Here is a 57,671-nt window from a genome sequence, read left to right as displayed (position 1 = left end):
CTTCATGCTGGCCGACGCGCTGGAGCGCGCCGCCTCCGCCGATCCCAAGAAGGTGCGCGAGGCGCTCTCGACGCTCGATGTTTCCTCGGGCTTTGCTGCGATGGCGCCGGGCGGCAAGGTGAAGTTCGGGCCGGACGGCAAGAACGTCTACGGCCGCCCGGTCGGCGTGCAGTGGCAAAACACCGATCTCGTCAGCGTCTTCCCGAAGGAAGACGCCCGCGCCCCGCTGATGAAGACCTGAACCGCGGTCGCATCGCATGTGGGAGACACTGGCCCAGGCCGTGATCAACGGCCTGCTCATCGGCGGCATCTACGCGCTTGTCAGCATCGGCGTCACGCTGATCTTCGGCGTGGTCAAGATCGTCAACTTCGCCCAGGGCGAGTTCGTGATGATCGGGATGTATATCTCGTTCTTCCTCGCCACCCAGTTCGGCATCGATCCACTGGTCTCGCTCGTGGTCTCGATGCCGGTGCTGTTCCTCGCCGGCGTCCTGATCCAGCATTTCCTGATCCGCAGGGTGCTGGGGCCGAACGACATGCCGCAGATCTTCCTGACCTTCGCGCTGTCGCTGTTGCTGCTCAATCTCTCGCTGATGTTGTTCAGCGCCAATTACCGCACAGTCCACACGTCCTATTCGGATGCGGCGTGGCATATCGGCGGGCTGTACATCCCGGTGGCGAAACTGATCGCCTTCGCGGTCGCGATGGCGCTAAGCGGGCTGCTGTGGGTATTCCTGCACACCACCGATCTCGGCCGCGCGATGCGCGCCGCATCGCAGAACCGCGACGTCGCGATGCTGATGGGGATCAATCCGAACCGCGTGTTCGCGGTCGCGTTCGGCACCGCGCTGGCGCTCGCGGGCGCCGCCGGCTCGCTGCTGATGCCGTTCTATTCAGCCTATCCATTCGTCGGCCAGGTGTTCGTGCTGATGGCGTTCGTCGCGGTCGTGATGGGCACGCTCGGCAATGTGATGGGCGCGCTGATCGCAAGCCTGATGATGGGCGTCGCGGAATCGCTCGGCATCCAGTTCGTCGGCGCCGATTCCGGCTTGATCGTGGTGTTCGCGCTGCTGCTGCTGACGCTCGCGTTCAGGCCGAGCGGGCTCGGCGCCAGGAGGGGCCGGTGATGCAGACGTCCAGCAACTTCAAATGGCTGTGGCTCGCGATCGGGGCGGTCGTCATGCTCGCCTTGCCCCAGCTCGTCACCTCATCGTTCGCGATCGACATCTTCATCCGCATCCTGCTGTTCTCCTTCATCGGCGTCGCCTGGAACCTGATGGGCGGCTACGCCAAGCAGCTGTCGCTCGGCCACGCCGCCTATTTCGGGCTCGGCGCCTACACCTCCACCATCATGCAGGTGAACTACGGCATCTCACCCTGGATCGGGATGATTGCGGGCGGCGTGGTCGCGATGCTCGCAAGCCTGCCGATCGGCTGGCTCTGCTTCCGCCTGCGCGGTCCCTATTTCACCATCGCCACCATCGCGACCGCCCAGGTGCTGATGCTGATCTTCCTCAAGTTCCGCGACTTCGCCTGGGGCGCCGAAGGCACCACGATCCCGAACCTCGGCAGTGCGCCGTTGATGATGCAGTTCGAGGAAAAGTCGTCGTACTATTACGTCGTGCTCGGCCTACTCGTGGTCGGGCTGTGGATCACCCACAGAATCGAGAAATCCTGGATCGGCTACTATCTCGTCGCGATCGGCGAGGATGAGGACGCCGCCGAGGCGGTCGGTGTCAACGCGCCGAAGGTCAAGCGCGACATCTACATCATCAGCGCGTTCCTGACCGCGCTCGCCGGCACCTTCTACACGCAATACATCTACTTCATCGATCCCGCGACCGCGTTCAGCTTCAACGTCTCGATCGAGGCGGCGCTGGTGTCGATCGTCGGCGGCATCGGCACGCTGTGGGGACCGGTGATCGGCACCGTGCTGCTGGAGACCACGTCGGCGCTGCTGCAAAGCTGGCTCGGCAGCTCGGTCGGCGGCATCCAGCTCACGGTCTACAGCCTGATCCTGATGGCTGTCATCCTGTGGCGGCCGACCGGACTGATCGGGTTCGCGACCGACATCTATCACCGCACCGCCCGGCGCAAGCCGGCGCGCGCCTGAGGTCGTCGCGATGTCAGAAGCACTCGTCATCAAGGGTCTCAGCAAGCGCTTTGGCGGCCTGCGCGCCGTGCAGGACGTCAGCTTCACGGTGCAGGAGAACGAGACGGTCGCGCTCATCGGGCCGAACGGCGCCGGCAAGACCACGAGCTTTCATTTGATCACGGGATTTCATCGGCCGGATTCCGGCTCGGTGCTCGCCTTCGGTCACGAGATCGTGGGGCTCAAGCCGCATGATGTCTGCGCGCTGGGCCTTGCCCGCACCTTCCAGGTGGCAAAGCCGTTCGGCGCGATGACCGTGCTCGCCAATGTGATGACCGGCGCGTTCCTGCGCGACCGGCATATCGCGGCCGCGCGCAACAAGGCGCTCGAGGCGATCGAGTTCGTCGGCCTCTCCGCCAAAGAGCAGACGCCGGCCAAGGACCTCACCACCATCGACCAGCGCCGGCTGGAAATGGCCCGCGCGCTGGCAACGCAGCCAAAGATCCTGCTGCTCGACGAGGTGATGGCCGGACTCAACCCGGCCGAGATCGACCAGGCGGTGGCGCTGGTGAAGAAGCTCTCCGCCAGCGGCCTCACCATCGTGATCGTCGAGCATGTGATGCGCGCGATCATGGCGGTGGCTCGCCACATCGTGGTGCTCGACCACGGCCAGAAGATCGCCGAGGGCGTGCCGAAGGAGATCGTGGAGAATCCGGAAGTGATCCGCGCCTATCTCGGCTCCTATGTGCATCCGCCGGCGCAGGGAGACGCCCATGCTTGAGCTCTCGCGCGTCAGCGCCAGCTACGGCTCGGTCCCTGCCATCACCGATGTCAGCATCTCCATTGGCGAGGGCGAAGCCGTCGGCCTGTTAGGTGCCAACGGTGCCGGCAAGAGCACGACGCTGCGCGCCGTCTCCGGCCTCGTCAAGCTGTTCGGCGGCAAGGTCACGTTCGACGGCGTCGACCTCGCCACGCTGCCGCCCTACCGGATTCCCGAGCTCGGCATCGCGCATGTGCCGGAAGGCCGCCAGGTGTTCCCGGAAATGACGGTGCAGGAGAATCTCGAGATCGGCGCCTACACGCCGAAGGCCAAGGCGGATCGCGCGCGCACGATGGAGCTCGTTTACAGTATCTTCCCGCGGCTCGCCGACCGCAGGAAACAGTTCGCCGGCACCATGAGCGGCGGCGAGCAGCAGATGCTCGCGGTCGGCCGCGGCCTGATGCTGAAGCCGCGCCTGTTGATGCTGGACGAGCCCTCGCTGGGCCTCGCGCCTGTGATGACCGACGTCACCTTCGAGAAGATCGGCGAGATCCACAAGATGGGCACCGCGATCCTGCTGGTCGAGCAGAATGTCAGCCGCGCGCTGTCGCTGGTGCAGCGGGCCTACGTGCTGGAAAGCGGCAATGTGATCATGCAAGGCAGCAGCGCCGAGCTCGCGGGCAACAAGCAGGTGCAGGCGGCGTATCTCGGGATTTGAGATACTTGCCAACTCAGTGCGTAAGTTAAGTGCCACGTCATTCCGGGATGGTCCGAAGGACCAGACCCGGAATCTCGAGATTCCGGGTTCGATGCTTCGCATCGCCCCGGAATGACTTCGTCACGTCACCGCCGTCCGCTTCGGCTCGACGATCTCGAACATCCGCGGGAATTCGTCCATCAGCGCCATCAATTCATCGAGCCGCTGCAGCTCGCCGGATGTCTTGATCCTGCCGGCATCGACGGCGTCCGGGAAAGTGGTCAGCTTGGCGATGACCTCGTCCAGCACGCTGCGCGCCAGCGTGAAGCTCGCCTGCGCATCGGCCGCCTGCGCACCCCTAACGTAGGTCAGGGCTGAATTCTCGAGATTGAGCACGAAGGTCTCGCCGGTATCGGTAAAGCTCCAGTTCAGCACGATGCGCTTGCCTTCGGCCTTGGGGCCGTTGAGGCGGATGCCGAGCACGTCCCAAAGCTGATCGGTGCGCAGCGCAGCCAGCGTCTCGTGCGGCATCGGCGAGCGCGGCGGCGTCTTCGGCATGCCCTGCCGCAGCTCCTGCGCACCGAACAGATAGGCGTTGCGCCAGGTCGAGCTTTCCGCGGCATAGCCGAGCTGCTCGAACGTGTCGGCGAGGAGCGAGCGCGCGGCCTGATTATCAGGCTCGGCGAACACGAGATGGCTGACGGCCTGCGCCACGAAACGGAATTCGCCCTTGGCAAAATCCGCCGCGGCGCGTTTCAGGATCGCGTCGGCGCCGCCCATATACTCCACATATTTCTTGCCGGCCTCGACCGGCGGCAGCGGATCGAGGTTGACCGGATTGGCATCGTACCAGCCGAGATATTTCTGGTAGATCGCCTTCACATTGTGCCTGATGTGGCCGTAATAGCCGCGGCCGTGCCAGGCGCCCTCCAGGCTCTGCGGCAGGCGGATCGTCTCGGCGATCTCGGCTGCATTGAGCCCATGGTTCATCAGACGGATGGTCTGGTCGTGCGCGTATTTGTAGAGGTCGCGCTGCTCGCGGATCATGCTGTCGATCCGCGCCTGCCCCCACACCGGCCAGTGGTGCTGGCCGCACATCGCTTCCGCCTTGCCGCCCCACATCTGCAACGCCTCGCCGAGATATTTCGACCAGGCCAGCGCATCGCGCACATCCGCGCCGCGGAACGGCAGCAGATTGTGGAAATTGTGCGTGCAGTTCTCCGCAAGATTCAGGAGCTTGTAGCGCGGGATGAAGAAATGCATCTCCGCCGGCGCCTCGCTGTTCGGCGCCATCTGGAATTCGAACTCGACGCCGTCGATCACGCGCTTGTCGCCGGTCGCGATGATCAAATCGGTCGGCCGCAGCAGCGCCACGCCGCCCGCCGCCATAGTCTTGCCGAGGCCGCAGTCGACATGGCCGCGCACGCCCTTGGCGAGGAACGGCCCGAACTGGTATTGCGCACGGCGCAGCATCGCCGGCCCCGCGATGATGTTCTCGGAGACCGCATGCTCCATGAAGAGGTTCGGCGCGATGATCGGCACGCCCGCCGCCAACATAGCGTCGTCGAGCACACCGCGGGCGCCGCCCCAATGGTCGGTGTGGGTGTGGGTGAAGATGACGGCGGCGACCGGCCGCTTGCCGCGGTGCCGGAAGTACAATTCCATCGCGGCGCGCGCGCCCTCGATCGAGGTCAGCGTGTCGACCACGATGACGCCCGTGTCACCCTCGATCAGGGTCATGTTGGCGATGTCGAGGCCGCGCACTTGGTAGACACCCGGCACCACCTCGAACAGGCCGTGATGCATGTTGAGCCGCGACTGCCGCCACAGGCTCGGATCGACGGTCGCGGGCGCTTTCTCCTCGGACAGGAATCCGTAGGGCTCGAGACTCCAGACCGCCCTGCCCTGGGCCGAGGTGACGCGTGCGTTCTCGATGGTGCCGAGAAAGCCGCGCGCGGCGTCGTCGAAGTCCCTGGTGTCGGCGAACGGCAGCGCCTTCAGCGTCGCCGCGTGCTGCGCGATGACCGGCGCGGATGCCGCCTTCGGACTTTCGTGCGACGTTTCGCTTGCGGTTGTCTGGGCCATACTCAAGCACTCCCTCGATTGGCGGAAATCGGTTCCGATCGCGCTTCCCTCAGCGGAATTGCACGCCCTCGAACTGGCCGCTACGGCGCCAGCCGTCGATATATTTGAAGTAGGCCAGCGCGCCCGAGGGATGGCCGACATTGAGCTTGGCCGCGGGACCGGGCTCACGGCCCTCATTGTTGTAGTAGCCGGGCGTGCAATCCGGCCCGCCGATCATCCGGCCCACGCCAGTCAGCAGCAGTTCGACCCAGCGATCCTCGGCTTCCTTGCTGACCTCGATTTCCATGAAGCCGTTGTCCTGCGCGTGGCCGACCATCAGCGTGATGGTGCGCGCCGCTTCGGTCAGATTGTGTGGCACGTTGGAGATCAGATTGGCGCCCTGGGTCGGCTGCACGAAGAACACGTTGGGGAAGCCGTGCACGTGGATGCCGTGCTTGGTACGCATGCCCTCGGCCCAGTGCTCCGATAGCTTGATGCCGTCGCGGCCGGTCAGATCGAAGCCCGCGCGCCGCTTGTACTCGGTACCGACCTCAAAGCCGGACGCATAGATGATGCAGTCGAGCTGATACTCCTTGCCCGCAACGACGATTCCGTTCTCGGTGATCTCATCGACGCCCTTGCCGTCGGTATCGACCAGATGGGTGCCCGGCGTATTGAACGCCTGCAGATAGGCGTCGTGGAAGCATGGCCGCTTGCAGAGCTGGCCGTACCAGGCCTTGAGATTCCTGGCAGTGTCGGCATCGCGGACGATGGTGTCGACCCGGTTGCGGATTTCCTCCATCTTCTCGAAGTCAGAATCCTCGAACGCGGCCCGCATGTTCTCCACGCTTCGCTGCTCGCGCGGCAGCAGCATGATCTTGGCGCGGATCCGCTTCGACAGGTCGGTCCAGCCGTCCTGCACCAGATCCTCCTCGGCCGATCCGCCGGCCTGGTTGGCGGTGAAATTCTCCAGCCAGCGCTGTTGCCAGCCCGGCGTCGCGATCTCGGCAAACCAGTCGGGATCGATCGGCTCGTTGCCGCGCACATCGACCGACGATGGCGTACGCTGGAATACGTAGAGCTCCTTGCAGGCGCGCGCGAGGTGCGGAATGCATTGCACCGAGGTCGCGCCGGTGCCGATGATGCCGACGCGCTTGTCGGCCAGCTTCTCCATCAGCGCGCCCTTGGGGTCACCGCCGGTGTAGTCGTAATCCCAGCGGCTGGTGTGGAACGAGTGGCCCTTGAAGCGCTCGATGCCGGGTATGCCGGGCAGTTTCGGCACGTGCAGCGGGCCTGTGCCGATGCCGACATATTGCGCGGTAAACGCGTCGCCCCGCGTGGTGCGGATGATCCAGCGCGATTGCGCGGCGTCCCAATCGAGGCTCGTGACCTCGGTGTGGAACAGCGCGTTGTCGTAGAGACTGAATTGCCGGCCGATCCGCTGGCAATGCGCGAGGATCTCGGGCGCATGCGCGTATTTCTCGGACGGCATGTGGCCGGTCTCTTCCAGCAGCGGCATGTAGACCATCGACGCCGTATCGCATTGCGCGCCGGGATATCGGTTCCAGTACCAGGTGCCGCCGAAATCGCCGCCCTTCTCGACAATGCGGACGTCCTTGATCCCGGCCTCGGTCAGCCGCGCCGCGGTGGCGAGCCCGGCGAAGCCGCCGCCGATAGAGGCGAAGGTGACGTGATCGGTCTTCGGCGCGCGCTCAACGACCGGCGTGTAGGGATCGTCGAGATAATGCGCGAGCTGGCCCTTGATCTGGAGATACTGGTCATTGCCGTCGGGACGCAGCCGCTTGTTGCGCTCCTCCTGATACTTCAGGCGCAGCCTCTCCTTGTCGATCGCGGCGGGCTTTGCGTCTCGGGCTTGCTCGGTCATCGTCATCGGGAGTCGCCTCGCTCCAGCGGTTCCTTGTCCTTATTCCGGCAGATAAACCGACATCGACACGATTTGCAAATTCATTCCGATATATTGACAAATCAGGCCATCTGCGACCAATATTCCGTATGATAGCATCTTCCCCTGCCGAGACTCAGGCGGACCCGTCCTTTGCGACCACCCTGGCGCATGGGCTCGATGTACTGGCGGCGTTTCGCCGTCATCCCGGCTCGCTGTCGAACGCCGAACTCGCGTTGCATACCGGCCTGTCGCGGCCGACGGTGTCGCGGCTGACCTACACGCTCGAGCAGCTCGGTTATCTCAGGCGCGACACCAAGGGCCGCTTCGTGCTCGGGCTGGGTGCGCTCGCCGCCGCCTATCCTGTGTTGTCCGCGCTGAAGGTGCGTCAACTGGCACGTCCGCTGATGCGCGACTTCGCGACCTATGCCGGCGGCACGGTGTCGATCGCGATGCCGTTCGGCATCGACTTCATCTATGTCGAGACGCTGCGCACGACGGATACGGCGCCGCACGTGCCCGACGTCGGCTTTGTCAGCACGCTGGCGCCGACCGCGGTGGGGCGCGCCCTGCTGTCGCTGTTCACCGAGGACGAGCTCGGCGCCTATGTCGCGCGCGTCAAGGCCGAGCGCCCCGACGAATTCGATTACGTGCAGAAGCGCACCTTGCCCGACATCGAATTGTGCCGCGAGCGCGGCTTTGCCGTCTCGCTGGGCGAATGGCGGCGCGAGATCTTCGGCGTCGCCGCCCCGCTCTATCGGACGCCGACCGGCGAATGCCTGTCGGTCAATTGCGGCGTCCCCTCCTTCCGCTTCAGCGCCGAGCAGATCGAGCGCGAATGCGGTCCGCGCATCCTCGGACTCGCCCGCAGCATCCGCGCGCTGGTGGAGGAAGGTTAGGCGGCGCGCTGGCGGCACAGGCTGCCTGCCATCGCGCCACGCGACGGCCGCCGCTTCACCTCGCCCCCGCGTGCGGAACGCATCGTTAGATGGGTTCCGGGTGAGGGGGAGCCTCCGCAAACGCAACTATCACTGTATTCGCGGAAGCAGCCCCTCACCCCCCCTCTCCCCGCGAAGAGCGGGGCGAGGGAGCCCAGCCCTTCGCCACTCGACGCGACAATACCACGCTCTAATCATGCGATGCCGGCCCGCTGTCGCTATAGGCCCACAGGCATTCGCGCGGCAACGCGACCTGTGCCTCGACGCCGACCTGATGGCGCGCGGCGGTGCCGAGCTCGATCGCTTCCAGCCGTTTGCCGAACAGCTCGATGCCGTAGGCGGTCTGGGTGCCCTGATATCTGCGGTCGAGCACCTTTGCCGAGAACGTGTTGGCGCCGTCGGGCCGGCCGATCGCGATGTTCTCGGGCCGCAGCGCGATCCGCACTTTCTCGTCGGGCTTGAGCGCCTGGCACAGCGCGACCTCCCCCTGCCGGCCGTCACCGAAATCGACCACGCCATAGCGGCCATTGCATGTGACGAGCGTGCCCGCGAGCTCGTTGGTGGCGCCGGTGAAATTGGCGACGAACAGATCGGCCGGACGGTTGTAGATCACGTCGGGCGTGTCCATCTGCAGCAGCTTGCCGTCGCGCATCACCCCGATCCGGTCGCCGAGCACGACCGCCTCGGCCTGGTCATGGGTGACGTAGAGCGCGGTCATCCCGGTCTGCTTGAGGATGACGCGAAGGTCGTCGCGCAGCCGCAGACGCAGTTTGGCATCGAGGTTCGACAGCGGCTCGTCGAGCAGGAGGAGTTGCGGCCGGTACACCATGCTGCGCGCCAGCGCGACGCGCTGCATCTGGCCGCCCGACAGCGCCACCACCGGCCGGTCGGCATAGTCGGACAGTCCGACCAGCGCCAGCGCCTCCTCGACCATGCGGGCAGCATCGGTGCGCCCGATCTTGCGGTGCTTCAGCGGATAGATCACGTTCTGCCGCACCGTCATATGCGGCCACACCGCATAGGACTGGAACACCATGCCGAGATCGCGCGAACGCGGCGGCACGAGGATGCCGCTTGCCGGCGAGGAGACCACCCGCCCGGAAATGCTGATCTCGCCGCCGGTCGGATGCTCGAGCCCGGCGACGCAGCGCAGCGTCGTGGTCTTGCCGCAGCCGGACGGCCCCAGCAGCACCACGATCTCGCCGGCCGGCACGCCAAAGCTGACGCCGTCGATGGCCGGGCGGCCGATCGAGAATTGCTTCCTGAGATCGGTGACTTCGAGCGTCGCCGTCATCGCTGCACCATCAGCCTATTGCCGGTAGCCAAACGTCTTGTCCCAGTCCGCGACCCACGCCGCGTGCAGCTTCACATACTCGTCGAACTTCGGATACCAGAGCTTGACCACCTTTGGATCGAACCCCTCCGGATATGCCGGCGGCGCCTTCAGGGATGTGAGATTGCCGAGCTCCTTGATCATGAAGGTCTGCCCTTCCTTGGACAGACACCAGTTCAAGAACAGCTTTGCTGCATTGGGATGGGCTGCCGTCTTCGGAATGCCGGTCGCGTAGGGATTGACCGGAGCGCCTTCAGGCGGAAAGAAGATCTCGATCGGCGCGCCATCCTTCTTCTTCTGGTAGATCACGTTGTAGAGCAGCGGCGCGATCGCGATCTCGCCGCGCACCAGCGCATCGGCCGTCGGCGCGCCGGAGGGATACAGCACCGGATGGGTCGCCGCCTGCTTGGCCCAATAGTCCTCGCCGAGCACCTGGCGCTCGAACATGATCCGCGTCCAGGTGGTGCCGCCGGACTGCGCGAACACCTGCCCGATCAATTTGTCATACTGCGGCTTGGTCAGGTCCATCCAGGATTTCGGCGGGTCCTTCACCAGCTCGGTGTTGTAGGCGATCGACCAGGCGATCGTCGCGCGCGGCCAGTATTTCGGCGAGATCAGCGCGTGCGGATCGTAATCGGCCGCGTTCGGCGGCGCGTAATCCTGGAACAGGTCTTCCAGCGGCTGCATCAGCGCGCGGTCGGAATGGTCGACGACGTCGGCGATCAGCTTGCCGGCCGCGGCCTCAGTCTTCACGCGGGTGATCAGCTGGCCGCCGGGCGCCCGGACCATCTCGACCTTGATCTCGGGAAAGCGCTTATTGAAGGCCTTGATGACCTGCTGCTCGATCTCGGCGAAGTTCGCGGTGTAGTAGACGAGCTTGCCTTCGGACTTGGCCGCCGCGATCAACTCCGCCGAGCCGAACTCCTGCGCCTGTGCCGCAGGCGCCAATGCAAGCGTCGCCACGCTTGCCAAGGCCAGTGTGGTGAAGGTTCGTCTATCCATCGCAATCCTCCCCTTTTTCGTTGTTATCCGGTCCGCGCCACGTTGCCCTGCGCCGATCCGCGCGACAGCCAGTTGGCGCCGCCGATCAGGACACCGAGCAGCACGGTCTGCACCAGGCTGAAGGCCGCGGTCTTGCCGATATTGCCGCCCTCATAATAGTCGAGCAGCAGCACCGACATCACCATGGTGTTGCTGGTGTAGAGGAACAGCGACGAGCCGAGCTCGCGGATCGCCAGCACGAACAGCAGCGTCATCGACGCCAGCACCCCCGGCCGCGCCAGCGGCAACACGATCGTCCTGATGGTGCCGAGCATGCCCTTGCCGCAGACCCAGGCGGCCTCCTCGAGTTCGCGGTGGATTTGCAGGAACGAGGTCGACAGCGCCTTCACGGTGTCCGGCATGAAGCGCGCAATGAAGGCCAGCGCGAGAATCCAGATCGTGCCGTAGAGCCCGCCCGGCACGCCGATCCAGGCCCAGAGATAGGCGACGCCGACCACCAGCCCGGGGATCGCGACCGGCAGCGTCGAGATCAGGTCGATGGCGCCGCGTCCGCTGACGCGGGTGCGATGGATAGTGTAGCCGATCGCAAAGGCGAGCGCGCCGCCGACAACGGCCGTGATGACGCCGACCTCGACCGCATTGTAGATCGAGCGCATCGTCAACGGATTGTCGAAGATGCTCTCGAAATGCGTCAGCGAATATTGCCGCATGTCGAACAGGCTCGCGACGTCGCGGATGAACATGAACTTGCGGAACGCCGCGACGATCAGCGCCAGCGACGGCAGCACCACGACGATGAGGAGGTAGACGATCCCGATCGCGAAGGTGAGCCAGCGCCATGGGCCGAGATCGAGGCTGCGCGGCCGGAACGCCTTGCCCGCGACGGTGGTATAGCTGCGTCCGCTCAGCAATTTCTGCTGCAGATAGACCAGGAGCCCCGTGACCACCATCAGGATGATCGCGACCGCAGCCGCGGTGTTGTAGAGCGGCGGCGACCAGTTGGTGAGCTTGAAGATGTAAGTGGTGAGCACGTTCAGGTTGGTCGGCGCGCCGAGCACGGCGGGGATGCCGTAGATGCCGAGCATCACGATGAACGACAGCAGCATGCCCGAGACGATCGCCGGCATGATCAGCGGGAACGTCACCGTGAACAGGGTCGCGACCGGGCTCGCGCCGGAGATCTCCGCGGCCTCCTCCAGGCTCGGGTCCATGTTGCGCAGCGCCGACGAGGTGAACATGTAGACATATGGCGCGTAGTAGATGCCGAACACGAACACCAGGCCCCACATCGAATAGAGATCGACGCGCAGGTCGGAGCCCATCCACTTGAACATCGTATTGATCAAGCCGGTCTTCGGCGAACCGAGAATGGCCCAGGCCACCCCCGCGACCAGCGGCGGCGCGAACAGCGGCAGGATGCTGGCCGCGGCGATGAAGCCCTTGAACGGCGTGTTGGTGCGCACCACGATCCAGGAGAACAACAGCCCGATCGCGACCGCGATCACCGTGCCGCCGCCGCAGGCAATCAGCGTGTTGAGCAGCGCTTCGGCGACGTTCGGATTGGCCAGCACGGCGAGGAAATTGGCGATCGACAAATGGCTCAGGCTGAGACGGATGCCGTCGACCACCGGATTGGTGTCGGTGAGCGCGCCGAGCAGCAGCATGAAGACGGGATAGATGACCAGGAAGGTCAGGATCGCCAGCAATGCCGCGACCCAGAGGCCGGTGAACGCGCGGCGGCGAGTTCCCTCGCTGGCGCTTCGCATGGCTTCGCTGCGCCGGTCGGCCTGTCCGTGCAATGCGCGTTCCCTCTTGCGGCCCGATCTGACGCCGGGCCTGCTTGTATACCAAGGGTAGTCGATCGCGACTGTGACGCAAGCTATCCGAAAGTCGCTTCGGCGCGATTCTGTGACGCACCGCGGGAACACGAAATCGATTGATCGCGTTCGCACGCTGCTCCACCGCCGTCGTCCCGGCGACGGCCGGGACCCATACTCCGCGGCGGATGTCTTGAACGGGACTCGTCGTTCCAACGCGCCCGATAAGCAGCATCGGTGGTTATTGGTCCCAGCCTGCGCCGGGACGACGATGCGGGTGGGGCGGAATTCGAGATGCCAAAACAGCCACTCGGTGTCATCACCCGCGCAAGCGAAAGCGGGTGATCCATCACTGACACCTCACTCCAAGGCATGGACGGCCTCCCGAATCGGACCAATCCAGCCAATGTTGATGTGTCAGCTATGTCTCCGAACACCCGTCAGTGATCTGTCCGGGCTGAACATCGAGCCGGGCGATGACAGATGTGGATGGGACGCAGTTGCGTCGCCACAGGCTGCCGGGACGCCGGCCCGGAACGATCCGGGCCGGCGTCGGCATCCTATGCAAGGTAATTGCCTTCGAGCGCCGGCATGATGTCGAGCACTTCGAAATAGTGGTCCCAGAACCTCGTCTCGCGCAGGTGGTCGCAGAACCACGCCCAGGCCGAGAGGTCATCGGTCTCGCAGATCATGACGTCGGTCGCCCTGGTCGAGAAGGCCTCCGGCTCGAACCAGCGCACCTTCAGCTCCGGGCGACGCCGGAGCAAGGGAATGACCTCCTCGTGCAGGAGATCGAGCCAGTGCCGCGTGGTCTTGACCATGACGAAGATATGAAACCTGTGCGGATCGTCCTCGTGCTCGGGAAGCACGGGAGACGAGGTCGTTTGCAGTGTCACCATTGATCGGTTCTCCTCACGGCCATAATGTGAGTAATTGCTCATATTCCACAACTCGCGTTTTGGGAGACGCCCGCCATGCCGCCGAAGCGGCGCATAAAGGCCCGCAAACAGCCGCTTCAGCAGCGTTCGCGGGAAACCGTGGCGGTGATTCTGGAAGCGGCGGCTCGCGTTTTGGAAGCGGGCGGGCTCGAGGACTACAACACCAATGCGGTCGCCGAGCGCGGCGGGATCAGCGTCGGCTCGGTGTACCAGTACTTCCCGAACAAGGACGCGCTGACGCTGGCATTGATCGCCAGATTCGAGGACGCGCTGCTGGCGAAAGTACGGGATGCGGTCGCGGCATCCGAGGGCAAGAGCCTGACGGCATCGCTCAACCTGATCGTTCGGGCCCAGCTCGAGGCGCATGCCGAGCGGGCCGGGCTCAATCGCATTCTGGAGGCCGAGGAGGATCGCCTGCGCGCGGCGTCATCGGGCACGTCAGCGGCCGGCGAATTGAAGGAACTGGTCGCCGCCCTGCTGGCGCGGCATCGTCGTGAGATCGCAAGGTCAGTCGACGATGACGCCATCGAGGATCTGATCGTGATCAGCCGCGCCATGGTCGACCACGCGCTTCAAAACGACCTCTCGCAGGCTGCGGCCAGCCGCCGGGTGCTGCGCGCCATCGAAGGATATCTGTTCGGTCCGCGGCGGGACTTCTGACGCTTCCGGCAAGGCCGCTTCGCATACGCATCATGCAATGGCGCGGCTGGGGAACGGGATGCCGGCGTAGTACATGGCGGTCGCGGAGACATTTCAGGCATGCTCGAGAAGACCCCGACCACCGCGGCAACGGCGCCGATCACCGATGGGTTGCCTTGGGAACGCCGCCGCTGGGCGGTGGCCGCGATCTTCACGGCGCTGGCGATGGCCTCGCTCGATACCGCGATCGCCAATATCGCGCTGCCGGCGATTGCGAGCGATCTGCATGTCAGCCCTGCGGAAGTGGTCTGGGTCGTCAACGTCTATCAGATCGCGCTGGTCGCGACGCTGCTGCCGCTCGGCGCGCTCGGCGAGATCGTCGGCCACCAGCGAATCTATCTCGGCGGCCTGCTGCTGTTCACATTGGCGTCACTCGGCTGTGCCCTGGCGTGGTCGCTGCCGAGTCTGCTGGTTGCGCGCACCTTGCAGGGGCTCGGCGCCAGCGGCCTGATGAGCGTCAACACAGCGCTGGTGCGCTTCGTCTATCCGAGCCGGATGCACGGCCGCGGCTTCGGCCACAATGCGCTCGTGGTCGCGACCGCCTTCACGCTGGGGCCGACCATCGCCTCCGGAATCCTCGCGCTCGGCCCATGGCCCTGGCTGTTCGCCGTCAATATTCCGTTCGGCGTCGTCGCGTTGCTGATCGGCGTGAAGACGCTGCCGACGACGCCGCGCGCCACCCACGCCTTCGATTTCGCCGGCGCGGCGCTGGCCTGCGCCTGTCTCGGCCTCTTCATCATCGGCATCGGCAGCGCCGCGCACAAGGCCGCGCCGGCGCTTGTCATCACCGAGCTTGTCGGCGCCGTCCTGTTCGGATGGATCCTGACCCGGCGGCATGCCGACCATCCGGCGCCGATGCTGCCGATCGACCTGTTCCGGCGGCCGATCTTCGCGCTGTCGGCCGCGACCGCCGTCTGCTCATTCGCTGTGCAGGGCCTCGCCTTCGTGTCGCTGCCGTTCTACTTCGAGGACATATTGCACCGCTCGCAGGTCGAGACCGGCTTCTTCATGACGCCCTGGCCGCTGGTGGTCGCCTTCATGGCGCCGATCGGCGGCCGGCTGTCGGACCGCTATCCGGCCGGCATTCTCGGCGGCATCGGCATGCTGCTGCTCGGACTTGGCATGGTGCTGCTCGCGACCCTGCCGGCCGAGCCCAGCGTCGCCAACATCGTCTGGCGCACGATGATCTGCGGCATCGGCTTCGGCTTCTTCCAGACTCCCAACATGAAGGCGATCATGTCGAGCGCGCCGTCGCATCGCAGCGGCAGCGCCAGCGGCATCGTCGCGACCGCGCGGCTGACCGGGCAGACCACCGGCGCCGCCCTCGCCGCGCTCTGCTTCGCGCTGGCCGACCGCGAGGGCGCCACCGTGGCGCTGGCGCTGGGTGCCGGATTTGCCGCGCTCGGCAGCGTCATGAGCTTCCTGCGTTTGGCGGTCGCTTCACCGCAAAAGTCATGACAGGTATGCGGCGCGCACAGTCCGCGGCCAAACACCACAGCATCAACTTTCTTTCGCGCTGCGAGCGCATTTTCTTGATTTGAACCGTTCCAGTTTCAAGGCCAACATCGCGCTGCAGTCCGGTCGGAGGATCGGACCATTCAGGGGATCGCGATGGCAAACCTCAAAATTAACGGCAAGACAATCACTGTAGACGTCGAGGACGATACGCCACTGTTGTGGGCAATCAGAGAGAACGTCGGACTCACAGGGACCAAATACGGCTGCGGCATCGCCCAATGCGGCGCCTGCACCGTGCATATCGACGGCGTCGCGATGCGCTCCTGCGGCGTCACGGTGAGCGAAGCGGCCGGCAAGGAAATTACCACGATCGAGGGTCTCGCGGCGGGCGGCATGATGCACAAGGTGCAGCTCGCCTGGATCGCCAGCGACGTGCCGCAATGCGGCTATTGCCAGAGCGGCATGATCATGGCCGTCGCGGCGCTCTTGAAGGACAATCCGAAGCCGACCGACGACGACATCAACGACGCCATCACCAATATCTGCCGCTGCGGCACCTTCCAGCAGGTGCGCGAGGCGATCCATGCTGCCGCGAACGCATAAGGACGCAGCGATGAACCAGCACGTCATGCCAAAACTGAATCGCCGCGCCTTTGTGATCGGCACCGCAACCGCCGGCGCCGGCCTCGCGCTCGGCCTCGACCTGCCGTTCGGCGGCCCCGCCGTGGTGCGCGCGGCCGACGGCGCGCCTGAAGTCAACGCCTGGGTCGTGATCCGGCCCGACGACACCGTGGTGATCCGCATCGCCCGCTCCGAAATGGGCCAGGGCACGCTCACCGGCCTCGCCCAGCTCGTCGCCGAAGAACTGGAATGCGACTGGTCGAAGGTCACGACAGAATATCCGACGCCCGGCCAGAGCGTCGCCCGCAAGCGCGCCTGGGGCGACTTCTCGACCGGTACCAGCCGCGGCATCCGCACCTCGCAGGACTATGTCCGCAAGGGCGGCGCCACCGCGCGCGTGATGCTGATCCAGGCGGCAGCCAACGAGTGGAAGGTGCCGGCCTCGGAATGCAAGGCCGTCAACAGCGTCATCACCCACACGCCCACGGGCAAGACCACGACCTACGGCAAGGTCGCGGAAGCCGCCGCCAAGCTCGAGCCGCCGGCCGACGTCAAGCTGAAGGACCCGAAGGACTGGACTATCGCCGGCAAGGGCCTGAAGCGGCTCGACACCGTCGACAAGACCACCGGCAAGATGGTCTACGGCATCGACGTCAAGCTGCCGGGCATGTTGAACGCCGCGATCAAGGATTGCCCGGTGTTCGGCGGCAAGGTGAAGAGCTTTGACGAGGCCAAGGTCGCCGGCATGAAAGGCGTCAAGAAGGTGGTGCAGGTCGGCGACAGCGCCGTTGCCGTCGTCGCCGACACCTGGTGGCACGCCAAGACCGCGCTGGATGCGTTGCCGATTGTCTGGGACGAAGGCCCCAACGCCAAGGTCTCCAGCGAGACGATCGCGACGTGGCTCGCCGAAGGTCTCGACAATGCGCAGCCGGCCTACATTGGCAACCAGAATGGCGACGCCAAGGCGGCGATCGCCGGCGCTGCCAAGAAGGTCGAGGCGATCTACAGCTATCCCTACCAGAACCACGCCACGATGGAGCCGATGAACGCCACCGTGCTCTACACGCCTGACAAATGCGAGGTCTGGTGCGGCACGCAGAATGGCGAGGCGGCGTTCGCGGCGGCGCTGGAGGCCTCCGGCCTGCCGGCGGAGAAGGTCGACGTGCACAAGCTGATGCTCGGCGGCGGCTTCGGCCGGCGCGGCATGACCGACTATGTGCGGCAGGCGGTGGCGATCGCCAAGCAGATGCCGGGCACGCCGATCAAGCTGCTGTGGTCGCGCGAAGAGGACATGCAGCACGGCAAGTATCACCCGATCACGCAGTGCAAGCTGACCGGTGCGTTCGATGCCGACAACAACCTGGTCGCGCTGCACTACCGGCTGTCGGGTCAATCCATCCTGTTCTCGGTGCGCCCGGAAGCGCTGCAGAACGGCATGGACCCCGCCGCGTTCCAGGGCGTCGCGCAAGCCGGCGAGGCCGCGATCGGCTATTCGGTGCCTAACCTGCTGGTCGAGCATTCGATGCGCAACCCGCACGTTCCACCGGGCTTCTGGCGCGGCGTCAACGTCAATCACAACGCGATCTACATGGAATGCTTCATGGACGAGCTGGCGCTGGCGGTCGGGCAGGACCCGCTCGAATTCCGCCGCAAGCTGATGGGCAAGCACCCCAAGCATCTCGCCGTGCTCAACGCCGTGGCCGAGAAGATCGGCTGGGGCACGCCGGCGCCGCAGGGCGTCTATCGCGGCATCGCGCAGGTAATGGGCTATGGCAGCTATGTTGCCGGCGCCGCCGAGATCTCGGTGACCGACGGCAGCAAGATCAAGGTGCATCGCATCGTCGCCTCCACCGATCCCGGCTATGTCGTCAACCCGGCGCAAGTCGAGCGGCAGATCGCGGGCTCCTTCGTCTACGGCCTCAGCGCGCTGTTCTACGGCGGCTGCACCGTGAAGGACGGCCGCATCGAGCAGACCAATTTCGACACCTACAACTCGATGCGCATCAACGAGATGCCGAAGGTGGAATCGGTGATGGTGCCGAGCGGCGGATTCTGGGGCGGCGTCGGCGAGCCGACCATCGGCGTTGCGGCGCCGGCGGTGCTCAACGCCTATTTCGCCGCGACGGGAAAGCGCATCCGCAGCTTCCCGCTGCGCAACCAGAACATCAGCTTCGCCTGATCAAACCGGAAGCGGCGGCCCCGACCGGCCGCCGCCTCCTTTTTTCGGATTCTCGTGCATGGCCGTCACGCGTCATCAGACGCGCAGGGATGTGATCCGTGGCGCCGCTGCCGTCGCAGCGGCCACCTTGGCGCGTCCGGCGTTGGCGCAGGCGGCGCCGCGCATCGCGGTGATCGGCGGCGGCTTCGGCGGCGCGGCCTGCGCGCGGGCGCTGCGGCGGCTCGACACCAAGCTTCAGGTTACGCTGATCGAGCCGAACAGGACTTTCACCGCCTGCCCCTTCAGCAACGAGGTGATTGCAGGTCTGCGCGAGCTTGCCGCGCAGCAATTCACCTATGACAAGGTTGGGGCCGACGGCATCACGATTGCCGCACAGGCGGCGACGAAGGTCGACGCGCAGGCGCGCAGCATCGCGCTCGCTGATGGGACAACGCTGTCCTATGACCGGCTGGTGCTGGCCCCCGGCATCGACATGCGCTTCGACGCCCTCTCCGGCTATGACGAGGCAGCGGCCGAGAAGATGCCGCACGCCTGGAAGGCCGGCGAGCAAACCATGCTGTTGCGCAAGCAGCTTGAAGCCATGGACGATGGCGGCCTCGTCGTGATCGCAGTGCCGGCTGCGCCGCTGCGCTGTCCGCCCGCGCCTTACGAGCGCGCCAGCCTGATCGCGCATTATCTGAAGGCGAACAAGCCGAAGTCGAAGATCCTGGTGCTCGACGCCAAGGACAATTACTCGCAGCAGAAGCTGTTCGAGAAGGCCTGGACGGAGCTCTATCCCGGCATGATCGAACGGATCGCGCTGTCGCAGGGCGGACGGGTGACGTCGGTCGATCCGGCGACCAACGAGATCGTCACCGACTTCGGCAACTACACCGCCGCGGTCGCCAATGTGATCCCGCCGCAAAGGGCCGGCCGCATCGCTGACATCGCCGGCGCCGCCGACCACACCGGCTGGTGCCCGATCGATCCCGTCACATTTGCTTCAAAGCTCGTGCCCAACATCCACGTCATCGGTGATGCCGCGATCGCCGGCGGCATCCCGAAATCCGCCTCCGCGGCGGCAGCGCAAGGCCGCGCCTGCGCGGCCGCGATCGTGAGCGCGCTTGCCGGCAAGGCGCCGGAGACGCCGCGGCTGGATGGTGCCTGCTACAACACGGTCGCGCCGGGCTACGCCTTCTCGCTGAAGGGCATCTATCAACCGAAGGAAGATCAGTACGCCGAAGCGGAGGTCACCACGAGCCCGGTCGATGCGCCGCGCGAGCTGCGCCAGCGCGAGGCCGATCAGGCGCTCGACTGGTTCAAGAGGATCACGGGAGATGCCTTTGGCTAGGCTCGCCCTCACAATGCTTCTCGCCGCGGGACTGTTCGCGGCCTGCTGGCCCGTCGGCGCCGAGGAGCTGCGGAATTACACCGTCGTGGGCGATGCGATTCCGGCCTCGCTGACGGGAACCAGGGGCGATGTGGCGCGCGGCCACGCCCTGATCGTCGAGCGTTCCTCCACTTGCATCCTCTGTCACAGCGGCCCATTTCCCGAGCAGGCGTTCCAGGGCGACCTCGCGCCGAACCTTGCCGGAAGCGGCAGCCGCTGGTCGGAAGGACAGTTGCGGCTCCGCCTGGTCGATGCGTCGCATCTCAACGCGGCGACGATCATGCCGTCCTACTATCGCGTCGACGGGCTCGCGCGGGTCGGCACCTCGTGGCGCGGCAAGCCGATCCTGTCAGCGGAGCAGATCGAGGATATCGTGGCGTATCTTGTGACACTGCGGAACTAGGACCAATCAATCGATGGCGAATTCGGACCACACCACGCGACGGACGTTTCTGAGCCTGACTGGCGGCGCCGCGGCGCTGGTGATCGTGCGCCCCGTGGAAGCGACGCCGGCGATGCTATCGGCCGCGATCCGTAATGTCATCGGCGAGGCCAATGTGCACACCGGCAAGGTCAAGCTCGACATTCCGCCGCTGGTCGAGAACGGCAACACGGTGCCGATGACGGTCAGCGTCACCAGCCCGATGACGGCGGACGAGTATGTGAAGAGCATCCACGTCTTCAACGAGAAGAACCCGCAGCCGAACATCGGCAATTTCCATCTCGGGCCGCGCGCCGGGCGCGCCCAGGTGTCAACCCGCATCCGCCTCGCTGACAGCCAGAAGGTCACCGCCATCGCGCGGCTGTCCGACGACACGTTCTGGTCTGCAACCGCCGACGTCGTGGTGACGCTCGCTGCCTGCACCGAGGAGGCGATCTGATGCCGTCGGCCCTGATCAATGTCCCGGCCAAGGCCAAGCGCGGCAGCGTCATCGAGATCAAGACGCTGATGTCGCACATCATGGAGACCGGCTACCGCCACACGGCCTCGGGCAGCGTGGTGCCGCGCGACATCATCACGAGCTTCACTTGCCGCTTCAACGGCAAGGAAGTGTTCCGCGCCGATCTTTATCCTGCGATCGCGGCCAATCCGTTCATCACCTTCTTCACCACGGTGACCGAGAGCGGCAAGTTCGAATTCGAATGGATCGGCGACAAAGGGTTTTCGGAGACCGCGCAGGCTTCGATCACGGTCGAATGAGGATTGCGGTCTGCATCGCGCTGCTGACGGCGATGGCGGGCGCCGCGCTCGCGACCGAGATCCCGCGATCCGAACGCCGCTCCGGCTACAGCTTCATGAGCGCCGACAGCAAGGCGATGCAGGACGAGGACACCGCCAATCCCGGCATGCTGTCCGTGCTCGACGGCGAGGCCTTGTGGACGCGCAAGGCCGGTACCGCAAACAAGGCCTGCGCCGACTGCCACAGCGACGCCCGCGTCAGCATGAATGGCGTCGCGGCGCACTATCCGGCCTTCGACAAGGCGCTAGGCAAGCCGGTCGACCTCGAGGGACGGATCAACCTCTGCCAGAGCAATCACCAGCAGGCCTCGCCTTTCGCCTATGAAAGCCGCGAGCTGCTGGCGCTGACCGCCTATGTCGCACGGCAATCGCGCGGCATGCCGATTACGGCCGGCGACGATCCGGAACTCGCGCCGTTCGTCGAACGGGGCCACGCGCTGTTCATGCAACGGCAGGGCCAGCTCAATCTCGGCTGCACCAATTGCCACGATGATAACTGGGACAAGAAGCTCGCGGGCAGCGCGATCACGCAAGGCCAGCCGACCGGCTATCCGCTGTACCGGCTGGAATGGCAGGCGCTCGGATCGTTGCAGCGGCGGCTGCGCGCCTGCATCACCGGTATCCGCGCGCAGGCTTATGATTACGGCTCGCCGGAGCTGGTCGAGCTCGAGCTCTATCTGATGACGCGGGCACGCGGCATGCCGGTCGAGACGCCGGCGGTCAGGCCTTGACTACACAGCTCCATCCGCGTCATTGCGAGGAGCGGAGCGGCGAAGCAATCCATCCCTCCGCGCGCTGGGTAGCAATGGATTGCTTCGCTTCGCTCGCAATGACGGCGAGATGCGTGCCGAGCTTCAGCGCTCGGCGAACGCCTTCTCGACCACGAATTGCGCGGACTCGCCGTGATTGCCTTCGACGAAGCCGCGGCCGTTCAGCAGCGTGCGGGTGTCGGCGACCAGCGCCGGCGAGCCGCAGATCATGACGCGGTCATGCGCGGCATCGAGCGCCGGCAGGGCGATGTCGGTGAACAGCTTGCCCGAGGTGATGAGGTCGGTGATGCGGCCGCGGTTATGGAACGGATCGCGCGTCACGGTCGGGTAGTAGATCAGCTGGTCGCGTACCAATTCGCCGATCAGTTCGTCCTGCGGCAGCTTCTCGGTGATCATCTCGCCATAGGCGAGCTCCTTGACGCGGCGGCAGCCGTGCAGCAGCACGACCTTCTCGAACCGGTCGTAGGTCTCGGGATCCTTGATCACGCTGAGGAACGGCGCGAGGCCGGTGCCGGTGCCGACCAGATAGAGGTTGCGACCATCCTCGAGGTTGTCGATGACCAGCGTGCCGGTCGCCTTGCGGCTGACGATGATCTCGTCGCCTTCCTTGAGGTGCTGGAGGCGTGAGGTCAGCGGGCCGTCCGGAACCTTGATCGAGAAGAACTCCAGCGTGTCCTCGTAATTCGCGCTGGCGACGCTGTAGGCCCGCAGCAGCGGCTTCTCGCCGACCTTGAGCCCGATCATGGTGAACTCGCCGTTGCGGAAGCGGAACGACGGGTTGCGCGTGGTCTTGAAGGAGAACAGCGTGTCGGTCCAGTGGTGAACGCTGAGGACGCTTTCCTGGTTGAAATTGCTCATCGTCAGTTTCCTTGACGCGCGGGCCGGATTGGCGGCAAAATCATTTGTACACGATCGTTCGTATACAAATGAATAATCCAGCTTGATCCGGCCGTCAAGCCACGGGCACAATGGCCGGCGAAGGCGTTGAACCTAAAGGAAAAACCATGGCGCACGATGCACCCCAGGCGACCGGTCCGAGCAAGCTGGTGATCCGCAATATCGGGCTATTGCTGTCGGGGGCCCTGGAAAAGCCGATCCTGGATGCCGACACCATCGTCGCCGAGAACGGCAAGATCACTGCGATCGGCCGCCTCAAGGACGTCGACACCGAAGGCGCCACCACCATCGTCGATGCCAATGGCACGACGGTCGCGCCCGGCCTGATCGACAGCCACGTCCACCCCGTCGCCGGCGACTGGACGCCGCGGCAGAACCAGATCAACTGGATCGACAGCTATCTGCATGGCGGCGTCACCACCATGATCTCCGCCGGCGAGGTGCACATGCCCGGGCGTCCGCGCGACGTCGTCGGGTTGAAGGCGATGGCGATCTTCGCACAGCGCGCGTTCTGGACGCTGCGACCGGGCGGCGTGAAGGTGCATGCCGGCGCTCCCGTGATCGAATGCGAGATGGTGGAGGACGACTTCAAGGAGATGGCCGCCGCCGGCGTCAAGCTGCTCGGCGAGGTCGGGCTCGGCGGCGTCAAGGACGGACCGACCGCGCGCAAGATGGTCGGCTGGGCGCGCAAATACGGCATTCAAAGCACGATCCACACCGGCGGCCCGTCGATCCCGGGCTCCGGCCTGATCGACAAGGACGTGGTGCTGGAGGCCGACACCGACGTGGTCGGTCATATCAATGGCGGCCACACCGCCCTGCCCGACGACCAGATCCGCTGCATCTGCGAGGGCTGCAAGCGCGGACTCGAGCTGGTGCATAACGGCAATGAGCGCTCGGCGCTGTTCACGCTGCGCACCGCGCGCGAGATGGGCGATTTGCACCGCGTCATCCTCGGCACCGACGCGCCCGCCGGCTCCGGCGTGCAGCCGCTCGGCATCTTGCGGATGGTCTCGCTGCTGTCCTCGCTCGGCGAGCTCCCGGCCGAGCTGGCGTTCTGCCTGGCGACCGGCAACACCGCGCGGATGCGCGAGCTCGATTGCGGCCTGATCGAGGTCGGCCGCTCGGCCGATTTCGTGCTGATGGACAAGGCACAGCATTCGCCGGGCAAGAACATCCTGGAGAGCGTTCAGCTCGGCGATCTCCCGGGCATCGGCATGACCATCATCGACGGCATCGTCCGCACCCAGCGCAGCCGCAACACGCCGCCCGCGGGCAAGGTGCCGGAGGTGGTGGCGAAGTGACGTGCACCAAAGCCGTTGCGCGGAGGTAACGGGGTGAACAGCGGTGCAACATATCCGGTGTCGCCCCGGCGAAGGCCGGGACGGCGCTGAACGTTTGGTGCCACTCGTCAGTCATACATTCACTTGCTCTCAGGCTGAGCCTGCTGGATCGGTTGCTCAACCCCTTGAGCGGGCTGCCAGATCGCGCGCCCGGCGGCGCGCGGCTTTGCCGCGCCGCCTGCGTAACCGAACCTTGTTTTCACCTGTCACCATTGCGGTGTATCCTGACCGCAAGCGAACCTTAGCCGGCGGCACTCGCAAGAGGCATTTTCGATCCGGATAGTTCTTGCTGCTGCGTGCCGCCATGCCGTGTTGATCTACACCAGGCAATCAGGAGGCAGCCGATGACGATGAGGCCAGATCCTACGTTCCACGCGTCGCCGAAGCTCGCGATGGAAGCACCGGCCGAGAGCTTTGCCTACACCGTGCTGCTCAGTCCGGATTTTTCAAAGCCGGACGCACTCGCGGTGATCGACGTCAAGCCCGGCTCTCCGACCTACAGCAAGATCGTCCACACGGTGACGATGCCCAACAAGGGCGACGAGTTCCACCATTTCGGCTGGAACGCCTGCTCGTCGGCGCTGTCCCCGCTGGCCGGACACGCCTTCCTCGAGCGTCGCTATCTCATCATCCCCGGCATGCGATCCTCCCGGATCTATATCGTCGACACCAAGCCGGATCCGACGCAAGCGAAGATCCACAAGATCATCGAGCCCGAGGAGATCTTCAAGAAGACCGGCTACTCGCGACCGCACACCATCCACTGCGGGCCGGAAGGCATCTATGTCAGCACGCTCGGCGGGAGCGGCAAGGACGGCACCGACGGGCCGCCCGGCATCTTCATCATGGACTGCGAGACATTCGAGGTGCTCGGCCGGTGGGAGATCGATCGTGGGCCGCAGACCAAGCATTATGACTTCTGGTGGAATCTGCCGCGCGACTACATGGTGAGCAGCGAGTGGGCCTTGCCACCGCAGTTCGAGAACGGCATCGTGCCGGAAGACCTGCTGTCGAACAAATACGGCCATCGGCTGCATTTCTGGGACCTGCGCGCCCGACGCAATGTCCAGACCATCGACCTCGGCGCCAATCATCAGATGGCGCTGGAGGTGCGTCCGGCGCACGATCCGGTTCGCGAACACGGCTTCGTTGGCGTCGTCGTCGATACCACGAACCTCGAGGGTTCGATCTGGACCTGGTGGCGCGAGGGCGGCAAGTTTCACATCGAGAAGACGGTGACGATCCCGCCCGAGCCTGCATCGAAGGACCAACTGCCGCCGCTGTTGCAGGGTTTCGGCGCCGTACCTCCGCTGGTGACCGATATCGACTTGTCGATGGATGACAAGTTTCTCTATGTCGCCTGCTGGGGCACCGGCGAGATGCGCCAATACGACGTCAGCGATCCGCGCAAGCCGAAGCTCGCCGGATCGGTCCGCATCGGCGGCATCGTTCATCGCGCGCCTCACCCGAACGGACAGGCCTTTGCCGGCGGGCCGCAGATGGTCGAGATCAGCCGCGACGGCAAGCGGGTGTACTGGACCAATTCGCTCTACTCGACCTGGGACGACCAGTTCTATCCGCAAGGCATTCCCGGCGCCGAGGTGATGGCGAATGCAAGCCCGGGCGGAGGGCTCGAACTGGCGAAGGACTACTGCGTCAGCTTCCCCGACGGCTACCGGGCGCACCAGATCCGGCTCGATGGCGGTGACTGCTCCACCGACTCGTTCTGCTATCCGTCGGTCTAGAGCGTTTTCGAGCGAAGTGGGTACTGGTTCGCGTGAAGAAAACGCGTCAAAACAAGAATCCAGAGCCCGTTCCGATTCGATCGGAACGGAAAGGGCCCTGACGTGAGCCCGGCCGACTGGACTCCGGCCTGGCTGTGGCTGGCGGTCATCGCGAGCGGCCTCTACCACGGGATCAACCCGGGCATGGGCTGGCCGCTCGCGGTTTCCGCGGGATTGATGCAGAGGAGCTCGCGCGCGCTGCTGACCGCGCTTGGCCCGCTCGCGATCGGTCATTTGCTGGCGATGCTGCTGGTGATCCTTCCGTTCGCGCTGCTGATCACGCTCGTCGAATGGCAGCGCACGATCCGGATCGGCGCCAGCCTGCTCGTCATCCTGTTTGGTGTCTATCGGCTGATCGACCGGCGCCATCCGCGCGCCCTGGCGCGGATACCGCCGACGCAACTCGCTTTGTGGTCGTTCGCCGTGGCGATCGCGCATGGCGCGGCGCTGATGCTGGTGCCGATCTATCTGGGGCTGTGCCGCGAGGCTGAAGCCGACCAAGGCCATGCGGCCGCCAACAGCCTGATCGACACCAGCCTCACGATGGCCGTGCTGGTCTCCATCGTCCATGCCGGCGCTATGATCGCCGCCGGCGGATGCCTGGCGTGGCTGGTCTACCGCTACCTTGGCCTCAAATTCGTATCCCGGAGCTGGTTCAATCTGGACACGGTTTGGGCGCTCAGCCTGGTGCTGGTGGGTGTCGTTGCGCTGGTGCTTGGTCTTGCAACGTAGTCCGGACGCGGCACCCTGCCCGTAGGTAAGACGCTGGAGATCGCACGAAGCAGTAGCGGCGACCCGTCACCCTGAGGTGCACGCCCAAGCGTGCCTCGAAGGGTGAACGGCCCACGGCAGAAGTCGGGGCCGTCGACCCTTCGAGACGCCACGCTGCGCGCGGCTCCTCAGGGTGACGGGGATAGATAATGTCACCGCAGCCTGCCGAGCAGCGCGATCAGCGTCTCGCGCTCCTTGGCGTCCAGCGGCGCCAGCGTTTCCCTGGAGATCACCAGCGCATTGGGTGCGGCCTTGTCGGCCATCTGCTGGCCGGCGCGCGTCAGACTCACCAGCAGGCGGCGGCCGTCGTCGGGATCCGGCGAGGTCTCGGTCAGGCCGCGCGCGGTCAGGCGATCGATCACGCCCTTGATGGTCGCAACGTCCATCGAGGTCAGCCGCCCGAGCTGGTTCTGCGAGCAGGCGCCGACCTCGGACAGCTTCGACAGCGCCGCCCACTGTGTCGGCGTCAGATTGATGCCGATCTCGCGGGCGAAGATCACGGCGTGGCGCTGCGACACCTGGCGCAGGATGAAGCCGATCTGCTCGTCCAGCACATATCCCGGCTTCGTCGCCTTCCCGTTTCGCTTCGGTGCCGCACTCCTCGCCATTGTCCACTCCGCCCTTACAGCGACAGATGCGCGTCCCGGATATCCGGACGCGCATCGAGCTCCGCCATGGTGCCGCCGAAACAGATCCGGCCGCGCTCGATGATATAGGCGCGATCCGAGATCAGCCGGGCGAAATGCAAATTCTGCTCGGAGACGACGATGCTAACGCCCTCTTTCTTCATCGCCAGGATCGCATCGACCATCTGCTCGACGATTTTCGGCGACAGCCCCTCCGAGGGCTCATCGAGCAGCACCAGCGACGGATTGCCCATCAGCGTGCGCGCGATCGTCAGCATCTGCTGCTCGCCGCCGCTCATGCGTCCGCCGGGCCGGCCGCGCATCTCGCCGAGGTTCGGGAACAGCTTGAACAGTTTTTCGCGATCCCATTGCGGCGCGCCTGCCCGCTTCGGCTGACGGCCGACCTCAAGATTCTCCTCGACCGTCAAATCCGTGAAGATGCGCCGCTCCTCCGGCACATAGCCGAGCCCGCCCCGCACGATCGCATGCGTCGGCAAATCGGAGACGTCCCGGCCCTCGAACATCACGCGGCCGGAGCGGTTCTCGACCAGGCCGACGATGGAGCGGAACGTGGTCGATTTGCCGGCGCCGTTGCGCCCGAGCAAGGCGACCACCTCGCCCTCGCCGACCTCGAGTGCGATGTCGAACAGGATATGCGCCGGGCCGTAGAAGCTGTTGAGATCCTTTACCGTCAGCTTCATGCCGATGCTCCCTCGCGGTGCCGCGCATCGTAGACGAGGCCCTCGCCGAGATAGATCGCCCGCACCTGGGCATTGCCGCGCACCTCTTCGGGCGAACCTTCGGCGATCAGGCTACCGCGGTTCAGCACCAGGATGCGGTCGGCATGCTCGAACACCACGTCCATGTCGTGCTCGGTGAACAGCACGCCGATCGACTCCTCGCGCGCGATCCGCGCCGTCAGCCGCATCAGCTCGACGCGCTCGCGCGGCGCCATGCCGGCGGTCGGCTCGTCCATCAGGAGCAGCTTCGGCTGGTTGGCGAGCGCGATCGCAAGCTCGAGCCGCTTGACGTCGCCATAGGCGAGCTCGCCGCAGGGCCGCTCCGCATAGGCACCCATGCCGACCAGATCGAGCAGCCGCCCGGCCTCGTCGCGGGCGTGGCGGGCGGTCGAGGCCCACAGGTTGAACAATTGCCCGCCATGCGAGACCAGCGCGACCTGCACGTTTTCGCGTACCGTCATGGTGGGGAATGTCGCCGCGATCTGGAAGGTGCGGCCGACGCCCATGCGCCAGATCACGCGCGGCTTCTTGCCCGTGGTCTCCGCGCCCAGCACGCGAATGCGGCCGCTGTCGGGAATGTTCTGGCCGTTGAGCATGTCGAAGCAGGTGCTCTTGCCCGCGCCGTTCGGCCCGATCAGCGCCAAAATCTCGCCGGCACGCAGTTCGAAGGAGACGCCGCGCACGGCATGCACGCCGCCATAGGATTTGGTCAGCCCCTCGACCGACAGCAATATGGGAACCATGCTCATTCGGCGCTCTCGATGCGGGAGGTCAGCAAGGGCGATACCGACGACGAGGATTTGCGCCGGCGATGCATGAAGGCTTCCAGCGTGCCGACGATGCCCTTCGGGAACGCGACCACGATCAGCACCACGAACGCGCCGAGCACGAGTTTTGACCAATCGGTCTGGCTAACCAGCCAGATGTTGAGCGCCTTGTAGACGATGGCGCCGACCACCGCGCCCGACACCGTCTCGACACCGCCGAGCAGCACCATGACCAGCGCATCGACCGACAGCGAGATGCCCATATTGTCGGGGAACACGCTGCCCTTGAGATAGGCGAACAGCGCGCCGGCAAGGCCGGCGACCGTGCCCGCAATGACGAAGGCGGTCCACTGGATGCGCTTGCCGTCGATGCCGATGGCTTCGCTGCGCAGCGGCGAATCGCGCGTCGCGCGCAGCGCGAAGCCGAACGGCGAGAACACGATGATGCGGAGGATCACCACCGCGAGCGCGGCGATGCCGAGCGACAGCCAGTAGAAATGCGACGGGCTCGCCGCCCAGCTCGCAGGCCAGACCCCGAGGATGCCGTTGTCGCCGCCGGTGACCGACACCCATTGGAACGCGATCGACCAGACGATCTGGGCAAAGGCCAGGGTCAGCATCGCGAAATAGACCCCGGAGAGCTGCACCGCGAAGAAGCCGAATACGGCGGCGCCGAGGAGCCCGAGCAGCGGCCCGAGCAGCAGGCAGGCAATCATCGGCAGGCCGGCCATCTTGGCGAGCAGCGCCACGCCATAGGCGCCGAGGCCGAAATAGGCGGCGTGGCCGAACGAGGCGAGCCCGCCGACCGACATCAGGAAGTGCAGGCTGACCGCGAAGATCACGAAGATCGCGATCTCCGAGCCGACCGTGAGCAAATAATTGCCGGCGACGAACGGCAGCGCGGCGGCGAGGACCAGCACGGCAATCGCGGCGAACCGCTCGTTCATCGTCAGCGGACGCCACGGATTGACGGTCAGCCCCGGCGTGCGCCGTGCCGGTGCCTCCGGCTTGCCGAAAAGCCCCCACGGCCGGACGATCAGCACCACCGCCATCACCAGGAACACCAGGATGATGGAGATCTTCGGGAAGATCAGGATGCCGAAGGCGTTGAGCTCCGAGACCAGCACCGCCGCGACGAAGGCGCCGATGATGCTGCCGAGGCCGCCGATCACGACCACGACGAAGACCTCGACGATGACGCGCAGATCCATCGCGTGATTGACCGCATCGCGCGGAATCTGCAGCGCGCCGCCGAGCGCGGCGAGGAAGACACCGAGCGCGAACACGCTGGTGAACAGCCATTTCTGATTGACGCCGAGCGCCGCGACCATGTCGCGGTCCTGCGTCGCCGCGCGCACCAGCACACCCCAGCGGGTGCGCTGGAACAACAGCCAGAGCACGCCGAGCACGACCGGCCCGAGCACGATCAGGAACAGGTCATAGCTCGGAATATTCTGGCCGAAGAAATCGATCGCGCCCTTGAAGCCGGGCGCGCGGCGGCCGACCAGATCGTCCGGCCCCCAGATCAGCACCACGAGGTCCTCGACCATCAGCGTCAGGCCGAAGGTGGCGAGCAACTGGAACAGCTCCGGCGAATGATAGATCCGGCGCAGCAGCACCATCTCGACCAGCACGCCGATCGCAGCAACCGCCAGCGCGGCAACGACGATGCCGCCCCAGAAGCCGAGCGCACCGGAAAAGCGCTCGGTCAGGGTAAAGGCGACATAGGCGCCGAGCATGTAGAACGCGCCATGCGCGAAGTTCACGATCCGCGTCACGCCGAAGATGATCGACAGACCCGAAGCGACCAGGAACAGCGACGCCGCGCTGGCAAGACCGGTCAGGAACTGGACGACGTAGAAAGCCATGGGCGGTCCGCGTTGGAGTTTCCGTTCACCTCGCCCCGCCTGCGGGGAGAGGTCGAAACTCAAGCGCCAGCTTGAGTTTCGGGTGAGGGGGACTCTCCGCGCGCTCGTTCGCGGAGATAGCCCCTCACCCCACCCCTCTCCCCGTAAGAACGGGGAGAGGGAGAAGTTCAAGTCTCTCCCCGCAAGAGCGGGGCGAGGGAGAAGAAAAAAATCAATCCTTCGGCCGCAGCTTCTCGATCTCGGCATCGCTGGGCAGATAGTCCGCCCCCTTGCGATAGGCGGTGTCGACCATGATGCCCTTGCCGTCCTTCAGCGCGGTCTTGCCGGTGAAGGCGCCCAGCGTCGACTGGTGATCGATCTTGCGGAAGGTGATCTCGCCGAATGGCGACGGCATCGAGATGCCTTCCGCCGCCGCGATCAGCTTCTCCGGATCACTCGAGCCGGCCTTGGCAAGGATCGCCGCCGCCGCCTTGATGGTCTGGTAGCCGACGATCGAGCCGAGCCGCGGATAGTCGTTGTACTTGGCCTGGTAGGCCTTCAGGAACGCGTCATGCTCAGCCGTCTTGATCGCGTACCAGGGATAGCCGGTGACGATCCAGCCTTCCGGCGTCTCGTCCTTGAGCGGATCGAGGTATTCCGGCTCGCCGGTCAGGAAGCTCACCACGGTGCGGCCCTTGAACAGGCCGCGGGTGTTGCCTTCGCGCACGAGCTTGACGAGGTCGGCGCCGAAGGTGACGTTGAGGATCGCTTCCGGGTTCGCCGCGGCAACCGCCTGCACCACTGGGCCGGCGTCGATCTTGCCCTGTGGCGGCCACTGCTCGTCGACCCACTGGATGTCGGGCCGTTTCGCCGACATCAGCTTCTTGAACACCGCGACCGCCGACTGGCCGTATTCATAGTTCGGCGCGATCGTCGCCCAGCGTTTTGCAGGCAGTTTTGCGGCTTCTTCCACCAGCATTGCCGCCTGCATGTAGTTCGACGGACGCAGGCGGAACGTGTAGCGGTTGCCCTTCGACCAGGTGATGGCGTCGGTCAGCGGCTCTGCCGCCAGAAAGAACACCTTCTTCTGGTTGGCGAAGTCAGAAACGGCAAGGCCGATATTGGAGAGGAACGTGCCGGTGAGCATCGCGACGTTCTCGCTCGACACCAGCTCGTTCGCCGCGGTCTGGGCATCCGCCGGCTTGCCGCCGTCGTCCTTGGAAATGACCACGAGCTTCTTGCCGCCGATGCCGCCGGCGGCATTGATCTCCTCCACCGCGAGCTGCCAGCCCTTGCGATAGGGCTCGGTGAATGCCGGCAGCAAGGAATAAGAGTTGATCTCGCCGATCTTGATTTCGCTCTGCGCCATGGCCTGCGTTGTCATGGCACTCGTTGCCATGGTCGCGACCGCGATCGCCAATCCCGCCCCTACGAAATAACCACGCATCCCGTCCTCCAGTTTTTCTTCAAAGAGATTATCGCAATCCGTCTTCGCCCTTGATCTCGCCGACCGTCAGCCCGCCGACGCGCGGCAGCGGTCGCCCGCTGTCGGTTACCGCGACCGCGACCATGATCTCGTTGGCCCGCGGCGCGTCGTTGATCTGCACCTCCATGCCGTCGAAATGGCTGCGCACGAAAGCCGCGTCCTTGTGCCCGAGCGGAATATCCAGCGTGGTGCCGGGGCCGGAGCGCTTCTTCGACGACGGGATCAGCGCCGCGCCCTTCGACAGCACCTTGCGCACCGGCGCGCCCATCTTCGGATGCAGGATCGCCGCCGCATGCTCGAGCTCGCCATTCTCACCGACGGCGGCGGCCTTGCCGTAGCTGTGCGCCTTGGCGCCGTCGATGCCGAGCGCGGCGACGGCCCGCTTCGAGAGCAGTTCGCCGAGTTCCTCGCCGATCGCGATCAGCGGCGACAGATCCTCGACATAGCGGCCGGCAAAGGGGTTCTCGATCACGGCGATGGCGGCGGCACGCCTTGTCGGCGGTGCGATGGTCTTGCCCATCTCCAGATGGGTCTCCTCGACCACGGTGACGATCTTGCGAATGACGGCGCTCATCTTGCCTCGCTTCCAGTCATGCCCGCAGCATGTGTTCTATCGTTTGTCCCTGAAACGCGTGCGACGCCGGCGCCCCAATCCCAGTTGCACCGACAAGCCGCGTTTCGCCCAGTAGACGCAATGCCGCGCCCTCGATCAATCCCGACATCAGGAGGTCGCGCGCCCGCGTCGCCCCCACCTCGAGCGCCTGCTCAACCTCGTGTTCCGCCAGCCGCCCGACATCGCGGGTCACCAGCCGCGCGCCGAGGTCGCTGTCGGGCTGCAGCTCGCTCGCCGCAACGCGCAGGATCGCGGGATGATTGGGCAGATCGACCGCATTGGCGATCACGGTCGCCGCAGCATCCGCCTGCGACGCCGTCCGCGCCAGCACGGTGACGGCATCGGCAATGCCCAGCGAAAAGCTGCGGCCGTGGCGGCCGCTGGTCGCGATGCCGCGAACCGGCATATCGGCATCGACCGTCATGGTGCGCATCACGCCGTGACGGTCGGGCCGATCCATCAGACCGACAGTGAATTGTTCGCCGTCGCCGAGATGCAGGGCAATGTCGCCGCCATTGTTGACATAGGCGCGGTCGAGCGGCGCGGCCTCAAGCATCGCGCCGAGGATTTCCTCGGCGACGGAGCCCGCGACCGCCGCCATCGGCGTGATGAAGCAATCGGCGGCAAACGGCGCGACCGCTGCAAGCATCCGCAGCGCGACCACGCCTTTCAGCGTGCACCCGCCCGGAGCGGCTGCGCTGCGCAGTTCGGTCAGTTCCGCGCAGAGTTCGTCAAGCAATCCGGTGAAGCGCGCCGCCGCAGCCTGATAGGCGGTACGAATGTCAGCATCGCCGCCCTTGGCCTCGACAACCAGATCAATCGGACCGTCCTGCAAATGCAGCCGCTTGCCGTCAGGAAGGAGCGCAATTTGCGGGAGCCGCTTCATGCACGCCGCCCCGGAAGATACGGCATCGGCCGGACCTCGGCACTGTCGCGCAGCGACGACAGCGGCTGGACATAGTCCATATGGCCGCCGAGCGCCGCATAATCGGACATTCGCATCGTGAATTCGATTGGCGCTACCAGCGCAGGCGTCGGCACGTAGCCGAAGGCACCGGCCGGCATCTGCGTGACATCGACCATGTAGGTGATGCCGCCGCCGGGCCAGACATAGACCGGCGCACCGCCGCTGGTCACCCGCGTCAGCGCGTCCTTCACCGAGCGCGTCAGCCGCACCGGATTATCGGTGACGCCGGCGCGCAGCGATCCGCCCGCGCCGCCCATGAACAGCACGGTGCACAGCGCGGGCTCGCAATTCTCCTGGATGCGCTCGACCGAAAATTTGAGGTCCGCCGGCATCTCGGTCTCGACCGGCTTCAGCGCCTCGTCGAGCACGTAGTAGGACGCATGCTCGCCGGTGGTCGAGACCATCAGCATGGTGAGCCCGGGCCGCGCCTCCTTCGCATTGAAGGGGCCGAGGATCGACAGCGGATCGGAGATGTTGGTGCCGCCCCATCCGGTGCCGGGATCGGCGACCTGGAAATAGCGGCCGGGCGTCGAGCGCCGCCCCTTCATCTTGATGCCGGTGTCGGCGATGTCGAGCAGCTTGCCGGCCTGGTGTTCGCTGAGCACGCCGGTGATGTGGTCGTCGACCACCACGACCTCATCGACCTTGCCGTGCCATTGCTTGGCGAACATGCCGATGGTCGCCGAGCCGCATCCGACCCGCATGCGCTCTTCTGCCACACCATTGACGATCGGCGGCCGGCCGGCCTGCACCACGACGGTGGCGCCACCGTCGATGGTCAGCTCCACCGCCTTGCAGTTGGAGAGATCCATCAGCGTGTCGCAGGTGACGCGACCTTCCTTCTTGGAGCCGCCGGTCAGATGATGCACCCCGCCGAGCGAGAGCATCTGCGAGCCATATTCGCTGGTCGTGACATGGCCGACCGCCTCGCCGTCCGCGCGCACGGTCGCGGTTTCCGGGCCGAGGTAGCGGTCGGTGTCGATCTTCACCTTGACGCCGCAATACGAGAAAATGCCTTCGGTCACCACGGTGACCATGTCGACGCCGTCGACTTCCGACGACACGATGAAGGGCGCAGGCTTGTAGTCCGGATAGGTGGTTCCGGCGCCGATCGCGGTGACGAACAGTTCGGGCTGGCGGACGATCTTGCCGTCCCAGTCGCCACTCACCTGGAACGGAACCAGCTTGCCGCCGTGCGACATGGTGCGCTCCAGCACGACATGCGGATCGACGCGCACCAGCGTGCCGTCATGATTGGCATAGCGGTCGCAGGCGCCGGCCGCGCCCGGCTTGATGTAACACATCACCGGACAGGCATCGCAGCGGAGCTTGTCGCCGGCGGCGACGGTCATTGTGTCAGCCATCGTGACCAAGCCTGGACTTGTGGCGGCGGTCGATCATACTGCGCTTCCGCCTCCCATGCATATCGTTCGTATACGAATGATCCTGCGCGCGAGCCCGTGACCTGTCAAGCGGCCTTTGCAATCAAACCGTGCCCTTCGCGTGCGCACCCTGTTCATAAAGCGGGCACGCGCTGCAGCGCGGCATGTCGCCGCTTGCACGTTTGTATACAAACGTTATCCTCGTCGGCGATCCGACGCTGACGTTGCAGCGCAAACATCAAGGGAGAACCGGGGCAATGCGCCTGACCGTGAACGGCAGGAATCATGATGTCGACGCCGCTCCCGACACCGCATTGCTTCACGTGCTGCGCAACGACCTCGAATTGAACGGGCCGAAATACGGCTGCGGGCTCGGCGAGTGCGGCGCCTGCGCGGTGCTGATCGACGGCGTCGCTGCGCGTGCCTGCGTGATTCCGATCGAGGGCTGCGCCGGCCGCAACATCGTCACGCTCGAAGGTCTCGGCAGCCGCGAGCACCCCGATCCCGTGCAGGATGCCTTCATCCACGAACAGGCCGCGCAGTGCGGCTATTGCCTCAATGGCATGATCATCACCACCAAGGCCTTGCTGACGCGCAATCCCAATCCGTCTGAGCATGAGGTGCTGGAGGCGCTGCGCTACAACCTCTGCCGCTGCGGCGCGCATATCGAGATCATCCGCGCGGCGATGCGTGCGGCCGGCCACGCGCTCGAGGCGCGCGATTGATGGTGGACGCACGGGCTCCTGAGCAACGCCAGCGCGGCTCGCTGTCGGTCGTCCGCCCTGCGGTGCTGGGCGCCGAAGATGAGTTCGAGACCTTCATCACCATCACGGCCGACGGCACGGTCAATGCCTATAACGGCCATGTCGATCTCGGCACCGGCATCCGCACCGCGCTCGGTCAGATCGTTGCCGAAGAGCTCGACGTCTCCTTTGCCCGCGTCGTCGTGATCCTCGGCGACACCGCCGTGGTGCCGAACCAGGGCCCGACGATCGCAAGCGAAACCATCCAGATCACCGCCGTTCCCCTGCGCAAGGCCGCCGCGCAAGCGCGACACTTCTTGCTCGCACGCGCGGCCGAGCGGCTTGAGCTGCCGGCGAGTAGCCTCGCGATCGAGGACGGCCTGATCCGCGGCCACGACAACCGCAGCGTCAGCTATGGCGAGCTGATCGCGGACGAAACCATCCGGCTCGATCTTGCCGACGACGTTCCGGTCAAGGCCGTGAGCGCCTATTCCGTCGTCGGCAAGTCCGTGCCGCGCGTCGACGTGCTGGCGAAGGCCACCGGCGAGCTTGTCTACGTTCACGATGTGCGCGTGCCCGGCATGCTGCACGGCCGCGTGGTCCGCCCCCCTTACGCCGGCGTCGATGCCGGCCCGTTCGTCGGCACCAGCCTGATTGCGGTCGATGAAGCTTCGGTGCGCGATATTCCAGGCCTCGTCGCGGTGGTGCGGATCGGCGATTTCGTCGGCGTCGTTGCCGAGCGCGAGGAGAATGCGATCAAGGCCGCCGCGCAGCTCAAGGTGAGCTGGAAGCCGGGACCGGCGCTGACCGATCTTGCCGACGTGGAGAAGGCGCTGCGCGCCAATCCCTCGACGCCGCGCCAGCTGATCGACAAGGGCGACGTCGACGCCGCGCTCAAGGCCGCCGCCAAGCCGATGCAGCGGACTTATCTCTGGCCCTACCAGATGCACGGCTCGATCGGCCCGTCGTGCGCGGTCTCCGATTACAGCGAGGGCGCGATCCGGGTCTGGTCCGGCACCCAGAACCCGCACATCCTGCGCGGCGACCTGGCGCTGCTGATCCAGCGGCCGGAGTCCGAGATCGACGTGATCCGGATGGAGGTCGCCGGCTGCTACGGCCGCAACTGCGCCGACGATGTCTCTGCCGATGCATTGCTGCTGTCGCGCGCGGTCGGCCGCCCGGTGCGCGTGCAGCTCACCCGCGAGCAGGAGCATGCCTGGGAGCCGAAGGGCACCGCGCAGCTGATGGACGTCAATGGCGGGCTCAACGCCGACGGCAGCGTCGCCGCTTACGATTTTGCCACGCGCTATCCCTCGAACGGCGCGCCGACATTGGCACTGCTGCTCACAGGGCGGATCGCGCCTGAAGCCGCGGTGTTCGAGATGGGCGACCGCACCGCGATCCCGCCCTACGACTACGAGAACATGCGCGTGATCGCCAACGACATGCCGCCGATCGTGCGCGCGTCATGGTTTCGCGGCGTCTCGGCGCTGCCGAACACCTTTGCGCATGAATCCTACATCGACGAGCTTGCGGCGGAGGCGAAGGTCGATCCGATCGAGTACCGGCTGCGCTATCTGAAGGATAAGCGCGCGATCGATCTCGTCAATGCCGTTGCCGAGCGCGCCGGCTGGACGCCGCGCCCGGTGTGGAAAGAGCCCGAGGCGGACGGCGACATCGTGCGCGGCCGCGGCTTTGCCTATGCGCTCTACGTGCACAGCAAGTTTCCCGGTTACGGCGCGGCGTGGTCGGCATGGATCGCCGACGTCGCTGTCAACAAGGCGACCGGCGATGTCAGCGTGACCCGCGTCGTCGCCGGCCAGGATTCCGGATTGATGATCAATCCGGAGGGGGTGCGGCACCAGATCGAGGGCAACGTCATCCAGTCGACCAGCCGCGCGCTGATGGAGGAGGTCTCCTTCGAGCGCGGCGCGGTGGCGGCGCGGGAATGGGGCGCCTACCCCATCATCAAGTTTCCTGAGCTGCCGAAGATCGATGTGTTGATGCTGCCGCGGCAGGATCAACCGCCGCTCGGCGTCGGCGAGTCCGCCTCGGTGCCGAGCGCCGCTGCGATCGCCAACGCGATCTATGACGCGACCGGCATCCGCTTCCGCGAATTGCCGTTCACACCGGAACGCATTTTGAAGGGATTGCGCGGCGAGCAACCGGTCGCGCCCGCCCCGCTCCCGCCGCCTGCGCAGACGGCCGACCTCAACAGATGGCAGAATCCCTTTGCAAAGCGCGGCGGCGTGCTCGCCGGCATTGCCGCACTCTGCGCAGCGGCGATCGGCATCGGCGCGGCCGTGCTGCCCTGGCGCGCGATCGCGCCGATCGCCCGGCCCGACGCCTCGGTCTATTCCGCTGCGACGATCGCCCGTGGCAAGGAGCTTGCAGCGCTCGGCGCCTGCGCCGTCTGCCATACGTCGGAGCATGGCGTTCCGAACGCCGGCGGTCGGCCGCTGGAGACGCCGTTCGGCACCATCTTCACCACCAACATCACGCCCGACGTCGACACCGGCATCGGCGCCTGGTCCTATCCCGCCTTCGAGCGCGCGATGCGCGAGGGCATTCATCGCGACGGGCGCCATCTCTATCCGGCGTTCCCCTACACGCACTTCGCCAGGACCAGTGACGCCGACCTGCAGGCGCTCTATGCCTATCTGATGGCGCAGGCGCCGGAGCGCGCCGAAACGCCGGCCAACGCGCTCGTCTTTCCGTTCAACCTGCGGCCGCTGCTCGCCGGATGGAATGCGCTGTTCCATCAGGCGCAGGCGTTCCAGCCCGATCCATCGAAGTCAGCGATATGGAATCGCGGCGCCTATCTGATCGAAGGGTTCGGCCATTGCAGCGCCTGCCACTCGCCGCGCAATGCGCTCGGCGCCGAACGGCAGCGCGCCTATCTCGCTGGCGGCTTCGCCGAGGGCTGGGAGGCGCCGGCGCTGACGTCGCTGTCGAAGGCGCCGATCCCCTGGAGCGAGGACGAGCTCTACGCCTATTTGCGCACCGGCGAGTCGCGCCTGCACGGCGTTGCCGCAGGGCCGATGGCGCCGGTCGTGCAGGAGCTCGCCGCGCTGCCCGACCAGGACATCCGCGCGATGGCGGTCTACCTCGCCTCGTTCAACGAGGGCACCAATCGGTCGGCGCACGATGCCATGGCCGCCAAGCTCGAAGCCGGCACCGTCGTCACCACCTCCGCCTCGGCGGGGGCGCGGATCTATCAAGGCGCCTGCGCGGTCTGCCATGAGGTCGGCGGCCCGCCGCTGTTTGGCAGCCGGCCGTCGCTGGCGCTGAACAGCAATCTGCACAGCGACGCGCCCGACAATCTGATCCAGGTGATCCTGCACGGCATCGCCAAGCCGGCCGTGACCGATCTGGGCTACATGCCGGCGTTCAAGGACAGCATGAGCGACGGCCAGGTCGCCGAGCTCGTCAGCTTCCTCCGGCGGCAATTTGCCCCTGACAAGCCGGCCTGGGCCGATGTCGCCGCCACCGTCGGCCGTATACGGCAGACCATAGCGCGCTGACCTGCCATGTTCCGCCCGATACCCACTGGGCGGGCGGCGCCCGGCAGGCTAAGGTTCCCGCATGACCGTGACAGATATCGCGACCCGGACCTACAACCACGGCTGGCGGCTCGACCCGATCGTGCGCAGCCTGCTGGACACCGATTTCTACAAGCTGTTGATGCAGCAGATGATCCGGGAATGCTATCCGGACACGCGCACGACCTTTTCGGTGATCAACCGCTCGACCCATATCCGACTCGCCGAGGTCATCGACGAGGCCGAGCTGCGCGCCCAGCTCGACCACGCCCGCACCATCCGCTTCACCAAGAAGGAGCTGATCTGGCTCGCCGGTAACACGTTCTACGGCAAGACCCAGATGTTCTCGCCCGATTTCATCAACTGGCTCTCGAACTTCCGGTTGCCCGAATACGAGCTGCACAAGGTCGACGGCCAGTACGAGCTGCATTTCCACGGGCCGTGGACCCACACCACGATGTGGGAGATCCCGGCGCTCGCGATCCTCAACGAGCTGCGCTCGCGCGCGGCGACCAAGACCTACGGCCGCTTCGCGCTCGATGTTCTCTATGCGCGCGCCAAGGCAAAGCTGTGGGCCAAGGTCGAGCGGCTGCGCAAGCTGGACGGCTTGCGGCTGTCCGATTTCGGCACACGCCGCCGCCATGGCTTCCTCTGGCAGCGCTGGTGCGTCGAGGCGGTCAAGGAAGGCCTCGGCCCCTCCTTTACCGGAACGTCGAACGTGCTGCTCGCGATGGACAACGACCTCGAGGCGATCGGCACCAACGCGCATGAGCTGCCGATGGTCGCCGCCGCGCTCGCCAATGACGACGAGGCGCTGCGCTGGGCGCCCTATCGCATCCTCGATCAGTGGCGCCACACCTATGGCGGCAACCTCTTGATCGCGCTGCCCGATGCCTTCGGCACCAAGCCGTTCCTGCGCGACGCGCCCGATTGGGTCGCCGACTGGACCGGCTTTCGTCCCGACAGTGCGCCGCCGATCACCGCCGGCGAAGAGATCATCAAATGGTGGAAGCAGAAGGGCCGCGATCCCAAGGAGAAGCTGCTGGTGTTCTCCGACGCGATGGATGTCGGCTCGATCGAGGAGACGTTCCACCATTTCAAGGGACGCGTGCGCGTCAGCTTCGGCTGGGGCACCAACCTCACCAACGATTTCGTCGGCTGCGCGCCCGACGGCACCGCCGAGCTCGACCCGATCTCGATCGTGTGCAAGGTGACGTCGGTCGACGGACGACCAGCCGTCAAGCTCTCCGACAATCCGGAGAAGGCGACCGGCATCCCCTCCGAGGTCGAGCGCTATCTGCGCGTGTTCGGCAATGTCGGCCGTGTTCGCACCGCAGTTCACGTCTAACAAAGCGTTTTCAAGCGAAGTGGACACCGGTTCGCGTGAAGAAAACGCGTCAAACAAAAGACTCCTCGCCAACCCACCACTCCCATCGACTGACCCGACGAGTTTCGCATGCCCGCACCCAAGCCGCCTGCCTTCGAAACCCTGAGCCTGCACGCCGGCCAGCGCCCCGATCCCGCGACCGGCGCGCGCGCGGTTCCGATCTATCAGACCACGTCCTACGTGTTCCAGGATGCCGATCATGCCGCGGCGCTGTTCAATCTGGAGCGCGCCGGCCACATCTACACCCGCATCTCCAATCCGACGACCGCCGTATTGGAAGAGCGCATCGCCGCGCTCGAATGCGGCGTCGGCGCGATCTGCACCGCCAGCGGCATGGCCGCGATGCATCTTGCGATCGCGACCCTGCTCAATGCCGGCGACCACATCGTCGCCTCCGCCTCGCTCTATGGCGGCACCATCAATCTGCTGGCGCACACGCTGCCGCGGTTCGGCATCACCACGACGTTCGTGAAGCCGCGTGCGCTCGACGAATTCCGTGCCGCGATCAAGCCGAACACCCGCCTCGTGATCGGCGAGACCATCGGCAATCCCGGCCTCGAAGTACTCGATATCCCCGCGGTGGCTCAAATCGCGCATGATGCGAAGATTCCGCTTCTGATCGACAATACGTTTGCGACGCCCTATCTGAGCCAGCCGATCGAGCTCGGCGCCGACATCGCGATGAACTCGGCGACCAAATGGATGGGCGGCCACGGCATCGCGATCGGCGGCGTGATCGTCGACGGCGGGCGGTTCGACTGGCGCGCCTCCGGCAAATTCCCGCAGCTCACCGAGCCCTATGCCGGCTATCACGGCATCGTCTTCGACGAGCAGTTCGGCAAGGCCGCCTTCATCATGCGCGCCCGCACCGAGGGCCTGCGCGATTTCGGCGCCTGCCTGTCGCCGACCAACGCGTTCCAGCTGCTGCAGGGCATCGAGACGCTCGGCGTCCGCATGGACCGCCACGTCAGCAACACCCATGCGGTGCTGGACGCCCTCGCCGCGAACAAGGCGGTCGACTGGGTGCTGCATCCCTCGCTGGAGACGCATCCGGATTACGCGCTCGCCAAGAAGCTGTTGCCGCGCGGCGCCGGCTCGATCGTCAGCTTCGGCATCAAGGGCGGCCGCGCCGCCGGCAAGAAGTTCATCGAGTCCTTGAAGCTGATCAGCCATCTCGCCAATGTCGGCGACGCCAAGACGCTGGTGATCCATCCCGCCAGCACCACGCATCAGCAGATGGACGCCGAGCAGCTCAAGGCCGCCGGCATCGGCGAGGAGCTGGTGCGGCTGTCGGTCGGCATCGAAACCGCGCAGGATATCATCGACGATCTCGGCCAGGCGCTGCGCGCCTCGCAAAGGACTTGAGCGCCATGCAGCTTTCCGTGAACGGATCAGACACCTTCATCGCGACCGGCGGCAAGCCGTTCGATCCGTCGCTGCCGGCGGTGGTGATGATCCACGGCGCCGGCTTCGATTCCTCGACCTGGGCGCTGCACAGCCGCTGGTTCGCCCATCATGGCCATTCCGTGCTGGCGCCGGATCTGCCGGGCCACGGCCGCTCCGCCGGCCAGCCGCTCCCGACCATCGCCGAGATGGCCGACTGGATCGCGGCGCTGATCACGGCAGCCGGCGCGTCGAAAGCGCGGCTGATCGGCCATTCGATGGGCTCGCTGATCGCGATCGAGACCTCGGCGCGGCATCCCGACAAAGTTTCAGGCCTCGCGCTGATCGGCACCGCCGCGACCATGACGGTCGGCCCCGATCTGTTGAAGGCCGCCGAGGCCAATGACGTCGCTGCGATCGACATGGTCTCGATCTGGGGCCTCGGCTTCAAGGCCGAGCTCGGCGGCAGCCTCGCGCCGGGCCTGTGGATGCATCAGGGCGCGCAGCGGGTGCTGCAGGAGGCGAAGCCCGGCGTGCTCTACAACGACCTCAACGCCTGCAACGCCTACCAGAACGCGCTCACTGCTGCGGCCGCGGTCAAGGTGCCCGCGACCTTCGTGCTCGGCGAACGCGACATGATGACCCCGGCCAAGGCCGGCAAGACACTCGCCGCCGCGACGCCGAACGCCCGCACCGTCGTGCTGTCGGGCGCCGGCCACATGATGATGGTCGAGACGCCCGACGAACTGCTGGCAGCGCTGCAGTAGCGGCGCGCAAGCTCCTCTTCCCTTCTCCCCTCATGTCCGCCGTAGCCTTGGCGAAGGCGGATGTGGGAGAAGGTGGCATAGGCGGCCAATGGCCGCCGTTTCTAAACAACGCCGACGCGCAGCGTCGGCTACGGCGGCGGATGAGGGGCTCTCTCCGCAGATGAGATCGGGGAGACAGAACCCTCACCCCGCTCCGATGCTCTTGCACTCGAACTGCCGTTTGCCGCTGCTACTGCCGGTGAGTTGGAGAACCTCCTTCGAAGGTGCGCGCCCCCAAAATATCGAAAACAACCCCATGCAAAGTAGCAGGGCGCCCGCCGGCGCGTGGAGAGGCAACTTGACATGTCGGGCAAATCAACGATATCTTCTATTATTCAGAATTTTTGCCAAACGTCATCGCATGCGCATCCGCGCGTGCGGATGCTGTCGCCGCCTCGAACCCTAGTGAACTCCCGAAGTCAGACTGGTAGGTCAAGGCTGCGCGCAGTCACGTGACCAGCAGGATCCAGGGAGTTCCGATTACAAGGAACACGGCGAGAAAGAAGAGCGTCACAAGCAGGCCAAGCCGATAGAGCTCCCGCTGTGCGAGATAGCCGCTGCTTACGAAGATGACGTTCTGGCTGCCACCCTGGGGCGTAATGACTGAGAAGTAACTGCTTGCAAACAGCAGAGCAAACGCCATCAACGGTGCGGGCACGCCTCCTCGGATGCCGACGTCAACAAAGACGCCGAGCAAAGCCAGCACCTGTGAAGTCTGACTGACAAACATGTAGTGAATTAACACGTACAGTGCGACCAGTATGACGTAGGTCATCTGCCACGAAAGGCCGACGATGTAGGACGCCAGCCGCTGGCCGACGTACCCCATAAATCCGAGTTCGTTGAGCTGCCCGCTCAAGGCAAACAGCACGGCAAGCCACAGAAACGCTTCGAGGGCCTCTCCGTGTTCTGCAATGTCTTTCAATCCTATGACATTTGACATGAGCAACATTCCGAGGCCAGCGAAAGCGACGCTGGTCGAATTCAGCTGCAACGAATCGCCAAATACCCAACCCAGGATCATGAATGCGAAGATTCCGGCCGTGATCCATTCATCGCGCTTGAGCGGACCAAGTGCCGCAAGCTCCTTCCGGGCAGCAACGGGTGCATCGGGTGTTTGGCCAATCCCTGGCGGGAAAATGCGCGCCACAAGCCAGGGAAGCAGCAAGAGCGCAATCAGCGCAGGCACTGCGGCCACGATCAGCCACTGGCCGAAGCCGATTTCTACCCCGAACCCCTTGACTATCTGGACCCCGAGCGGGTTGGCCGAGGTGGCGGTCATCCAAAGCGCAGACGAAACCGACAAGCTCGCCATCCCGCAGAACATGAGATAGCCGCCCAGTTTACGCCCCTCGGGCTCCTCCGGTCGCGAACCGGACCCGCTGGCGACCGACAGCACTATCGGGAATAGAACACCACCTCGCGCCGTGTTACTGGGAAAACCCGGAGCAATGATGGCGTCCGTTATGACGATACTGTAGGCAAGCCCGAGAGACGATTTGCCGAACAGACCGACCATGAACAGGCTGATCCGCCGCCCCAAGCCCGACTTCACCACGGCGAGCGCGACCAGGAAGGCAATCACGACCAGCAACACGCTGGCGTTGGCAAAGCCCGCAAAGGCCTTCGCCGGCGAAATAGTGCCGGTCAGGACCACCGCCGCGACAGCGAGCAGCGCGGATGGGAGCAACGGAAAAGAGCCGATCAGGACCGATGCGATCGCCGATGCAAACACGGCGAACAGGTGCCAGGCGGGCGGGGTCAATCCAGCCGGAACGGGTGTCAGCCAGATGCCGACCGCCAGCATGAACGGCAACGCCGGCTTCAGGAATGTGAGGGGGCGTTTCATGGCTTGGACGTTCCTGCGCCGGGCTCACTTGGTGTTGAAAGAAATCGGACCTTGCCGCTGAGCCCCATCGACTGGCCCTGAACGACACCGTCTTCGTTTTCCAGAAGAAAGCGCCAGGAGAATTCGTAGGTGCCCGTCGCACCCTTGTACCGACCGCTGCCGCCCACAAATGTCCCGACGATGCGATTGCCTGCCGGGGTGGTTTCGCCGCGAAGCTCGCTATAGACGTGATTGTCTGTGTCATCCGTCCAGACAGCCCGTCCTGTCAGGCCGGTAGCGCTGTCGTTGAGTACGATGGCCTCGGCGCGGAAGCCCAGCGCAGGACGTGAGGACCCGTAGAGCATGAGTGATCCTCTGTAATCGGCAACCGAAGCTCGTCGATCGCCACCGAGTCCAATGTCGCGGCGGCTGCCAGCCGCGGTCCACGTTCCGCTGAACTCGTGCCACTCGGAATCTTCGGAGGCAGCTTGCACCGGCGACACAGCGCCAGCTCCCGCAAGTATTAGCGCTACGAAAAGAAGAGATGATCTTTGCCAGCCATCGCGCCGGAGCCACGGTGCAGCGCGGAAGCTGCGGCCGCTCATCATCAGACAACCGCACCAGAGCGCAGCGAAAAGAAACATATTTCGCCTCCGCGTATACTTAGGGCCGGATACCTGCACGGAATTGAAATCCCGCCTTGACATGGATCAATCGATGTCAGGCGCAGAGTGCGCAGCACCTAAACGGAGCCGAGAAGGCCAACGGGAGATGATTTCATGTCAGACGCCTCAGCGCCTCGACGCGTACTGGATCCGATGGAACGAATCTCGGAGACCTTATTCGGTCTGATTATGGCACTTACCTTCATCTGCTCCCTGAGTATCGCATCGGGTGCTGGCATCAACATCGTACGATGCTGCTGGGAGCGCTAGGCTGCAATCTGGCCTGGGGTATTGTTGACGGCGGTCTTTATCTTCTGGCTCGTATCAATGACCGGGGTAACAAGGCTCTCACGCTTCGCGCAATCAGGCAGGCGCCCGATCCCGAAACAGCGCAGCGCATCATCTCAGATGCATTGCCGCCTCAATTGGCGGCAATCCTACCTCTGGACCGACTGGAAGTCCTTCGGAAAACTTTGCAGCAATTGCCTGAACCGTTCCTTGGTCCAAGGCTGACGAAGCGCGACTGGACGGGAGCGCTGGGCCTTTGCTTGTTGAGTTTCTTTTCGATCTTCCCGCTGACAATTCCGTTCGTGTTGCTGCGCGACCCCAGATTAGCCTTGCATGTGACCTACGTTGTCGCCATCGTGATGCTGTTCTGCTGCGGTTACGCATTTGGAGTCCGTAGCGGGTTGCGGCCCTGGATGGCAGGGCTGTCGATGGTGGCTATGGGGAGTGCACTGGTTGGCGTCGCGGTAGCTCTTGGAGGGTAAGCGACAGTGCGGCAGCGAAAAGACGCAACACGTGGTCGCTCGATCACAGGGGTGGTCGCGCTATGGCTTTTGCTTTCGACCAGCGATCTCGCTTTTGCCCAAGCCCCCAACCCAACCGGAGCAATCGGCCTTGGTAATCGCGGATGGTCGGCGGCCGACACCAACCACACGACGTCTGCGAACGAACTGGAATTCAGCGCCCGCGCGGGACTTGCGTCCGACTACATCTATCGCGGCGTGACATTGTCCAATCACGGACCTGCAGTCGGCGCCGCCCTGGAAGCAAGATGGGGCCAGCTATATGCCGGCACAACGGTCGCCACCGTCAACCTGCCGACACAACCAGCCGCCGAGTTCACCTACACCGCTGGTATCCGTCCGACATTCGCAACCATCGATTTCGATTTTGGCGTGACCTATTTCGCCTATCCCGGAGAAAGACTTCCCGGCGAAACCAACGGAATCAATTATTGGGAGACGGTTATCCGCGGTGACCGGAAAATCAGCGAACAAGTCCGCCTTGCCGCAGGCTACGCCTATTCGCCGAACGTCTCGAACACCGGGGCTTGGAGCCAATATGTGGCAGGTGGCGTCGGCTATGATGTGCCGAGCCAATTGCTGCCGCACGACGTCGCCATATCCTTCACAACCGCTGCCGGTTATTCCTGGTTCGGCAATCAAAGCCAGCAGCTCGGCGGATTCCCTTTACCTTCCTATCTCAATTGGCAGGCGGGCGTGACCTTCACCCACAAGGCTTTCAACTTCGACCTGCGCTACTACGACACCAATCTGACGAAGGAAAACTGCTTTGTCTTTACCGGCGATCCAAACGCGCAGCCAGGCGGTCGTGTAAACCTCTCCACCAACCCGGATGGCCTGACCTCGAACTGGTGCGGCGCGACGTTTGTCGCCAAGGTCTGGTTTGCATTGAACTAGTCAGGAACTTTGGGGCTTAGGGTTGTTGCCGGGCCGCCCGGCCCGCATGCCGAGTTGCGAATGAAGTCTCTATCCGCGGAGACGGACCCCTCACCCGCTTCACTGCTTCGCCGGCTTCCTCCCGATCGGATGGATCTCGATCGCGCGCAGGCGGCCGAGGCGGAGCACGTTCATCGACAGGGTCCGGTCGATCCGGCTGTGGTCGAGCGCGCGGATCAGATCGTCGACGCCGTTGATCTCGATGCCGTCGAGCCTGATCACGACGTCGCCGGGCAGCAGCGCGGCGCGCGCGGCCGGGCTGTCCGGCTCGATCTGCATCAAGAGCGCGCCCATCTTGTTCTCGACACCGGCCAGCACCGCGTGGCGCCGCGGCACCGGCGCGGTCTGGCCGGCGACGCCGATATAGGCGCGGCGGACATAGCCATGGCGGATGATCTCCGACAGGACGAACTGCGCGGTGTTGCTGGCGACCGCAAAGCAGATGCCCTGCGCGCCGTTGATGATTGCGGTGTTGATGCCGATCACCTCGCCCTTCGACGACACCAGCGGCCCGCCGGAATTGCCGGGGTTGAGCGCGGCATCGGTCTGGATCACGTCCTCGATGGTGCGCCCGCTCACCGAGCGGATCGAACGTCCGAGCGCCGACACCACGCCGGCGGTGACGGTCGATTCGAAGCCGAGCGGATTGCCGATCGCGACCACGAGCTGGCCGCGCCGCAGCGTCTTGGAGTTGCCGAGCGACGCGTAAGGCAGATCGCGCGCGCCATCGGCCCGCAGCAGCGCGAGATCGGTGTCGGGATCGACGCCGAGCACATGGGCGTCGGTGACGAAGCCCTCGGTGTCGCGCAGGCGGATCTCCTTCGACGATCCGACCACATGGCTGTTGGTCAGCACGAAGCCATCGGGCGAGATCACGATGCCCGAGCCGAGCGCGCCGCGCTCGCGCGCGTTGCGCAGCTTCGGCCCGGTCTCGACCCGGACCACGGCCGGGCCGACGCGGTCGGTGACGTCGATCACGGCATTCGAATAGGCATCCAGCAAAGCCCGGTCGTTATCCTGGGCAGCATCGGCCGTTCGCGGTGACGGCGTGTCACCGGCGGTATCTGAGGTAATATCCAGCATGGCGAGAATCCTTTGGTCTCCTCAGATGGTGACCGGCTCCCCACGCCGCAAGTGGTTACGCCCTGCACCTGCCCGGATGGCTAGGGCTGCGTCTCTGACGCGCGATTGACTCAGTGTCATTCCGGGGCTCGCGAAGCGAGAACCCGGAATCTCGATGCACGACCTCTGGATTCCCCGATGCGCGATTGCGCATCTGAGGTTCGCGACTTCGTCGCGCCCCGGAATGACGGAATGGACTGTCAAGTCACGGACACAACGCTAGGTCGCCCGTCGCAGCGTGCCGCCGCGCGCCCTGACCGGATCGAGCAGCGACCAGTCGCCCTCCGGCAGCACATGGCCTTTCGGGAACGGCGCGCGCAGCTCGAGGCCGAGCGAGCGCAGCACGCGGTCGTCGCGGTAGTAGCATTGCAGCACCACGCGGACGAGCGTCGCCGCGGCAGCACCGCCACGGCTACGAAACTCCCGCGCCACCGCATCGCGCCCGGCATCGTCGAGCTCGGCGAGCGGCTTGCCCGCGAGATCAGCCAGATGATCCAGCGCCTGCGCGACCAGCGCGGTGTCGCGGCCGAGCGTCGCCAGCATGTCGGCCTGGATCGCGGCATCATCCGCACCCGGCACCTTGTACTCGTCACTTTCGGGAACGATCATCGCGGCGACGGTGCGCAGATCGGCGCGCTGGGCTGCGGTCAGTTGTTTTGCATCGGACATGGACGGTCTCAGTCGAACAGGTTGGCGAGGCGCTGCTTCATCTGGTCGGCGATGTAGAGCGCAAGGGCCTGGATGGTGGAGGTCGGGTTCACGCCGCCCGAGGTGACGAAGATGCTGCCGTCGACGATGAAGAGGTTCTTCACGTCGTGCGAGCGGCCCCATTCGTTGACCACGGAGCGCGCCGGATCGGTGCCCATCCGCGCGGTGCCGAGCAGATGCCAGCCGCCCCACGGGATCGGATCGTTGATGCAGATGTCGGTGGCGCCGGCGGCCTCGAGAATCTCCCGGCCGCGCGCCAGCCCGTGATCCATCATCTTCCGGCTGTTCGCGCTGATCGTGTAGTCGATCTTCGGCGCCGGGATGCCGTGGCTGTCCTTCAACACGGGATCGAGCGTGACGCGGTTGTGCTCCTCCGGCAGATCCTCGCAGATCGCCGATACCGCGAGACGATGGCCGTTGAGCTTGCGGAACACGCGGTGATGATCCTTGCCCCAGGGCAGGATGCCCTTCTGCTCGCTCGCGACCGCCTCGAACACCGGCCCGGCGCCGCGGCCGAACTGGATGCCGTAGCCGCGGACGAAGCCGCGCGACAGATCGGTGTCGTAGAACTCCTTGCTCCACAGGCAGGTCGGCGGCGCGCGGTTGCTGTCGGTCGGCTCCTTCACGAAGCCGTAGATCTGCGCGTAGGGGTGGAACATCAGGTTCTTGCCGACCAGGCCCGACGAGTTGGCGAGGCCATTCGGGAATTTGCCTGACACCGAATTGAGCAGCAGCCGCGGCGTGCCGACACCGTTGCAGGCGATGATGACGACCTCGGCCGGCTGAAACTGCTCGACGCCGTCCTTGTCGTAGTAGACCACGCCGGAGGCCATGCCGTGCTCGTTGGTCAGGATCTCGCGCACCCGGCAATGGGTCTTGAGCTCGACCCCGGCGCGGACCGCGTGCGGCCAGTAGGTGATGTCGGTCGAGGCCTTGGCACCCTGCGCGCAGGCCGGCGTGCAGTGGCCGAGATTGATGCAGCGCGCCCTGCCCTCGTAATCCATCGTCGCCACGGTCGTGTCCGACGGCCACCAGTGCCAGCCGAGCTTGTTCATGGCCTTGCCGATCAGCGGGCCGGATAGCCCGAGCGGCTGCTGCGGCATCGGCGGGTGGCTCAGCGGCGACAGCGGATCGCCCGACAGGCCCGAGACGCCCATCATCCGATCGTTCTCCTCGAAGAACGGGGTGAGCGCGTCGTAGTCGATCGGCCAGTCATCGGCGACGCCGTCGAGCGTCTTCACCTTGAAGTCGGACGGATGCAGCCGCGGCCAGTGCGCGGTGTACATCACCGTCGAGCCGCCGACGGCGTTGAAGTTGACGACCTTGATCGGCGAATTGTCGTCGTTGATCGGATAGTCCTCGGGCCGCTTGCGGACGTTCGGGCTGGACGACCACTCGCCGTAGAACTTCGCCTCCCAGTCGCGCCCGGTGCTCGGATATTCGGCCGGATTCATCCAGCCGCCCTGATCGAGGCAGAGGATATGCATCTTGGTATCGGCGAGGCTCCAGGCCACCGCGGCGCCGGAGGCGCCGGCGCCGATGATCAGGACGTCAACGGGATCGTTCTTCATTCTTGTTCCTTGATCTCAGATGACCCCGTCATTCCGGGATGGTCCGAAGGACCAGACCCGGAATCTCGAGATTCCGGGTTCGATGCTCTGCATCGCCCCGGAATGACAACCCCACAACTTCAATTGACGATTCTCACCGGCAAGCTTCGTATACCGCGGATGAAATTGGAATAGAGCCTTTGCGGCGGACCCATCAGCTCAAAACGCAGATCGCGCGCCAGAACCTCCTCCCAGAGGATGCGCAGCTGCTGCTCGGCGAGGCGATCGCCGACGCAGCGGTGGACGCCGGCGCCGAAGGCGAGATGCTGGCGCGGCTTGGCGCGGTCGATGATGAATTCATCGGCACGCTCGATCTTGTCCTCGTCGCGGTTGCCGGAGATGTACCACATCACGACCTTGTCGCCCTTCTTGATCCGGCGGCCGGCAAGCTCGACGTCGTTGCGTGCGGTGCGGCGCATGTGCAGCACCGGCGTGTGGTAGCGGATGGTCTCGGACACCAGGTTCGGGATCAGCTCCGGCCTCGCGCGGACCAGCTCGAACTGCTCCGGGTTCTCGTACAGCGCCATCAGCCCGGCCGACATTGAGTTGCGCGTGGTGTCGTTGCCGCCGACGATCAACAGCCCGATCGTGCCGATGAACTCGCGCGGCTCCAGATTCCGCGTCGCGTCCGAATGCGCCAGCATCGAGATCAAATCGAAGGTCGGCGGCGCATCGGCCCGCGCCTCCCACAGCTTGCGGAAATATTCTCCCATCTTGACCAGTTCGGCGGTGCGTTCAGCCTCCGAACGCACCACCGAATCGGGGGATTCGACGTTGGCGATCGCAACATCCGACCACCAGGTCAGCTTGGCGCGGTCTTCAGGGGGGAAATCGAACAGCGTCGCCAGCATCATGTTGGTGAGGTCGACCGAGACCCGCTCGGCCCAGTCGAAGGTCTCGTTGCGCGGCAGCGCATCGAGTACGGCTGCGGTGCGCTTGCGGATCAGGGCGTCGAAATTGGCGAGGTTCGACGGCGCTACGATCGGCGCCACCGTGCGGCGCTGCGCGGTGTGGCCGGGCGGATCCATGCGGATGAAGCTCGGCCGCTCCTGCCCCTTCGGCTGGTCCGTGACCTGGATACCGCCAAGCTCGGAGGCCGACGAATAGTTCTGGTGATCCAGCTCGACCGCGAAGATGTCGTCATAGCGCGTCACCGACCAGTAGGGGCCGTAGGCCGACGCCTCGCAATAATGCACGGGATCGTCGCGGCGGAGTTGCGCGAACAGCGGCCGCCAGGTGTCGTCCTGATAAAGCCGGGGATTGCTGACGTCTATGGACGTCGGCCTGCGCAGCGCCTCTCCCATCGCTTCACTCCCGTTAGGTTCCGTCGCCGCTTGGCGGGCGATCGTCGTGTCGGGCCGACGATAGAGGGAATCCCGCAGCCGAGTAAAGCCGCGGGGCGGACAGTCCGCCGCGCGGAATGCGCGCGGGCCGACGCACCCGGCAAATCCCGATAGCTGCCCCGCTCCGCGATGTTTGTCGGCAGCAGGAAGACCGGCTAGCCTTGCGGGCAATCAATCCATCGGGGAGCAACGACAGGTGGCCGAATTGCGCCAGGACAACACCGCCCAGACGGCTGCGCTGGACTACGACGTCATCATCATCGGCGCCGGCCTGTCCGGCATGTACCAGCTCTACCGGCTGCGCGAGCTTGGTCTCAGCGCGCGCGTGTTCGAGGCCGGCACCGGCGTCGGCGGCACCTGGTACTGGAACCGCTATCCCGGCGCACGTTTCGATTCCGAGAGCTATTCCTATGGCTACTCGTTCTCGAAGGAGCTGCTCGAGGAATGGGAGTGGTCGGAGCATTTCGCCGGCCAGCCCGAGACCTTGCGCTACTGCAACTATGTCGCCGACAAGTTCGACCTGCGCCGCGACATCCAGTTCGAGAGCCGCGTCACGTCCGCGATCTACCAGGACGACACGCGAAGCTGGCGGGTCACACTCGAAAGTGGCGCGCAGCACTCCTGCCGCTTCCTGATCACCGCGATCGGCCCGTTGTCGACGCCGACCCTGCCGCGCATCGAGGGCCGCGACGATTTCAGGGGCCAATCGTTCCACACCGCGCGCTGGCCGAAGGAGAACGTGGATTTCACCGGCAAGCGCGTCGCCGTGATCGGCACCGGCGCGACCGGCATCCAGACCATCCAGACCATCGCCGGCGAGGTCGGGCATCTCACCGTGTTCCAGCGCACCGCCAACTGGGCGGCGCCGCTGCACAACGGCAAGATCGACGCCGAGACGCAAGCCATGATCAAGGCCGGCTATCCCGAGATCTTCGCGCGCTGCAAGGAGACCTTCGCCTGCTTCGTGCATACGCCCGATCCGCGCGGCGCGTTCGAGGTGAGCGAGGCGGAGCGCGAGGCGTTCTACGAGAAGCTCTATGGCGAGCGCGGCTTCGGCATCTGGCAGGGCAACTTCAAGGACATCCTGATCGACCGCGCGGCGAATGCCACGATCAGCGATTTCGTCGCGCGCAAGATCCGTCAGCGCGTGAAGAACCAGGCGGTCGCCGAGATGCTGATCCCGAAGAACCACGGCTTCGGCACGCGGCGGCTGCCGCTCGAGACCTTCTATTACGAGGTCTACAACCGCGACAATGTCGAGCTGGTCGATATCAAGGAGACGCCGATCGAGCGGATCACGCCCGAGGGCATCCGGACGACCGACAAGGACTACGCCTTCGACATCATCATCTACGCCACCGGCTTCGATGCCATCACCGGCAGCTTCGACAAGATCGATTTCCGCGGCGCGCACGGTGCGCGGCTGAAGGAGAAATGGACGCACGGCCCGGAAACCTATCTCGGGCTGATGGTCGACGGCTTCCCCAACATGATGATGCTGATGGGCCCGCACACCGCGCTCGGCAACATCCCGCGCAGCATCGAATACAGCGTGGATTGGGTCACCGGGCTGATCCGCTTTGCGCAGGAGAGAGGCCTGACCTTCCTCGACGCCACGCCCGAAGGCACCGCCGACTGGACCGAGCATGTCAAGGCGCTCGGCGTCGGCCTGCTCTCAAACGAGGTCGATTCCTGGATGACCGGCATCAACCGCAACGTCGAGGGCAAGCAAACCCGCATCGTCGCCCGCTACAGCGGCAGCGCCCCGGCATATCGCGCGCGATGCGACGAGGTGGCGGCGAAGGGGTATGCGGAGTTGCGGTTGGGGTAACTCTCTCAATGACGCGAGACGCCCGCCCACCCGCCGCCGTCGTCCCGGCGAAAGCCGGGACCCATAACCACAGGGTTGGGTTGTTGAAGGAGGCTATGGCCCCAGCACCGTGCAACAATGACCATCGGTGGTTATGGGTCCCGGCCTTCGCCGGGACGACACCGAGTTTGATGCACGATCTAACTCGCCCTACGCCACCCTACCACGCATCGATGCACGGCCGCTTGCGGTGGGTCCGCGGCTCAGCTTTCGGCACCGAGCGCAGGCCGGCCATGATCCAGTGCCGGGTGTCGGCGGGATCGATCACCTCGTCGATCTCGAGCACCGAGGCGATCGAGACCGCCTTGCCGTTGGCGTAGAGCTCGGCGACCTTGGTCTGGAAATACTTCTCGCGCTCGACCGGGTCCTCGATCGCCTCCATCTCCTTGCGGAAGCCGAGGCGGACATAGCCTTCGAGACCCATGCCGCCGAACTCGCCGGTCGGCCACGCCACCGTGAAGAACGAGGCGTGGAAGCCGCCGCCGATCATCGACTGTGCGCCGAGGCCATAGCCCTTGCGCAGCACGATGCCGAACAGCGGCACCGTGATGCTCGCGCCGGTGACGAACATCCGCGCGACGTGGCGCACGATCGCGGTCTTCTCTGCCTCGGGGCCGACCATGAAGCCCGGCGTGTCGCAGAGCGAGACGATCGGAATGTCGAAGGCGTCGCACAGCTGCATGAAGCGCGCGGCCTTGTCGCCGGCAGGTGCGTCGATCGCCCCGCCGAGATGCTTTGGATTGTTGGCGATCAGGCCGAACGGCTTGCCCTCGATGCGGATGAAGGCGGTGATCATGCCGACGCCGAAATCGCGCCGGATCTCCAGCACCGAGCCTTCGTCGGCGATCAGGTCGATCACGTTGCGGATGTCGTAGACCCGCAGGCGATTTTCCGGGATCGCACGGCGCAGCAGCCGCTGGTCCGGCGCCTTCCAGTCCTGCACCGCGCCCTGGAAGTAGGACAGATATTTCTGTGCCACCGTGGTCGCCTCGGCCTCGTCCTCGACCAGGATGTCGATCACGCCGTTCGGCGACTGGAACGAGACCGGGCCGACCTCGGCCGGATGGTAGACGCCGAGCCCGCCGCCCTCGATCATCGCCGGACCGCCCATGCCGATCGACGCATTTTTGGTGGCGATGATGACATCGCAGACGCCGAGCATCGCGGCATTGCCGGCGAAGCAATAGCCGGAGACCACGCCGACCACGGGCACCAGTCCGGAGAGTTTTGCGAACTGCACGAAGGACGGGCCGTCGAGGCCGGTCATGCCGAGCCGGTCGGTATCGCCGGGACGACCGCCGCCGCCCTCGGCGTAGAACACCAGCGGCATGCGCCACTGCTCGGCGAGGCCGAGCATGCGGTCGATCTTCTTGTGGTTCATATGGCCCTGGGTGCCGGCGAGCACGGTGTAGTCGTACGAGATCACCATGCAGCGCGCGCCGTCGGCGCCGAAATCCTTGGCGTTGACGGTGGCGACGCCTGATATCAGGCCGTCGGCCGGCGTGTTCTTGATGAGATCTTCGACCTTGCGGCGGCGGCGCTGCGCCGCGATCGCGAGCGACCCGTATTCGACGAACGAGCCCTCATCGACCAGCTGCGCGATGTTCTCGCGCGCGGTGCGCTGGTTGGTCTTCCGGCGGCGCTCGACCGAGGCCGGGCGGTTCTCGTCCAGTGTGATCGCCTTGCGCGCGATCAGCTCGGCGAGATCAGGCCGGATGTGATCGAGATCGATCGCGGCCTCCTCCGCCGCGTGATGGCCGTCGACCTCGGCAGGCTCGAAGAACAGGATCGGCTCGCCATGCATCAGGGTGACGCCGATGCCGCCCGCGATCCTGGTCACCCGGCCGCCATGCGGCGCCGTGACCAGATGCTCCATCTTCATCGATTCCAGCACCGCGATCTGCTGGCCGGGCCGAACCAGATCGCCCTCCGCGACCTCGATCGCCACGATCGTGCCCTGCAGCGGCGCCGGCACCGGGAGCGATCCCTCGGGCGCTGCTTCGGCAGCAACGGCCTTGGTCGCAGCCGCCTCGCTCACTTCGATCAAGGGTGCGGCGAGATCCTGCGCCGCGCCGACCAGCGCCGCAACATGGGTATCGATGAAGTTGGTGCTGATCTTGTTCCGGCCAAAGCTCTGGTGCGCCAGAATGGCGCCGAGGAACGGGATGTTGGTGGCGACGCCGCCGATCCGGAATTCGCGCAAGGCGCGCGATGCCTTGTGCACCACGTCGGTCCACTTTGGGCTCGGCGAATGCACGATGACTTTTGCCAGCAGCGAGTCGAACGCGGCAGAGGTCCGGTAACCGGAATAGCCGAACGTATCGACGCGAACGCCGGGGCCGGACGGCAGGTCGAACACACTGAGCGTGCCGCCGGTTGGCTTTGTGATGCCCTTCTCGTCCATCACCTCCATGTTGACGCGAAGCTGCATCGCATAGCCGCGCGGCAGCGGCACGGTGGCCTGCGCCAGCCCAAGCGAAGCGAGCGTGGCGCCGGCGGCGACCGCGAGCTGCGCGCGCACGAGGTCGACGCCGAGCACCTCCTCGGTGACGGTGTGCTCGACCTGCAGTCGCGGATTGGCCTCGATGAAGGCGAAGGCACCCTCACCTTCGCCGGCTTCGTCATCGACCAGGAATTCGAAGGTGCCGAGGTTGTCGTAGCGCGCAGCCGTGGCAAGCTGCTTCGCCGCCTCGATGATGCGCGCGCGCATTCCCTCGCTCAGCGACGGGCTCGGCGCCACCTCGATGAGCTTCTGGTTGCGGCGCTGGATGGTGCATTCGCGCTCCCAGAGATGGCTGATGACGCCGTGACGGTCGCCGATGATCTGCACCTCGATATGGCGCGCCTTGCGGATCAGCCGTTCGACATAAACCGCATCGTTGCCGAACGCCGCCTTGGCCTCCGACTGGCAGCGCGCATAGGCCTCGTCGAGCTTGGCGGCATCCTCGACCACCCGCATGCCGCGCCCACCGCCGCCGGCGATCGCCTTGATCATCACGGCGGCGCCGGCGCCGAGCGCGGCGAAGAACGTCTTTGCCTCGTCGAGACTGGTCGCGCCTGATGTGCCGGCAATGATCGGGACGCCGCATTTTTTCGCCAGCGCCTTTGCCTTGGCCTTGTCGCCGAACAGATCGAGCGCCTCTGGCGACGGGCCGACGAAGGTGATCTTCTCCTCGGCACAGCGCCGCGCCAATTGGGTGTTCTCGCTGAGGAAGCCGTAGCCTGGATGCAACGCGTCGCAGCCCGCGGCCTTGGCCGCCGCAACCACCGCCTCGATGTCGAGATAGGCCCGCGCGCCGCGGCCGGGGATCTCGCGCGCCTCGTCGGCGGATCGGACATGCAGCGAGGCGGCATCGTCGGCGGGATAGATCGCGACGGTCGCGATGCCGCTGTCGGCAGCGGCGCGGGCAATCCGGATCGCGATCTCACCGCGGTTGGCAATCAGCAATTTTTTGAAGGACATGATCGGTTCCGTAAGTTTGCTCACCTCGCCCCGCTTGCGGGGAGAGGTCGAAATTTGCGCGCAGCGCGAATTTCGGGTGAGGGGGACTCTCCGCGAGCTCGCCTGCGGAGACTCCCCCTCACCCGAAGCCTACGCTTCGCTTCGGCTTCGACCTCTCCCTGCAAGCGCAGGGGTGTCCGGGGAATGATTCACTGTGTCGCGGTGCATGCTCGGCAGGACCGAGGCAAATCGGTCTTTTCTGATTGTCGAGACACAGAGGGCCGAGCATGCGATATCGCGGTAGCATTTTTGGAAGGCTGCTTGAACCGATCAATCGACGGCAGTTTCAGACGGTTGTGGATCGTCTGGACGGG

General features: G+C 65.3%; 48 protein-coding genes (1 of these 48 running past the window's edge). 26 read left to right on the top strand and 22 right to left on the bottom strand.

Annotation, left to right across the window (positions count from 1 at the left end):
* The 5 genes in view from ACZBJS_RS16805 to ACZBJS_RS16785 are tightly spaced (at most 16 nt apart) and all read left to right on the top strand, a layout consistent with a single transcriptional unit that may run on beyond the window.
* A protein-coding gene (locus ACZBJS_RS16805) for an ABC transporter substrate-binding protein (protein WP_168857900.1) crosses the window boundary here: on the top strand, nt 1-241 show its 3' end. The gene continues 1,013 nt to the left of window position 1, outside the view; only the last 241 of its 1,254 coding nucleotides appear in the window; its start codon lies beyond the left edge, outside the window; its stop codon occupies nt 239-241.
* A gap of 16 nt (nt 242-257) precedes the next feature.
* A complete protein-coding gene (locus ACZBJS_RS16800; protein ID WP_028334343.1) occupies nt 258-1,127 on the top strand; it encodes a branched-chain amino acid ABC transporter permease in 870 nt (289 codons plus the stop codon).
* Nucleotides 1,127-2,113 (top strand): branched-chain amino acid ABC transporter permease, encoded by a 987-nt coding sequence (locus tag ACZBJS_RS16795; RefSeq protein ID WP_463438896.1) that lies wholly within the window; start codon nt 1,127-1,129, stop codon nt 2,111-2,113. Before ACZBJS_RS16800 ends, ACZBJS_RS16795 begins: the two co-directional genes overlap by 1 nt.
* Nucleotides 2,114-2,123: 10 nt before the next feature.
* Nucleotides 2,124-2,873: an ABC transporter ATP-binding protein gene (locus tag ACZBJS_RS16790; RefSeq protein WP_463438895.1), complete on the top strand. Its 750-nt coding sequence runs from the start codon at nt 2,124-2,126 to the stop codon at nt 2,871-2,873.
* The gene (locus ACZBJS_RS16785; RefSeq protein WP_168857898.1) at nt 2,866-3,570 is read left to right on the top strand and encodes an ABC transporter ATP-binding protein; all 705 of its coding nucleotides are present in this window, start codon (nt 2,866-2,868) and stop codon (nt 3,568-3,570) included. Before ACZBJS_RS16790 ends, ACZBJS_RS16785 begins: the two co-directional genes overlap by 8 nt.
* A 120-nt stretch (nt 3,571-3,690) precedes the next feature.
* On the opposite strand, the gene ACZBJS_RS16780 is transcribed toward ACZBJS_RS16785, so the two are convergent.
* Both ACZBJS_RS16780 and ACZBJS_RS16775 read right to left on the bottom strand, forming a co-directional pair.
* Complete coding sequence (locus ACZBJS_RS16780) at nt 3,691-5,634, bottom strand: alkyl/aryl-sulfatase (protein WP_463438894.1); 1,944 nt, start codon at nt 5,632-5,634, stop codon at nt 3,691-3,693.
* 49 nt (nt 5,635-5,683) lie between these two features.
* Nucleotides 5,684-7,504: a flavin-containing monooxygenase gene (locus tag ACZBJS_RS16775; RefSeq protein WP_463438893.1), complete on the bottom strand. Its 1,821-nt coding sequence runs from the start codon at nt 7,502-7,504 to the stop codon at nt 5,684-5,686.
* A 122-nt stretch (nt 7,505-7,626) separates the two neighbouring features.
* On the opposite strand from ACZBJS_RS16775, the gene ACZBJS_RS16770 reads away from it, so the two are divergent.
* On the top strand, nt 7,627-8,415 hold the full coding sequence (locus tag ACZBJS_RS16770) for an IclR family transcriptional regulator (protein WP_057017541.1): 789 nt from the start codon (nt 7,627-7,629) through the stop codon (nt 8,413-8,415).
* A 229-nt stretch (nt 8,416-8,644) separates the two neighbouring features.
* Here ACZBJS_RS16770 and ACZBJS_RS16765 read toward each other — a convergent pair whose 3' ends face one another.
* The 4 genes from ACZBJS_RS16765 to ACZBJS_RS16750 form a co-directional block, all read right to left on the bottom strand.
* On the bottom strand, nt 8,645-9,748 hold the full coding sequence (locus ACZBJS_RS16765; RefSeq protein ID WP_438079336.1) for an ABC transporter ATP-binding protein: 1,104 nt from the start codon (nt 9,746-9,748) through the stop codon (nt 8,645-8,647).
* A 15-nt stretch (nt 9,749-9,763) separates the two neighbouring features.
* Nucleotides 9,764-10,789, bottom strand: coding sequence for an ABC transporter substrate-binding protein (locus tag ACZBJS_RS16760; protein ID WP_229162364.1), 1,026 nt, complete (start codon nt 10,787-10,789; stop codon nt 9,764-9,766).
* Between the two features lie 23 nt (nt 10,790-10,812).
* A complete protein-coding gene (locus ACZBJS_RS16755; protein WP_050385128.1) occupies nt 10,813-12,555 on the bottom strand; it encodes an ABC transporter permease in 1,743 nt (580 codons plus the stop codon).
* Between the two features lie 611 nt (nt 12,556-13,166).
* On the bottom strand, nt 13,167-13,505 hold the full coding sequence (locus ACZBJS_RS16750) for a darcynin family protein (RefSeq protein WP_463438892.1): 339 nt from the start codon (nt 13,503-13,505) through the stop codon (nt 13,167-13,169).
* 75 nt (nt 13,506-13,580) lie between these two features.
* On the opposite strand from ACZBJS_RS16750, the gene ACZBJS_RS16745 reads away from it, so the two are divergent.
* The 9 genes from ACZBJS_RS16745 to soxA all read left to right on the top strand — a co-directional run bounded on the left by ACZBJS_RS16745 (nt 13,581) and on the right by soxA (nt 21,841).
* Entirely contained in the window at nt 13,581-14,204 is a 624-nt protein-coding gene (locus tag ACZBJS_RS16745; RefSeq protein WP_463438891.1) for a TetR/AcrR family transcriptional regulator, read from the top strand.
* A gap of 99 nt (nt 14,205-14,303) precedes the next feature.
* Nucleotides 14,304-15,701, top strand: a complete 1,398-nt coding sequence (locus ACZBJS_RS16740) for an MFS transporter (RefSeq protein WP_463438890.1) — start codon at nt 14,304-14,306, stop codon at nt 15,699-15,701.
* A 153-nt stretch (nt 15,702-15,854) separates the two neighbouring features.
* The gene (locus ACZBJS_RS16735; protein WP_463438889.1) at nt 15,855-16,304 is read left to right on the top strand and encodes a (2Fe-2S)-binding protein; all 450 of its coding nucleotides are present in this window, start codon (nt 15,855-15,857) and stop codon (nt 16,302-16,304) included.
* A gap of 10 nt (nt 16,305-16,314) precedes the next feature.
* Nucleotides 16,315-18,501, top strand: coding sequence for a xanthine dehydrogenase family protein molybdopterin-binding subunit (locus tag ACZBJS_RS16730; protein WP_463438888.1), 2,187 nt, complete (start codon nt 16,315-16,317; stop codon nt 18,499-18,501).
* A 58-nt stretch (nt 18,502-18,559) separates the two neighbouring features.
* The gene (locus tag ACZBJS_RS16725; RefSeq protein ID WP_463438887.1) at nt 18,560-19,831 is read left to right on the top strand and encodes an FCSD flavin-binding domain-containing protein; all 1,272 of its coding nucleotides are present in this window, start codon (nt 18,560-18,562) and stop codon (nt 19,829-19,831) included.
* A 13-nt stretch (nt 19,832-19,844) separates the two neighbouring features.
* Entirely contained in the window at nt 19,845-20,273 is a 429-nt protein-coding gene (soxX, locus tag ACZBJS_RS16720) for a sulfur oxidation c-type cytochrome SoxX (protein ID WP_463438926.1), read from the top strand.
* A gap of 13 nt (nt 20,274-20,286) precedes the next feature.
* On the top strand, nt 20,287-20,751 hold the full coding sequence (locus tag ACZBJS_RS16715) for a SoxY-related AACIE arm protein (RefSeq protein ID WP_463438886.1): 465 nt from the start codon (nt 20,287-20,289) through the stop codon (nt 20,749-20,751).
* Nucleotides 20,751-21,071, top strand: a complete 321-nt coding sequence (gene soxZ, locus ACZBJS_RS16710) for a thiosulfate oxidation carrier complex protein SoxZ (protein WP_076827071.1) — start codon at nt 20,751-20,753, stop codon at nt 21,069-21,071. The genes ACZBJS_RS16715 and soxZ overlap by 1 nt, the downstream gene beginning before the upstream one ends.
* The gene (soxA, locus tag ACZBJS_RS16705; RefSeq protein WP_463438885.1) at nt 21,068-21,841 is read left to right on the top strand and encodes a sulfur oxidation c-type cytochrome SoxA; all 774 of its coding nucleotides are present in this window, start codon (nt 21,068-21,070) and stop codon (nt 21,839-21,841) included. Before soxZ ends, soxA begins: the two co-directional genes overlap by 4 nt.
* A 123-nt stretch (nt 21,842-21,964) precedes the next feature.
* Here the strand turns inward: soxA and ACZBJS_RS16700 are convergent, their stop codons facing one another.
* On the bottom strand, nt 21,965-22,738 hold the full coding sequence (locus ACZBJS_RS16700; protein WP_463438884.1) for a ferredoxin--NADP reductase: 774 nt from the start codon (nt 22,736-22,738) through the stop codon (nt 21,965-21,967).
* 146 nt (nt 22,739-22,884) lie between these two features.
* Between ACZBJS_RS16700 and ACZBJS_RS16695 the strand changes: the two genes are divergently transcribed.
* The 3 genes from ACZBJS_RS16695 (at nt 22,885) to ACZBJS_RS16685 (ending at nt 26,636) form a co-directional block, all read left to right on the top strand.
* Nucleotides 22,885-24,081 (top strand): amidohydrolase family protein, encoded by a 1,197-nt coding sequence (locus ACZBJS_RS16695; RefSeq protein ID WP_076827077.1) that lies wholly within the window; start codon nt 22,885-22,887, stop codon nt 24,079-24,081.
* Nucleotides 24,082-24,464: 383 nt separating this feature from the next.
* Entirely contained in the window at nt 24,465-25,865 is a 1,401-nt protein-coding gene (locus tag ACZBJS_RS16690) for a selenium-binding protein SBP56-related protein (RefSeq protein WP_463438883.1), read from the top strand.
* Nucleotides 25,866-25,967: 102 nt separating this feature from the next.
* Entirely contained in the window at nt 25,968-26,636 is a 669-nt protein-coding gene (locus tag ACZBJS_RS16685; RefSeq protein WP_463438882.1) for a hypothetical protein, read from the top strand.
* A 191-nt stretch (nt 26,637-26,827) separates the two neighbouring features.
* Here ACZBJS_RS16685 and ACZBJS_RS16680 read toward each other — a convergent pair whose 3' ends face one another.
* The 8 genes from ACZBJS_RS16680 to ACZBJS_RS16645 form a co-directional block, all read right to left on the bottom strand.
* Nucleotides 26,828-27,283 (bottom strand): MarR family winged helix-turn-helix transcriptional regulator, encoded by a 456-nt coding sequence (locus ACZBJS_RS16680; RefSeq protein WP_057017555.1) that lies wholly within the window; start codon nt 27,281-27,283, stop codon nt 26,828-26,830.
* A 14-nt stretch (nt 27,284-27,297) separates the two neighbouring features.
* The gene (locus ACZBJS_RS16675; RefSeq protein WP_038383941.1) at nt 27,298-28,002 is read right to left on the bottom strand and encodes an ABC transporter ATP-binding protein; all 705 of its coding nucleotides are present in this window, start codon (nt 28,000-28,002) and stop codon (nt 27,298-27,300) included.
* The gene (locus ACZBJS_RS16670) at nt 27,999-28,790 is read right to left on the bottom strand and encodes an ABC transporter ATP-binding protein (RefSeq protein WP_463438881.1); all 792 of its coding nucleotides are present in this window, start codon (nt 28,788-28,790) and stop codon (nt 27,999-28,001) included. Before ACZBJS_RS16670 ends, ACZBJS_RS16675 begins: the two co-directional genes overlap by 4 nt.
* A complete protein-coding gene (locus ACZBJS_RS16665) occupies nt 28,787-30,676 on the bottom strand; it encodes an ABC transporter permease (protein ID WP_253587487.1) in 1,890 nt (629 codons plus the stop codon). The genes ACZBJS_RS16670 and ACZBJS_RS16665 overlap by 4 nt, the downstream gene beginning before the upstream one ends.
* A 211-nt stretch (nt 30,677-30,887) precedes the next feature.
* Nucleotides 30,888-32,102: an ABC transporter substrate-binding protein gene (locus tag ACZBJS_RS16660; protein ID WP_463438880.1), complete on the bottom strand. Its 1,215-nt coding sequence runs from the start codon at nt 32,100-32,102 to the stop codon at nt 30,888-30,890.
* 28 nt (nt 32,103-32,130) lie between these two features.
* Nucleotides 32,131-32,715, bottom strand: coding sequence for an amino acid synthesis family protein (locus ACZBJS_RS16655; RefSeq protein WP_016842455.1), 585 nt, complete (start codon nt 32,713-32,715; stop codon nt 32,131-32,133).
* Nucleotides 32,716-32,731: 16 nt separating this feature from the next.
* Nucleotides 32,732-33,640, bottom strand: a complete 909-nt coding sequence (locus ACZBJS_RS16650; protein ID WP_463438879.1) for a UPF0280 family protein — start codon at nt 33,638-33,640, stop codon at nt 32,732-32,734.
* Nucleotides 33,637-35,085: a 6-hydroxynicotinate reductase gene (locus ACZBJS_RS16645; RefSeq protein WP_463438878.1), complete on the bottom strand. Its 1,449-nt coding sequence runs from the start codon at nt 35,083-35,085 to the stop codon at nt 33,637-33,639. The genes ACZBJS_RS16650 and ACZBJS_RS16645 overlap by 4 nt, the downstream gene beginning before the upstream one ends.
* 275 nt (nt 35,086-35,360) lie before the next feature.
* On the opposite strand from ACZBJS_RS16645, the gene ACZBJS_RS16640 reads away from it, so the two are divergent.
* The 5 genes from ACZBJS_RS16640 (at nt 35,361) to ACZBJS_RS16620 (ending at nt 42,925) form a co-directional block, all read left to right on the top strand.
* Nucleotides 35,361-35,828, top strand: a complete 468-nt coding sequence (locus ACZBJS_RS16640) for a (2Fe-2S)-binding protein (protein WP_057017562.1) — start codon at nt 35,361-35,363, stop codon at nt 35,826-35,828.
* Nucleotides 35,828-39,370, top strand: coding sequence for a molybdopterin cofactor-binding domain-containing protein (locus ACZBJS_RS16635; RefSeq protein WP_463438877.1), 3,543 nt, complete (start codon nt 35,828-35,830; stop codon nt 39,368-39,370). The genes ACZBJS_RS16640 and ACZBJS_RS16635 overlap by 1 nt, the downstream gene beginning before the upstream one ends.
* A 61-nt stretch (nt 39,371-39,431) precedes the next feature.
* Nucleotides 39,432-40,736: a nicotinate phosphoribosyltransferase gene (gene pncB, locus ACZBJS_RS16630; RefSeq protein WP_028343682.1), complete on the top strand. Its 1,305-nt coding sequence runs from the start codon at nt 39,432-39,434 to the stop codon at nt 40,734-40,736.
* 108 nt (nt 40,737-40,844) lie between these two features.
* Nucleotides 40,845-42,140, top strand: coding sequence for an O-acetylhomoserine aminocarboxypropyltransferase (locus ACZBJS_RS16625; protein WP_069276947.1), 1,296 nt, complete (start codon nt 40,845-40,847; stop codon nt 42,138-42,140).
* 5 nt (nt 42,141-42,145) lie between these two features.
* A complete protein-coding gene (locus tag ACZBJS_RS16620) occupies nt 42,146-42,925 on the top strand; it encodes an alpha/beta fold hydrolase (protein WP_463438876.1) in 780 nt (259 codons plus the stop codon).
* A gap of 487 nt (nt 42,926-43,412) precedes the next feature.
* Here the strand turns inward: ACZBJS_RS16620 and ACZBJS_RS16615 are convergent, their stop codons facing one another.
* Both ACZBJS_RS16615 and ACZBJS_RS16610 read right to left on the bottom strand, forming a co-directional pair.
* Entirely contained in the window at nt 43,413-44,813 is a 1,401-nt protein-coding gene (locus ACZBJS_RS16615) for a DASS family sodium-coupled anion symporter (RefSeq protein ID WP_463438875.1), read from the bottom strand.
* A complete protein-coding gene (locus ACZBJS_RS16610) occupies nt 44,810-45,157 on the bottom strand; it encodes a hypothetical protein (protein WP_463438874.1) in 348 nt (115 codons plus the stop codon). The genes ACZBJS_RS16615 and ACZBJS_RS16610 overlap by 4 nt, the downstream gene beginning before the upstream one ends.
* 551 nt (nt 45,158-45,708) lie before the next feature.
* Here ACZBJS_RS16610 and ACZBJS_RS16605 point away from each other — a divergent pair.
* Both ACZBJS_RS16605 and ACZBJS_RS16600 read left to right on the top strand, forming a co-directional pair.
* Complete coding sequence (locus ACZBJS_RS16605; RefSeq protein WP_463438873.1) at nt 45,709-46,227, top strand: VIT1/CCC1 transporter family protein; 519 nt, start codon at nt 45,709-45,711, stop codon at nt 46,225-46,227.
* A gap of 6 nt (nt 46,228-46,233) precedes the next feature.
* Nucleotides 46,234-47,163: a TorF family putative porin gene (locus ACZBJS_RS16600; protein ID WP_463438872.1), complete on the top strand. Its 930-nt coding sequence runs from the start codon at nt 46,234-46,236 to the stop codon at nt 47,161-47,163.
* A 99-nt stretch (nt 47,164-47,262) separates the two neighbouring features.
* On the opposite strand, the gene ACZBJS_RS16595 is transcribed toward ACZBJS_RS16600, so the two are convergent.
* From ACZBJS_RS16595 to ACZBJS_RS16580, 4 genes are all read right to left on the bottom strand, one after another.
* The gene (locus tag ACZBJS_RS16595; RefSeq protein ID WP_463438871.1) at nt 47,263-48,285 is read right to left on the bottom strand and encodes a S1C family serine protease; all 1,023 of its coding nucleotides are present in this window, start codon (nt 48,283-48,285) and stop codon (nt 47,263-47,265) included.
* Between the two features lie 258 nt (nt 48,286-48,543).
* Nucleotides 48,544-48,993: a hypothetical protein gene (locus ACZBJS_RS16590; RefSeq protein WP_057017567.1), complete on the bottom strand. Its 450-nt coding sequence runs from the start codon at nt 48,991-48,993 to the stop codon at nt 48,544-48,546.
* Nucleotides 48,994-49,001: 8 nt separating this feature from the next.
* Nucleotides 49,002-50,603: a GMC family oxidoreductase gene (locus ACZBJS_RS16585; protein ID WP_057017568.1), complete on the bottom strand. Its 1,602-nt coding sequence runs from the start codon at nt 50,601-50,603 to the stop codon at nt 49,002-49,004.
* A gap of 119 nt (nt 50,604-50,722) precedes the next feature.
* Nucleotides 50,723-51,946: a cytochrome P450 gene (locus tag ACZBJS_RS16580; RefSeq protein ID WP_463438870.1), complete on the bottom strand. Its 1,224-nt coding sequence runs from the start codon at nt 51,944-51,946 to the stop codon at nt 50,723-50,725.
* Nucleotides 51,947-52,181: 235 nt separating this feature from the next.
* Between ACZBJS_RS16580 and ACZBJS_RS16575 the strand changes: the two genes are divergently transcribed.
* Nucleotides 52,182-53,816 (top strand): flavin-containing monooxygenase, encoded by a 1,635-nt coding sequence (locus ACZBJS_RS16575; RefSeq protein WP_463438869.1) that lies wholly within the window; start codon nt 52,182-52,184, stop codon nt 53,814-53,816.
* A 199-nt stretch (nt 53,817-54,015) separates the two neighbouring features.
* On the opposite strand, the gene ACZBJS_RS16570 is transcribed toward ACZBJS_RS16575, so the two are convergent.
* Nucleotides 54,016-57,318, bottom strand: a complete 3,303-nt coding sequence (locus ACZBJS_RS16570) for a carboxyl transferase domain-containing protein (protein WP_463438868.1) — start codon at nt 57,316-57,318, stop codon at nt 54,016-54,018.
* Nucleotides 57,319-57,671: the final 353 nt, after the last annotated feature.

The sequence above is a fragment of the Bradyrhizobium sp. KZN70725 genome (genome assembly GCF_055264925.1).
Note: the sequence above shows the minus strand (reverse complement) of the source record. Positions and strands in the feature narration are given on the sequence as shown.

Coding starts and splice junctions, on each gene's coding strand:
- ACZBJS_RS16800 (WP_028334343.1), top strand. CDS start 258: ATGTGGGAGACACTGGCCCAGGCCGTGATCAACGGCCTGCTCATCGGC.
- ACZBJS_RS16795 (WP_463438896.1), top strand. CDS start 1,127: ATGCAGACGTCCAGCAACTTCAAATGGCTGTGGCTCGCGATCGGGGCG.
- ACZBJS_RS16790 (WP_463438895.1), top strand. CDS start 2,124: ATGTCAGAAGCACTCGTCATCAAGGGTCTCAGCAAGCGCTTTGGCGGC.
- ACZBJS_RS16785 (WP_168857898.1), top strand. CDS start 2,866: ATGCTTGAGCTCTCGCGCGTCAGCGCCAGCTACGGCTCGGTCCCTGCC.
- ACZBJS_RS16780 (WP_463438894.1), bottom strand. CDS start 5,634: ATGGCCCAGACAACCGCAAGCGAAACGTCGCACGAAAGTCCGAAGGCG.
- ACZBJS_RS16775 (WP_463438893.1), bottom strand. CDS start 7,504: ATGACGATGACCGAGCAAGCCCGAGACGCAAAGCCCGCCGCGATCGAC.
- ACZBJS_RS16770 (WP_057017541.1), top strand. CDS start 7,627: ATGATAGCATCTTCCCCTGCCGAGACTCAGGCGGACCCGTCCTTTGCG.
- ACZBJS_RS16765 (WP_438079336.1), bottom strand. CDS start 9,748: ATGACGGCGACGCTCGAAGTCACCGATCTCAGGAAGCAATTCTCGATC.
- ACZBJS_RS16760 (WP_229162364.1), bottom strand. CDS start 10,789: ATGGATAGACGAACCTTCACCACACTGGCCTTGGCAAGCGTGGCGACG.
- ACZBJS_RS16755 (WP_050385128.1), bottom strand. CDS start 12,555: ATGCGAAGCGCCAGCGAGGGAACTCGCCGCCGCGCGTTCACCGGCCTC.
- ACZBJS_RS16750 (WP_463438892.1), bottom strand. CDS start 13,505: ATGGTGACACTGCAAACGACCTCGTCTCCCGTGCTTCCCGAGCACGAG.
- ACZBJS_RS16745 (WP_463438891.1), top strand. CDS start 13,581: ATGCCGCCGAAGCGGCGCATAAAGGCCCGCAAACAGCCGCTTCAGCAG.
- ACZBJS_RS16740 (WP_463438890.1), top strand. CDS start 14,304: ATGCTCGAGAAGACCCCGACCACCGCGGCAACGGCGCCGATCACCGAT.
- ACZBJS_RS16735 (WP_463438889.1), top strand. CDS start 15,855: ATGGCAAACCTCAAAATTAACGGCAAGACAATCACTGTAGACGTCGAG.
- ACZBJS_RS16730 (WP_463438888.1), top strand. CDS start 16,315: ATGAACCAGCACGTCATGCCAAAACTGAATCGCCGCGCCTTTGTGATC.
- ACZBJS_RS16725 (WP_463438887.1), top strand. CDS start 18,560: ATGGCCGTCACGCGTCATCAGACGCGCAGGGATGTGATCCGTGGCGCC.
- soxX (WP_463438926.1), top strand. CDS start 19,845: ATGCTTCTCGCCGCGGGACTGTTCGCGGCCTGCTGGCCCGTCGGCGCC.
- ACZBJS_RS16715 (WP_463438886.1), top strand. CDS start 20,287: ATGGCGAATTCGGACCACACCACGCGACGGACGTTTCTGAGCCTGACT.
- soxZ (WP_076827071.1), top strand. CDS start 20,751: ATGCCGTCGGCCCTGATCAATGTCCCGGCCAAGGCCAAGCGCGGCAGC.
- soxA (WP_463438885.1), top strand. CDS start 21,068: ATGAGGATTGCGGTCTGCATCGCGCTGCTGACGGCGATGGCGGGCGCC.
- ACZBJS_RS16700 (WP_463438884.1), bottom strand. CDS start 22,738: ATGAGCAATTTCAACCAGGAAAGCGTCCTCAGCGTTCACCACTGGACC.
- ACZBJS_RS16695 (WP_076827077.1), top strand. CDS start 22,885: ATGGCGCACGATGCACCCCAGGCGACCGGTCCGAGCAAGCTGGTGATC.
- ACZBJS_RS16690 (WP_463438883.1), top strand. CDS start 24,465: ATGACGATGAGGCCAGATCCTACGTTCCACGCGTCGCCGAAGCTCGCG.
- ACZBJS_RS16680 (WP_057017555.1), bottom strand. CDS start 27,283: ATGGCGAGGAGTGCGGCACCGAAGCGAAACGGGAAGGCGACGAAGCCG.
- ACZBJS_RS16675 (WP_038383941.1), bottom strand. CDS start 28,002: ATGAAGCTGACGGTAAAGGATCTCAACAGCTTCTACGGCCCGGCGCAT.
- ACZBJS_RS16670 (WP_463438881.1), bottom strand. CDS start 28,790: ATGAGCATGGTTCCCATATTGCTGTCGGTCGAGGGGCTGACCAAATCC.
- ACZBJS_RS16665 (WP_253587487.1), bottom strand. CDS start 30,676: ATGGCTTTCTACGTCGTCCAGTTCCTGACCGGTCTTGCCAGCGCGGCG.
- ACZBJS_RS16660 (WP_463438880.1), bottom strand. CDS start 32,102: ATGCGTGGTTATTTCGTAGGGGCGGGATTGGCGATCGCGGTCGCGACC.
- ACZBJS_RS16655 (WP_016842455.1), bottom strand. CDS start 32,715: ATGAGCGCCGTCATTCGCAAGATCGTCACCGTGGTCGAGGAGACCCAT.
- ACZBJS_RS16650 (WP_463438879.1), bottom strand. CDS start 33,640: ATGAAGCGGCTCCCGCAAATTGCGCTCCTTCCTGACGGCAAGCGGCTG.
- ACZBJS_RS16645 (WP_463438878.1), bottom strand. CDS start 35,085: ATGGCTGACACAATGACCGTCGCCGCCGGCGACAAGCTCCGCTGCGAT.
- ACZBJS_RS16640 (WP_057017562.1), top strand. CDS start 35,361: ATGCGCCTGACCGTGAACGGCAGGAATCATGATGTCGACGCCGCTCCC.
- ACZBJS_RS16635 (WP_463438877.1), top strand. CDS start 35,828: ATGGTGGACGCACGGGCTCCTGAGCAACGCCAGCGCGGCTCGCTGTCG.
- pncB (WP_028343682.1), top strand. CDS start 39,432: ATGACCGTGACAGATATCGCGACCCGGACCTACAACCACGGCTGGCGG.
- ACZBJS_RS16625 (WP_069276947.1), top strand. CDS start 40,845: ATGCCCGCACCCAAGCCGCCTGCCTTCGAAACCCTGAGCCTGCACGCC.
- ACZBJS_RS16620 (WP_463438876.1), top strand. CDS start 42,146: ATGCAGCTTTCCGTGAACGGATCAGACACCTTCATCGCGACCGGCGGC.
- ACZBJS_RS16615 (WP_463438875.1), bottom strand. CDS start 44,813: ATGAAACGCCCCCTCACATTCCTGAAGCCGGCGTTGCCGTTCATGCTG.
- ACZBJS_RS16610 (WP_463438874.1), bottom strand. CDS start 45,157: ATGCTCTACGGGTCCTCACGTCCTGCGCTGGGCTTCCGCGCCGAGGCC.
- ACZBJS_RS16605 (WP_463438873.1), top strand. CDS start 45,709: ATGCTGCTGGGAGCGCTAGGCTGCAATCTGGCCTGGGGTATTGTTGAC.
- ACZBJS_RS16595 (WP_463438871.1), bottom strand. CDS start 48,285: ATGCTGGATATTACCTCAGATACCGCCGGTGACACGCCGTCACCGCGA.
- ACZBJS_RS16590 (WP_057017567.1), bottom strand. CDS start 48,993: ATGTCCGATGCAAAACAACTGACCGCAGCCCAGCGCGCCGATCTGCGC.
- ACZBJS_RS16585 (WP_057017568.1), bottom strand. CDS start 50,603: ATGAAGAACGATCCCGTTGACGTCCTGATCATCGGCGCCGGCGCCTCC.
- ACZBJS_RS16580 (WP_463438870.1), bottom strand. CDS start 51,946: ATGGGAGAGGCGCTGCGCAGGCCGACGTCCATAGACGTCAGCAATCCC.
- ACZBJS_RS16570 (WP_463438868.1), bottom strand. CDS start 57,318: ATGTCCTTCAAAAAATTGCTGATTGCCAACCGCGGTGAGATCGCGATC.